43 protein-coding genes are annotated in these 51,884 nt (G+C 39.7%); 26 read left to right on the top strand and 17 right to left on the bottom strand.

The annotated features are described in order from the left end of the window. Positions 1-426 precede the first annotated feature (426 nt). Positions 427-1,272: a LysR family transcriptional regulator gene (locus tag QL229_RS18475; protein ID WP_054560757.1), complete on the bottom strand. Its 846-nt coding sequence runs from the start codon at positions 1,270-1,272 to the stop codon at positions 427-429. Positions 1,273-1,396: 124 nt separating this feature from the next. Here QL229_RS18475 and QL229_RS18470 point away from each other — a divergent pair, with 124 nt between their 5' ends. From QL229_RS18470 to gcvP, 4 genes are all read left to right on the top strand, one after another. Further along, on the top strand, positions 1,397-1,996 hold the full coding sequence (locus QL229_RS18470; protein ID WP_062570363.1) for a hypothetical protein: 600 nt from the start codon (positions 1,397-1,399) through the stop codon (positions 1,994-1,996). Positions 1,997-2,176: 180 nt separating this feature from the next. Beyond that, entirely contained in the window at positions 2,177-3,259 is a 1,083-nt protein-coding gene (gene gcvT / locus QL229_RS18465; protein ID WP_054560755.1) for a glycine cleavage system aminomethyltransferase GcvT, read from the top strand. An 88-nt stretch (positions 3,260-3,347) separates the two neighbouring features. After that, entirely contained in the window at positions 3,348-3,737 is a 390-nt protein-coding gene (gcvH, locus tag QL229_RS18460; RefSeq protein ID WP_062570365.1) for a glycine cleavage system protein GcvH, read from the top strand. A gap of 199 nt (positions 3,738-3,936) precedes the next feature. After that, positions 3,937-6,825, top strand: a complete 2,889-nt coding sequence (gene gcvP / locus QL229_RS18455; RefSeq protein WP_138558575.1) for an aminomethyl-transferring glycine dehydrogenase — start codon at positions 3,937-3,939, stop codon at positions 6,823-6,825. A gap of 132 nt (positions 6,826-6,957) precedes the next feature. Here gcvP and QL229_RS18450 read toward each other — a convergent pair whose 3' ends face one another. The 8 genes from QL229_RS18450 to QL229_RS18415 all read right to left on the bottom strand — a co-directional run bounded on the left by QL229_RS18450 (position 6,958) and on the right by QL229_RS18415 (position 17,472). Further along, on the bottom strand, positions 6,958-7,704 hold the full coding sequence (locus QL229_RS18450) for a SprT family zinc-dependent metalloprotease (RefSeq protein WP_281547293.1): 747 nt from the start codon (positions 7,702-7,704) through the stop codon (positions 6,958-6,960). Continuing rightward, positions 7,704-10,850 (bottom strand): HsdR family type I site-specific deoxyribonuclease, encoded by a 3,147-nt coding sequence (locus QL229_RS18445; protein WP_281547292.1) that lies wholly within the window; start codon positions 10,848-10,850, stop codon positions 7,704-7,706. Before QL229_RS18445 ends, QL229_RS18450 begins: the two co-directional genes overlap by 1 nt. A 4-nt stretch (positions 10,851-10,854) precedes the next feature. Then, positions 10,855-11,655, bottom strand: coding sequence for a DUF429 domain-containing protein (locus QL229_RS18440; RefSeq protein WP_281547291.1), 801 nt, complete (start codon positions 11,653-11,655; stop codon positions 10,855-10,857). A gap of 12 nt (positions 11,656-11,667) precedes the next feature. Beyond that, positions 11,668-12,615: an endonuclease NucS domain-containing protein gene (locus QL229_RS18435; protein WP_281547290.1), complete on the bottom strand. Its 948-nt coding sequence runs from the start codon at positions 12,613-12,615 to the stop codon at positions 11,668-11,670. A gap of 20 nt (positions 12,616-12,635) precedes the next feature. Beyond that, a complete protein-coding gene (locus QL229_RS18430; RefSeq protein ID WP_281547289.1) occupies positions 12,636-13,913 on the bottom strand; it encodes a restriction endonuclease subunit S in 1,278 nt (425 codons plus the stop codon). Further along, the gene (locus QL229_RS18425) at positions 13,910-16,378 is read right to left on the bottom strand and encodes a type I restriction-modification system subunit M (protein ID WP_281547288.1); all 2,469 of its coding nucleotides are present in this window, start codon (positions 16,376-16,378) and stop codon (positions 13,910-13,912) included. Before QL229_RS18425 ends, QL229_RS18430 begins: the two co-directional genes overlap by 4 nt. A 32-nt stretch (positions 16,379-16,410) precedes the next feature. After that, positions 16,411-16,650, bottom strand: coding sequence for a hypothetical protein (locus QL229_RS18420; RefSeq protein WP_008112417.1), 240 nt, complete (start codon positions 16,648-16,650; stop codon positions 16,411-16,413). 105 nt (positions 16,651-16,755) lie between these two features. Further along, positions 16,756-17,472: a hypothetical protein gene (locus QL229_RS18415; RefSeq protein ID WP_281547287.1), complete on the bottom strand. Its 717-nt coding sequence runs from the start codon at positions 17,470-17,472 to the stop codon at positions 16,756-16,758. Positions 17,473-17,626: 154 nt separating this feature from the next. Here QL229_RS18415 and QL229_RS18410 point away from each other — a divergent pair, with 154 nt between their 5' ends. Together QL229_RS18410 and QL229_RS18405 are read left to right on the top strand one after the other, a co-directional pair. After that, on the top strand, positions 17,627-18,601 hold the full coding sequence (locus QL229_RS18410) for a WYL domain-containing protein (protein ID WP_281547286.1): 975 nt from the start codon (positions 17,627-17,629) through the stop codon (positions 18,599-18,601). A 64-nt stretch (positions 18,602-18,665) separates the two neighbouring features. Beyond that, complete coding sequence (locus QL229_RS18405; RefSeq protein WP_281547285.1) at positions 18,666-19,766, top strand: cell division protein FtsZ; 1,101 nt, start codon at positions 18,666-18,668, stop codon at positions 19,764-19,766. Between the two features lie 69 nt (positions 19,767-19,835). On the opposite strand, the gene QL229_RS18400 is transcribed toward QL229_RS18405, so the two are convergent. From QL229_RS18400 to QL229_RS18390, 3 genes are all read right to left on the bottom strand, one after another. Beyond that, complete coding sequence (locus tag QL229_RS18400; protein ID WP_281547284.1) at positions 19,836-20,198, bottom strand: hypothetical protein; 363 nt, start codon at positions 20,196-20,198, stop codon at positions 19,836-19,838. Between the two features lie 100 nt (positions 20,199-20,298). After that, positions 20,299-20,694: a hypothetical protein gene (locus QL229_RS18395; protein ID WP_281547283.1), complete on the bottom strand. Its 396-nt coding sequence runs from the start codon at positions 20,692-20,694 to the stop codon at positions 20,299-20,301. 38 nt (positions 20,695-20,732) lie between these two features. Next, positions 20,733-21,095: a hypothetical protein gene (locus tag QL229_RS18390; protein WP_281547282.1), complete on the bottom strand. Its 363-nt coding sequence runs from the start codon at positions 21,093-21,095 to the stop codon at positions 20,733-20,735. Positions 21,096-21,609: 514 nt separating this feature from the next. Here QL229_RS18390 and QL229_RS18385 point away from each other — a divergent pair. The 10 genes from QL229_RS18385 to QL229_RS18340 all read left to right on the top strand — a co-directional run bounded on the left by QL229_RS18385 (position 21,610) and on the right by QL229_RS18340 (position 31,270). After that, positions 21,610-22,404 carry a TnsA endonuclease N-terminal domain-containing protein gene (locus tag QL229_RS18385; RefSeq protein ID WP_281547281.1) on the top strand — a complete coding sequence of 265 codons (795 nt, stop codon included), beginning with the start codon at positions 21,610-21,612 and terminating at the stop codon, positions 22,402-22,404. A 14-nt stretch (positions 22,405-22,418) separates the two neighbouring features. Next, a complete protein-coding gene (locus tag QL229_RS18380; protein ID WP_281547280.1) occupies positions 22,419-24,623 on the top strand; it encodes a hypothetical protein in 2,205 nt (734 codons plus the stop codon). Positions 24,624-24,657: 34 nt separating this feature from the next. After that, on the top strand, positions 24,658-26,121 hold the full coding sequence (locus QL229_RS18375; protein WP_281547279.1) for an ATP-binding protein: 1,464 nt from the start codon (positions 24,658-24,660) through the stop codon (positions 26,119-26,121). Then, positions 26,118-27,110 carry a TniQ family protein gene (locus QL229_RS18370; protein ID WP_281547278.1) on the top strand — a complete coding sequence of 331 codons (993 nt, stop codon included), beginning with the start codon at positions 26,118-26,120 and terminating at the stop codon, positions 27,108-27,110. The genes QL229_RS18375 and QL229_RS18370 overlap by 4 nt, the downstream gene beginning before the upstream one ends. 34 nt (positions 27,111-27,144) lie before the next feature. Continuing rightward, entirely contained in the window at positions 27,145-28,554 is a 1,410-nt protein-coding gene (locus QL229_RS18365; protein ID WP_281547277.1) for a TnsD family Tn7-like transposition protein, read from the top strand. A 100-nt stretch (positions 28,555-28,654) separates the two neighbouring features. Beyond that, entirely contained in the window at positions 28,655-29,488 is an 834-nt protein-coding gene (locus QL229_RS18360; RefSeq protein WP_281547276.1) for a hypothetical protein, read from the top strand. Continuing rightward, positions 29,485-30,249 carry a hypothetical protein gene (locus QL229_RS18355; RefSeq protein ID WP_281547275.1) on the top strand — a complete coding sequence of 255 codons (765 nt, stop codon included), beginning with the start codon at positions 29,485-29,487 and terminating at the stop codon, positions 30,247-30,249. The genes QL229_RS18360 and QL229_RS18355 overlap by 4 nt, the downstream gene beginning before the upstream one ends. A gap of 62 nt (positions 30,250-30,311) precedes the next feature. Then, on the top strand, positions 30,312-30,773 hold the full coding sequence (locus tag QL229_RS18350) for a hypothetical protein (protein ID WP_281547274.1): 462 nt from the start codon (positions 30,312-30,314) through the stop codon (positions 30,771-30,773). Positions 30,774-30,791: 18 nt separating this feature from the next. Beyond that, entirely contained in the window at positions 30,792-31,022 is a 231-nt protein-coding gene (locus QL229_RS18345; protein ID WP_281547273.1) for a hypothetical protein, read from the top strand. 32 nt (positions 31,023-31,054) lie between these two features. Next, complete coding sequence (locus QL229_RS18340; protein ID WP_281547272.1) at positions 31,055-31,270, top strand: hypothetical protein; 216 nt, start codon at positions 31,055-31,057, stop codon at positions 31,268-31,270. Positions 31,271-31,379: 109 nt separating this feature from the next. On the opposite strand, the gene QL229_RS18335 is transcribed toward QL229_RS18340, so the two are convergent. The 5 genes from QL229_RS18335 to QL229_RS18315 form a co-directional block, all read right to left on the bottom strand. Further along, entirely contained in the window at positions 31,380-31,916 is a 537-nt protein-coding gene (locus tag QL229_RS18335; protein ID WP_281547271.1) for a hypothetical protein, read from the bottom strand. Continuing rightward, the gene (locus QL229_RS18330; protein WP_281547270.1) at positions 31,913-32,806 is read right to left on the bottom strand and encodes a hypothetical protein; all 894 of its coding nucleotides are present in this window, start codon (positions 32,804-32,806) and stop codon (positions 31,913-31,915) included. The genes QL229_RS18335 and QL229_RS18330 overlap by 4 nt, the downstream gene beginning before the upstream one ends. A gap of 78 nt (positions 32,807-32,884) precedes the next feature. Then, positions 32,885-34,276, bottom strand: a complete 1,392-nt coding sequence (locus QL229_RS18325) for a transglycosylase SLT domain-containing protein (RefSeq protein WP_281547269.1) — start codon at positions 34,274-34,276, stop codon at positions 32,885-32,887. A gap of 13 nt (positions 34,277-34,289) precedes the next feature. Then, positions 34,290-35,075, bottom strand: coding sequence for an ETEC_3214 domain-containing protein (locus tag QL229_RS18320; protein WP_175083652.1), 786 nt, complete (start codon positions 35,073-35,075; stop codon positions 34,290-34,292). A 71-nt stretch (positions 35,076-35,146) separates the two neighbouring features. Further along, complete coding sequence (locus tag QL229_RS18315; RefSeq protein WP_281547268.1) at positions 35,147-35,728, bottom strand: hypothetical protein; 582 nt, start codon at positions 35,726-35,728, stop codon at positions 35,147-35,149. A 1,000-nt stretch (positions 35,729-36,728) separates the two neighbouring features. Here QL229_RS18315 and QL229_RS18310 point away from each other — a divergent pair. From QL229_RS18310 to QL229_RS18265, 10 genes are all read left to right on the top strand, one after another. Continuing rightward, complete coding sequence (locus QL229_RS18310) at positions 36,729-37,187, top strand: hypothetical protein (RefSeq protein ID WP_138558574.1); 459 nt, start codon at positions 36,729-36,731, stop codon at positions 37,185-37,187. A 29-nt stretch (positions 37,188-37,216) separates the two neighbouring features. After that, entirely contained in the window at positions 37,217-38,209 is a 993-nt protein-coding gene (locus QL229_RS18305; RefSeq protein WP_138558573.1) for an ATP-binding protein, read from the top strand. Positions 38,210-38,218: 9 nt separating this feature from the next. Beyond that, on the top strand, positions 38,219-40,744 hold the full coding sequence (locus tag QL229_RS18300; RefSeq protein ID WP_138558572.1) for a S8 family peptidase: 2,526 nt from the start codon (positions 38,219-38,221) through the stop codon (positions 40,742-40,744). 63 nt (positions 40,745-40,807) lie between these two features. Then, complete coding sequence (locus QL229_RS18295) at positions 40,808-40,939, top strand: RHS repeat-associated core domain-containing protein (RefSeq protein ID WP_212748204.1); 132 nt, start codon at positions 40,808-40,810, stop codon at positions 40,937-40,939. Positions 40,940-41,324: 385 nt separating this feature from the next. Further along, positions 41,325-42,914, top strand: a complete 1,590-nt coding sequence (locus QL229_RS18290) for a Na/Pi symporter (protein ID WP_138558571.1) — start codon at positions 41,325-41,327, stop codon at positions 42,912-42,914. A gap of 531 nt (positions 42,915-43,445) precedes the next feature. Then, a complete protein-coding gene (locus QL229_RS18285) occupies positions 43,446-43,625 on the top strand; it encodes a hypothetical protein (RefSeq protein ID WP_138558570.1) in 180 nt (59 codons plus the stop codon). A gap of 636 nt (positions 43,626-44,261) precedes the next feature. Continuing rightward, a complete protein-coding gene (locus tag QL229_RS18280; protein ID WP_281547267.1) occupies positions 44,262-48,068 on the top strand; it encodes a glycosyl hydrolase in 3,807 nt (1,268 codons plus the stop codon). Between the two features lie 298 nt (positions 48,069-48,366). Further along, entirely contained in the window at positions 48,367-49,233 is an 867-nt protein-coding gene (locus QL229_RS18275) for a hypothetical protein (RefSeq protein WP_199526767.1), read from the top strand. 9 nt (positions 49,234-49,242) lie between these two features. After that, positions 49,243-50,325, top strand: a complete 1,083-nt coding sequence (locus tag QL229_RS18270) for a DUF4785 domain-containing protein (RefSeq protein WP_138558568.1) — start codon at positions 49,243-49,245, stop codon at positions 50,323-50,325. 590 nt (positions 50,326-50,915) lie between these two features. Next, positions 50,916-51,497, top strand: coding sequence for an ACP phosphodiesterase (locus QL229_RS18265; protein WP_138558567.1), 582 nt, complete (start codon positions 50,916-50,918; stop codon positions 51,495-51,497). Positions 51,498-51,884 lie beyond the last annotated feature (387 nt).

The raw sequence follows: 51,884 nt of genomic DNA, 5'->3' as shown, positions 1-51,884 counted from the left end.
AAATCAATCGCAATAACGTTAAGATTCACCATGTATGGATTCCTTTTGTAAAAGTTTTGTCGCTTATTACGTTACCCCCCTGTGGGAGGGGAGTCCATACATCTCTGTGGTTCAATATTCTTTTGCACAAAGAGAAAACAATGAGAAGTGAATTAGAAAGACCATAAAGCTATGTAGTTTTTCTTCTAAAGCGCAGCGTCTCTTATCCTCTTTGTGATTATTACTTTCTCTATGTAGCGCGGAGCGCCTCGGTGCTCTCTGTGGTTCAATATTCTTTTGCACAAAGAGAAAATAATGAGAAGTGAATGAGAAAGACCATAAAGTTATGTAGTTTTTGCTCTAAAGCGCAGCGTCTCTATACCTCTTTGTGAGTATTCATTGAATTACGAGATATAAAATTGTTTTTACAATTTTGAAAACTCACACCTACGTCAAACGTAAGGCGATAAATTCGGCGAGTTTATCTACGGCGGTGCCGGGATCGTCGGTGCGTTTAATTAAACTAATACCGATTTGACCAAGCTCGGGGAGGTCTTTGGTTTGCAGTTGGTAGTTAAGCTCATTTGGCACGGTACTTTTTGCCAGCACTGTAATGCCTAAGCCTTCTTTTAACGCCGCAGTTAGGCCGGTTAAGTCGGCATTACTGTAGGCAATGCGGTATTTAATACCCGCACTTTGTAGTGCCTCGATTGCGCGGCGGCGATAAATACATCCCTCAGGGGCGGTTACAAGCGTTACCACATCATTTTGTGCAAGGTTTAAATCACCCACCCATACGAGTTGGTCTTGCATAAAAATAGGGAACTTGGCAGATTCTAGCTCTTCGTTTAATGCCAGTACTAAATCGAATTGGTCTTGGCGCGAGACCGACAATAAATGTTTACTCAAACGAGAGCGCACTTCGAGCGATACATCAGGGTAGAGGGCCACGAAGTCACCAATGATCGACGGTAAAATACGTGCAGCAAATTCACTGGGGATCCCCAAGCGCACTTTACCGGTCACGTTTTCGCTAGTGAACTGCTGCAAAATAGCATCGTTTTGTTGCAGCATTTGCTTCGCTAATGGCATAAGTAATTCGCCATACTGATTAAGCACTTGGCGCTGGCCTTGCTTTTTAAACAGCTTATGGCCCAGCATGTCTTCAAGGCGCTTTATTTGTAAGCTCACAGCCGGTTGCGATAGCCCTAATAATTCACCTGCTTTGGCAAATCCGCCAACTTCAACAACAGTGACTAAAGTACGTAAACTATCGGTAGAAATGTTTTTCATTAAAAAATTCTATTTATAGGGCTATGTATATAAGCATTATTTATCAATTGATAAATAATTACAATTTGTTGTTGCTAGCACGGCGCAATATACTTCAGCCATTAATGATTGATAGGTGTCACATATGACTTTTACGCCAATAATGTTTGCTCGCCACAGCCAAGCTGAGACCCCAGCAGACAACGTGCTACAAGCTAATAACGATACTGCCATTATGGACTTTAGTGGCACTGAAGCAATCCCATTTTTAACGGCTATTTTAGGTCTTGATATTAATAAGCTAACCGCTAGCGGTTTAGGCTTACGTAGTTCATTAGACGATGACCTAACAAGCAGCTACGCTTATGCCCTGTATTACTTTAACGAAACTGCATTTCGTTTTGTGCTAGGTAAAGATGCCAGCGTGCAATTACAGTCGCTTATTAATGAGCAACAACTTCGTTACGACATTGATTATGTAATGCGTGACGATTTAAGCGCGCTAACCCTAAGTGGTGAGCAAGCGTTTGATGCCTTGGTCGACAGCTTTAAGCTAACGCCGGGGCTGCGTTTATCAGACATGCGCAGCTGCTATGGCGCACAAAGCGGTGAGGTATTTATTACCGCCATAGATAACCAAGCAACACAGCAATTTCAGCTGGTGGCGCGCCAAGCAGAGCTTGATAAATGGCAAACGCACTTACAGCAGCTCGGCTTTGATTTAGCCTTAGCCAACGTTGCTTAAAAGATAAAATTTTTAAAACAGCTACGCACTTGGGTGTTTAGCTGTTTTTTAGTTACAAAATCGCAATTTGGGTGTGACAACTGTGCAACTAATGTATAATCGCCGCCCATGTTATTCCCCCTCATTAAATTGAGGCCACGCCCCACAACTTGTGGGTTAATTTAAAAGTGAAGGAATATTATGACTTCTAAAACAGTTTTACATGCTAAGCACCTTGAAGCTGGCGCAAAAATGGTTGATTTCCACGGCTGGGAAATGCCAATCAACTACGGCTCACAAATCGAAGAGCATAATGCGGTTCGCACAGATGCAGGTATGTTTGACGTATCTCACATGACTATTGTCGATATTCAAGGCGAGCAAGCACAAGCGTTCTTACGTAAGCTAGTTGCAAACGACGTTGCTAAGTTAACTGTACCGGGTAAAGCACTTTACACAGGTATGCTTAACGAAGAAGGCGGCGTAATTGACGACCTTATCATCTACTTCTTCTCAGAAACGAACTACCGTTTAGTTGTTAACTCAGCAACACGTGAAAAAGATTTAGCGCATTTAGCTAAAGTTTCGGCTGATTTCGCCGTAACGGTTACTGAGCGTCCTGAGTTTGCAATGATTGCCGTTCAAGGCCCTAACGCACGTGCTAAAACAGCAACAGTACTTAACGCAGAGCAACAAGCTGCTGTTGAAGGTATGAAGCCTTTCTTTGGTGTGCAGGCAGGTGATTTATTTATTGCGACAACAGGCTATACTGGCGAAGATGGTTATGAAATCGTAGTACCTAACGATCAAGCTGCTGATTTATGGCAACAACTTCTAGACGCAGGCGTAGCGCCAGCTGGTCTAGGTGCACGTGATACGTTACGTCTTGAAGCAGGTATGAACCTTTACGGCCTTGATATGGACGAAAGTGTTTCTCCACTTGCTGCAAACATGGCGTGGACAATCGCATGGGAGCCAGAAGATCGTAAGTTTATCGGTCGTGAAGTATTAGAACAGCAACGCGCTGACAAGAGCACAGACAAACTAGTTGGTTTAGTGCTTGAAGAAAAAGGCGTATTGCGTAGCGGTTTAAAAGTCATCGTTGAAGGTGGTGAAGGGGTGATTACCTCTGGTACATTCTCACCAACTCTTGGTCACAGTGTTGCGCTAGCACGCGTTCCGCGTTCAACTGGCGAAACAGCCCAAGTAGAGATGCGTAAAAAACTGGTTAACGTTAAGGTTGTTAAACCTTGCTTTGTACGTAACGGCAAATCAGTTATCTAAACTATAAAAAATTTGGTGTTATCACCTAATAATGCCAATCATGTTGAGTTGTTAGCATGATTGGTAACAGAACCAAAGGAACAAAAAGATGAGCAATATCCCAAGCGAATTAAAATATGCTACTTCACACGAGTGGGTTCGCGACGAAGGTGACGGTACGTTTACTGTAGGTATCACTGAGCACGCACAAGAACTTCTTGGCGACATGGTATTCGTTGAATTACCAGAAGTTGGTGACGAAGTTGACGCGGGTGAAGACTGTGCAGTAGCTGAGTCTGTAAAAGCAGCATCAGACATCTACGCACCAATCGGTGGTGAAATCGTTGCAATCAACGAAGATCTTGAAGATTCGCCTGAAACAGTAAATAACGACCCGTACACTGACGGTTGGTTATTCCGTATCAAAGCATCTGACACATCAGAGCTTGATAACCTGTTAGACGCTGAAGGCTACGCTAACACAATCGACGAAGACTAATTAATTAGTCACGCCGACTAAAAGCCCCGTCTAGATCCCCAGCTAATAAAATACGTAGCTTGGGTTTCACAGGGGCTTTTATGATTTTATAGCTTACCTTTCCATACGCTGTAAGTTACTAAATCAACACGTTTTTAAGTTATTGCCAGTTACCCATTGGCAGTAACCACTTTTTTTTGGATCATAGGAATCTGGACAAATGTCAAACGCCAAATCTCTTGAACAATTAGAGCAAAAGCAAGATTTTATTCGCCGTCACATTGGGCCAAGCCCAGCGCAAGTAAGCGACATGCTGAGCGCTCTTGGAGTATCGAGTGTTGAAGAGCTGATCGGTCAAACGGTACCTGCAAGCATTCGCTTAGAGCAAGGTTTATCAATTGGCGAAAGCCGCACTGAAGTTGAAACACTAAGCTACTTAAAATCAGTAGCAAGCAAAAATAAAGTGTTCAAATCATACATCGGTCAAGGCTACCACCCAACTCACGTACCACACGTAATTTTACGTAACGTACTTGAGAACCCAGGCTGGTACACTGCGTATACACCATACCAACCAGAGATTGCACAAGGTCGTTTAGAATCATTATTAAACTTCCAGACTATGACCCTAGACCTAACTGGTCTTGATTTAGCAAGCGCGTCATTACTTGACGAGTCAACGGCTGCGGCAGAAGCAATGGGCCTTGCAAAGCGTGTTGCTAAGTCTAAAGCAAATGCATTCTTCATCGCTGATGACGTGCACACACAAACAATCGACGTTGTTGCAACACGTGCAGAGCAGTTCGGTTTTGACGTTATCGTTGGCAAAGCAGCTGAAGCACTAGACCACGACATTTTTGGTGCGTTATTCCAATACCCATCAACAACCGGTGAAATTACAGACGTAACCGATTTAATCGCTGGCGTACAAAGCAAAAAAGCGATTGCCTGTGTTGCTGCAGACATCATGAGCTTATTACTGCTTAAAGCACCAGGTAAGCTAGGTGCAGACGTAGTGCTTGGTTCAGCACAGCGTTTTGGTGTACCTATGGGTTACGGTGGTCCACACGCTGCATTCTTCGCAACACGCGACAAGTACAAGCGTTCACTACCTGGTCGTATTATCGGTGTTTCTAAAGACCGTTTAGGTAACGACGCACTGCGTATGGCAATGCAAACACGTGAACAACACATTCGTCGTGAAAAAGCCAACTCAAATATTTGTACAGCGCAAGTATTACTAGCGAACATGGCAGCGTTCTACGCGGTTTACCACGGTCCACAAGGCCTTAAAACTATCGCTGAGCGTATCCACCGTTTTGCAGATATCTTAGCGGCAGGCTTAAAATCAAAAGGCTTAAACCTTAAGCACGATACATGGTTTGATACGCTAACTGTTGTTGCAGATAACAAAGACGAAATCGTTGCACGTGCAGTAGCACACGGCGTTAACTTTGCGTCTAACCGCGCAGGTGAATACTCAATTTCTGTATCAGAAACAACAACCCGTGCAGACGTAGCTGAGTTATTCGACATCATCTTAGGTGAAGATCACGGCCTAAGCGTTGACGCACTAGCAAACGAAATCGAAGTAAACGGCAGCAACTCAATTCCTGCAAGCCTAGTACGCGATGACGAAATTTTAACGCACCCTAACTTCAACTCGTACCACAGCGAGACTGAAATGTTGCGTTACATCAAGCGCCTAGAGAACAAAGACTTAGCGCTTAACCACTCAATGATCTCATTAGGTTCATGTACGATGAAACTTAATGCGACAGCTGAGATGATCCCAATCACTTGGCCTGAGTTTGCAAACCTACACCCATTCTGCCCACTTGATCAGGCAGCGGGTTACCAAATCATGATGACTGAACTACATGATTGGTTAGTAAATATCACAGGTTACGATGCTGTTTCACTACAACCTAACTCAGGTGCACAAGGTGAATACGCAGGCTTAATCGCGATTCGTAAATACCATGAGTCACGCGGTGAAGGTCACCGTAACGTATGTTTGATCCCAAGTTCAGCGCACGGTACAAACCCAGCGTCTGCACAAATGGCAAGCATGAAAATCGTGGTTGTTGACTGTGATAAAAACGGTAACGTTGATATGGCAGACCTTAAAGCGAAAGCCGAAGAGGTATCTGAAAACCTATCTTGTATCATGATCACTTACCCATCTACACACGGTGTTTACGAAGAAACAATTCGTGAAATCTGTGACATCGTGCACCAGCACGGCGGTCAAGTGTACATGGACGGCGCAAACATGAACGCGCAAGTAGGTGTTACAAGCCCAGGTTCAATCGGTTCTGACGTATCGCACCTTAACCTACACAAAACATTCTGTATTCCACACGGTGGTGGTGGCCCAGGTGTTGGCCCAATTGGTGTTAAATCTCACCTAGCGCCATTTATGCCTAACCACAGCGTAATTAATGTTGCTGGCACAAACATCGGTAACGGTGCGGTTTCTGCTGCTCCTTACGGCTCAGCAGCTATTTTACCAATCTCGTGGGCATACATTGCCATGATGGGCTCTGAAGGCTTAAAACAAGCAACAGAAATGGCTATCGTGAACGCTAACTACTTATCTGAGAAGCTAAGCGAGCACTACCCAATTTTATACCGTGGCCGTAACAACCGCGTTGCGCACGAGTGTATTGTTGACCTACGCCCACTTAAAGAACAAACAGGCATCTCTGAAATGGACGTAGCTAAACGTCTACAAGACTACGGCTTCCATTCACCAACTATGTCATTCCCAGTTGCTGGCACACTAATGATTGAGCCAACTGAGTCTGAGTCTAAAGTTGAGATCGACCGTTTCATCGAAGCAATGGTGTCAATCAAGTCAGAAATCGACCGTATCGCATCTGGCGAATGGTCAATTGAAAACAACCCGCTAGTGTTTGCACCGCACACACAAGCAGACGTACTAGGCAATGAGTGGGATCGTGCATACGACCGTTTCTACGCAGCATTCCCAGTACCAAGCGTAGCAAAAGACAAATTCTGGCCTACAGTAACGCGTATCGATGACGTATACGGCGACCGTAACCTAGTTTGTTCATGCCCAGCGGTAGAGACATACCGTGACTAAGGTTTGATTTGATCAGAGTTATTATAGTTTGGGAATGATAATTATAGATTGGGAAAGTTATTAAAGATTGGGAATTCTTTTCCCAAACTATAACTCTAGAAAAGGTGAGCAAATTAGCTCACCTTTTTGTTTTTAATAACTCCAATCCTCATAAGCCAGAGGCAAGATATTAAGTAGGTTTCTGCGTTCACGCCAGTTAGGCATGTGTTTGTCCATGAGAGAGCGGAATCTGTCATTATGATGGCGCTCTAGTAGGTGAACTAACTCGTGGGCAAGTATAAACTCCATGCATTCTGGAGGTTTCTTAGCTAGTTCTAGGTTTAGCCATATACGCTTAGCTTGAATATTACAGCTTCCCCATTTGGTTTTCATCTTTTTGATATTGAGAGAGTCAGCGTTTACACCTAGTTTTTTTTCCCATTGAGGTAATAACTTCTCAAGTGAGCGCTGCATTTCGTCACGATAGAAACGGTTAAGCAGTTTTAGTTTATTGTCGGTTGACGTATTTTCTGCAACCGCTAACACTAAATTGCCATTTCCCTTTGCAGTAACACTATATCTACCTTTTGCCTCAACAAGCTTTAAACGGTATTTCTTCCCCCAAAGGTAATGGCATTCTCCATTTACCATTTCACGAATCGATTGGCGTTCTTGCCCTGCAAAGTCAGCTTGCTGTTTCTTAATCCACGCAAGTTTGTTAACGATTGCCAGCCTAATCTTTTGTTCACTTGTATCGTTGGGGATAGACAAGCGTACTTTGCCGTTTGGCGGTAGCACGCTTAAGTGAATGTTTTTAATGGCTCTGCGATTTAGCTCTACATCAATGTCACCAATGCGAACTACTTCAATGCTCTGGGCATTGCTTTTGGTATGGTGCACTAATGGTATTCCTTCTGAGCTTTAATTAGCTCCATGACATCAACAATATTAATATCATAACCAGCAGCCTCTTGTCGCACTGCGTTGGCTATCTCACGTTCTTTAAATCGATCACCAAGCCAATCGGCTTTTTTAGTGTAACGAACAACAGTATCAATTTTAGTAGTGAGTACTTCATCATTACCGAAGTTGTCGTAAATAGCTTGTTTTGCTGGTGTATCAACAGTTGGTGGGTAATCTGGACCTGTTCCAGTCGGGTTAACCACTTTCTTAGCGAGTGCTCGTATCTGTTCAAGATACTCTTGATAGCTAATAGCTTGCTCTCTTCTCTGCTTAATGATTTCATCAAGCAAGGTTGCCATGCTGTCAAAATATTTAGGGTTTACTGGATTTTCATCAACGATGGTTTTTCTAACGTTATTCTCAATGGCTTCCGCCATTGCATCTTCATTGTTACGCAAGCCTTCAGGTAAATCGTCTAAGCCTTTCCCGTTATTGTTTACCACTAGATCAATTAAGCCCAACTCTTCAAAATCCATCAGTAACTCACTGTCATCAGCTCGAATGTACATATCCAATAGATGACGCATCGCAGGCTCAAAACGTTTCATTTCGAGCAAATCACCGCTGGCGAGTTTGACTTCATCACGCACCTTTTCGAAGTATGCGACTTCTTTCTTAATATTTTCGGCTTCTTCAAAGGTGTAACCAGCTTGCTCCATTTCATTTGCAAGGTTAGTGTATGCACGAATCAGTTTAGCGACTGATTGATATAGAGTTAAACGCAATGCCTCTTTTTCAGTGCGCTCATTTTCATCTTTAGGTTCAACACCCGAATCACCACAAAAATAATGAATAAAATCCTTAGTATCTCTAGGTGCTTTCACTGGTTCACATAACGCTCGTACTGCTTCCAGTGCATTGTCTAAATCAGCACGAGATTCTTGTAAGCGATCTTTTAAAAGCCCTTTAACATCGTCAGCATCGTAGCCATCAAAGGCTTCGGCTGTGTAATCTTTAATGGCTTTATCCAATGAACGGAATAAGTCTTTATAGTCGATGATGTAACCGTAGTCTTTATCTTCACCGTCTAGACGGTTTACACGGCAGATGGCTTGAAATAGGTTGTGGTCAGCCATCTTTTTATCGATATAAAGATAAGTGGCTGAGGGGGCATCAAAGCCAGTGAGCAGTTTATCGACAACAATGAGCAGGCGCATTTGCCCCGGCTCTTCGATAAAGCGTTTCTTAACGGCTTTTTCGAACTCTTCAACACGTTTCGCGGCTTCTTCTTCACTTTGCTCAAAGTATTCAGCTAACATCTTGCGATAGGTGTCATATTTAAACAGTTTTTCAGTTAATCCCTCACCAGACTCTTCGCCTTTTATAGCGCCTGCAACTGGCTGATAACTGGTTACTACTGCACACTTTCCTGCAAGATCGGTCTTACTAAACAAATCATAAACAACACATGCTTGATGGACGCTGGCGCACACTAGCATGGCGTTACCTCTACCAGACATCAATGCAGGTTTGATTTCCATATCCATCAAAATGTCGCTAACAATTTGCTCTAAGCGAGATTTGCTGGAGAGCACTTTTTGCATGGTGCCCCATTTTTGTTTTAGCTGCATTTTAGCGAGGTTAGAAAGTCCTTTAGTCTTAGCTTCAAACCATTGGTCTACTTTTTTCTCTGACGTTAGATGCTGATCAATATCTCTTGCTTCATAACGCAGATCTAGCACCACACCGTCACTTACGGCTTCATCAAACTTGTAAGTGTGAATATATGGACCGAAGACTTCCAAGGACTTCTTCTTGTCCTTTTTCATCAGTGGCGTACCCGTAAAGCCGATAAACATGGCTTCAGGTAAAATGGCTTTCATTGCTTCGTGCAGCTTGCCTGATTGAGTGCGATGACATTCATCGACAAAAACGAATAAATTACCTTTTGCAGCAAAGTCAGTTGGTAGGTTTTTGGTTAACGCTTCAAGGTAATCTTTTGTTGCCTCATCATCGTCTTCGTCAGTAACGGCTTCGCCATTTCGTCCAAACTTATGTACCAGTGAACAGAATAACCAAGGGTTAGGCTGATTGAGTGTGGCAACTAAATCCCGTCCGCTTTTTGTGCGATAGATCTCTTCATCAACACCAGAGAATACTTTTTCTATTTGTTCGTCCAACTCAGTTCGGTCAGTAACAATAAGCACCCGTGAATCTATTACATTTTCACGTATCCACTTGGCAAGCCAAACCATAGTTAAGCTTTTGCCAGAACCTTGGGTATGCCAAATTATGCCATCATCGTGTGTTTTAACGTGTTTCTGTGCCGCTTGAATGCCGAAGTATTGGTTGTGTCGGCATGTTTTCTTTACCCCCGCGTCAAACACGATAAAGTCATGAATGAGTTGTAGGAAGCGGCTTTTATCACACAATTGCGCGATATGAGTATCGAGTAAGTTTTCTGTTGTAATTTCTTTTGCTGGCAATGGATTGGGGTTTTCTTTACCGCTGCATTCTTTCCATTCGAGATAATATTTTTCAGTTGTCTCGACCGTACCGTAGCGCACACCTTGGGTATCATTACCCGCCATTACGAGCTGCATGGTGGTGAAGAAATTACGAATAAACGCTTTCTTTTGGTTGTCTAAATTTTGGCGAATACCTTCACTAACTGAGACTGAAGAACGCTTTAATTCAATCACACCAAGCGCAATACCATTAACATAAATCACGATATCAGGGCGCTTTTTCAATTCACCTTTTACGGTAACTTCTTCAGCAATCGCAAAATCGTTAGCTTCTGGATTTTTCCAATCAATTAGCCAAACTGTTTGGTTTTGTTCACCAGCACCTTCTTTTTCTTTTACGCCATAGCGCAGTAGGCGATAAACATCTTTGTTAGCATCAAAGAGTTTTTTACCTTCACCAAGAGCTGCGGCAGTATCAAGTTGGCGTAATGTGCGGGTAATTAGTGAGTCAGAAATACCACGACCTTTTAACCATTTAGTGAGTAGGTCTTTTTCAATATTGCTGTTACCTTCACGGTATTCCCAATTGCCGAGATAGCTGTAATCAAGTTGTTCTTTAAAAAACTTAACCACGCGGTTTTGGGTTTTACGTTCTAATTGACCGACATTACTCATGGTTTCATCCTTGTAATTCTTCACTAATCAAAAATTGATCTTTTCTGTTCTTTTTGTTAAAGCAATCTGTGGGGAGGAAAATCCATCCCTCTCTATGTGGCGTTAGTTCATCAGGGAACCTTAGCATTTCAGGCTGTTCAACAAATAATTTGGCAACTAATGCACAGGTAAATGCATCAATATGATCTTGTGTTGGCAAGCGGTGGTCGATTAACTGTTCTTCACCAATTTCATTGTTACTCCAATCAAGCCCAGCACTTTTTTGCAATTTATCAATAATGGCAGACTGAGCACAGGGAGATGGATAAGCTTCAATTGCGGTGATGTTAGTACGTTGCCACACGCCAGCTTGTTTTATGTCAGGCACAAATTTAGCCAAGGTGTGCATACCTTTGGTCGCCTGACTGCCAATCATATCTTTAATAGGGGAGAGAGGCGTGTAGCCCCACTCAGCTAAAAAGCGCTCTGTATACCTAAATAGATAAGGGTTTAGCGCATTAGCGGTATCACAATCTACAAACTTCCCTCTCAATAGGTCAGAAAAGTGCTCACTAAACCCAAGGGGGGTGTCTATAGCCAAGGTAATGTGACCACCAGAGTATTCAGACTGGCAGAGCGAAAATAGTGAAGTAATAAAATCGGCTTGGTTGTTCGCTGAATTAATTGCCGGGGACAAGTTTCCACGCCACGGAGCGCCAACAATTTGATTTTTACTATTGATGATCACCAAAGCATCTCGGCTATTACGGTTTCTAGCGCAATTCCAGCCACCGACATCCCAACCTACATAATAGTGCTCTGCCATAAGAATAACTTCCTAAAACTCACTTGATGAACTGAGCAATTTAAAGCTGACCTGATAGCGATAAAACTCAATATTATCCGTCACACTCAAGGCTCTGCGTAACTTCAAGTCATCTTCAAGGGCGATAATAATACCTTTAACCTTTTGTCCTTCTTCACACAGCTCGTGCTTTACATAGCCCATATAACGCTGGATTTGTCCAACAACATTGTCGCTCGCTCTACCACGTTTTAACTCAACAACCAGCAAGGTTTGTTTGTCTTTACTGATCGCTAATATATCAATAGGGCCAGTGTCTGAGGGGTATTGTTGGCCTACAAGTTCACCGTCTTCGGTGTAAATATCATAGTCCTGACCTAACTCAGTGTATTGCCAATTGGCGACTAAGAAATCTTCTAGATGCTTCTCCAACGCAAATACACTAGGATCTTCAACAGACTCATCACTGTGGGTTAGAGCAGGTGGTTGTTTACCATCTAAGAGCGCTTCAAGCTCTTCAGCATATTTAGTAATGTTGCTCACCGTGCCGACAGAACCCGAAGAGTTCTTTAATGGCTGCGACATTTCTTCACGGCTAATGCCTTGTTCTAGCCATTTTATTTTTCGTCTATGGGGTAATATCTCCCCCGCAGCATAGTAATAATCAGAAATGACTTCGCCAACATAATAGATCCCGTTACCGTTAGGGCAGAACACCATATCGCCCTTAGCCATACCCTTACAAATGGTATGCAACATTCCGCACGCTAAGCCTGCGCCTATTTTGGTTTTATCAGGGTTGGCCTCTAAAAATACAGGGATATACTGGCGATTAAAGTCGCGCCAGTTATCGCCTAAGTCATTAGTTAAATCAACTTCGATGCCCCAGTCGCCACCGATAAAACCTTGCTCAAAACACTGTTGCGCGTATTTACAGGCTTGGCCTGCCATAATGCGGTAGTAACTTCTTGTTGGTGTCATTGTTGAATTCCTTTTCTTTTTTAATCTTTATCAAACGGCAAACGTGTGCGGCCTGTGAGTAGTTCTTGCATCATGCTTTGTTTGATTTGACGGGTTTTCGCTAAGCGCTGTTCAAGGGTTTGGATTTCGTTATCCATGTCCGAGAGGATAGTGGCGATAGCGGTTTGTTCTTCTGAGGGTGGCAAAATTACTAACATATCAGTCAATGTATACATCGTAATATACGGTGTATTGCCAGAATTCACTTCTACTCGTATTCTTTCGGCCAGCTTTTCTTCTAAATAAATTTTCAAATACTTAACATCTGCACAAAAGTCTGAAAGAACATAAGTTCGTTGGTACGCATTAAACTTTCCTTTGAAGTAATGGACGTAACCAACATTTGCACCGTTACCAGAAACAAGCAGAGCTTCGGTATCAAAGGCATAATGGTCAATGTAATAATGATTTCGAGCACAGGTATAAAACCTATACTCTCCATCATTTCTCATTGCATTTGCGTCTAATTTACCTGTTTTGAAAGAGAGACATACCTCACTAAACTTCACCACATCCCAATCCTCTGGGATTTCGCCTAGTTCACTGGGTTTTGTGCCTTTTAGCTGGCCTTGCTTTTCACTATCGGTGTATGTAGCAAACTGCGGTAAACGGGTTTTGCCTGTCAGCAATTGTTGCATGGTGGCGGTTTTAATCGCTTGTTTTTTCGCAATTAGCTTTTCCAATTCTGTTAATAGCGCATCTACATCGGATAAAGCACTGGCAATGGTTTTCTGCTCTTCTAGCTCTTTAGGTATAGGTAGATAGACAGAGCCAATGGCATTTAAATTAATTTTCTTAGGAGTTGCGTATGTTAACCCTGACTGAGAAATGTCATTTAGAAACTGGTTGCTTTTTGTATAGTTATAAATGTATTCGGCACTATAATTTCCTTTAAACTTCAATAGCGCTAAACTCACATAAATACTTGCATCAACATCCCAATCTATTAACTTTGTATCACCTAAAATTCCAGCAGTAATTCGTGACATGATGATGTCACCGTGCTCCGGCTTACACCTTTTTATCAGTGACTTGTGTTCTTGCTCAGTAATATATTTGGTATCTGTAAAGTTGTTTTTAGTTATATTCTCAACACTATAGAACGGTATGCCTGAATCTACATATTTGGGGGTATGGTGAGTTCCATCTGTAATTTGAGTACATAAATCTTGTAATGATAAACAATCCCAATCATCAGGAATTATTCCCACCTCCGTTTGCTTATATCCTTCTGGAGCAGTTTGTTCTAGTACGCTCATAATGCCAACTCCAAGCCCATTGCTTTTAAGTGACCTGCGACTTTATCGCTGAGATCATCAACCGATTTAGAGAGGATTGGTAATGGTGTGCTATAGCGCTCTTCCAGTTGCTTGACACGGTTTGCCATTTGCTGGGTAACGCGCTCAAATTCGGCAGTGATGTTGGCTTGTAAAGTGGCAAGCCATTTGTCATCGACAATCAGGGTTTTGATTTCATCAATATTAAGTTTTGGATATTGGTTAAATACGCTTAAATCCAGAGCTTCTTGTGCTTCTTTTACTGCTTTTTTCGCAGCCGCTTCAGCATTAAACAGCTTGGTTGCTTGTTTCAGTGCCTTAACTTCATCGGCATCAGTTGCTAGCTTTGTTCTGGCAGCAACGCTGGCCTTGGTGATTTTGTCTTTATCGTTGATTGCTTCAACTAATAAGCCATCTTCAGCGCCATTTTCCTCAAGGTAACTTTCCATAGCTTGGGTGGCTTCGTCTTGTTTTGCTTGTAAAGTATCAACTTGAGCTTGTTCATCTGCAAAATAATGGGCAACGATTAGACTTGGTGGAATAATCTCGGCTTTGTACTTTTTCTTATTAATAATTAAGTCAGGCGTTTCTTTTAGTTTTTCGCCTTTTTTAGCCACTAGCTCACGTAAGGTGTTACCAGCTTGCCAATCGTCCTGCACCAATACATACACATCGTCCTGCATGGTATCTGCCCAGTAATCCATTAGGATTTGGTAAATATCATATTTGCTTAACAGGTCGCTATTGGCATAACTGTTCAGTAAGTTCTCAGAAATGTTAAAGATAAAGTTTTTCGGGTTATCGCCTACTTTAATATCTCTTAATTTCGCTTCTGGTATCCACTGTTTGAATGGCAATAGGCTACGAGTGGCAAAGTCTTTAAATTCTTGGTGAGCCAAAATGGTGCTTTTTACTTGGCTTGCTTCTACCAGTGCGTGGCTATAGCCTTCACGCTCTGGCTTGAAAAGAGTGGCACGGATGCTAGGGAATACCTGCCAGTAATGCTCAAGGGCATCAATATCGTGATTTGGAATGCCACCTTGCAGGTGAGCGCTTAAATCGTGTAAATCTTCTGGCTCAGATGAGTCGATATAACGCGGGATATTAAGGTTGTAATCGTTAGCGGCAATTTCATCAATTTCCACTAAGCGGCTGTAACGCTCAAGCTCTAAGCCTTTGTTAAACACATCAACAATTTTATGAATGTCTTGGCTGCGCAGGCGGTTTTTATTGCCATCTTTGATAAAGCCTTTGCTGGCATCAATCATAAAGATGGGGCGACCTGATACGGTTGGTAACTCAGCATCACCCTCATTGAAATTAGTGACTGCTTTTTGCGCGTGCTCTTTATCAATCACGATAATACAGGCAGGAATACCCGTGCCGTAGAATAGGTTAGCAGGTAAACCAATAATGCCTTTAATATAGCCTTGCTTAATGAGGTTTTCACGAATTGTGGCTTCGGCATTACCACGGAATAACACCCCATGCGGTAAGATCACCGCACCTTTACCTGTGCTTTTTAAGCTTTTGATAATGTGCAGTAAGAAGGTGTAGTCACCGTTTTTCTCTGGTGGAATACCCCACGTAAAACGGTTATATAAATCGTTTTCTGGCGTTAAGCCGCTGGTCCAGTTTTTATTTGAAAAAGGCGGGTTGGCAACTGCAAAATCAAATGTTTTTAATTGGTTAGGAGCATCTTTCCACTGTGGGTCGGCAAGTGTGTTGCCTTTCCATATTTTGGCAGTGGTGTTGTTATGTAAGATCATGTTCATACGGGCAAGTGCGCTGGTGGCGTTATCCATTTCTTGTCCGTAGAGAGTTAAACCACGCTCCGCTTGGTCGCTAGCTTTTAATAACAATGAACCTGAGCCGCAAGTAGGGTCGTAGGCGGTGGCATCCTGAGGTGTGTCTTCTTTAATGCCGACCACTTTGGCGAGAATTTGTGATACTTCCGATGGTGTATAGAATTGGCCTTTAGATTTACCTGATTCTGTCGCGAAATGACGCATTAGATATTCGTAAGCGTCACCTAATAAGTCATCACCGCCAGCACGGTTAGATGATAAGTCTAACCCTTGGAAAATACCGACTAGCTTGGTTAGGCGGTCTACCATTTCTTTGCCTTTACCGAGCTTGTCTTCATCGTTGAAGTCGGCAACGTCTATTACGCCTTTTAGGTCATTTTCTTCAGCAAGGGCGGCAATGATTTTATTAATTTTATCGCCAATTTCTTTGTCGTTTTTGGCGGCTATCATGTCGTCATAGCTAGCACCTTCTGGCACCACTATCATGCCGTATGGGTCGCCTTTGTATTTATCGCTAACGTACTTCATGAAGAGCATGGTTAGCACGTAATCTTTATATTGGCTGGCATCCATTCCGCCACGCAGTTCGTCACAGCTTGCCCATAATGATGAATAAAGTTCTGTTTTTTTAATTGCCATAAGTGTTCCTTTAAATCTCTGTGTCTGTGCGGTTAGAGCAAGTCGGTGTTTAAGCCTGCGGCTTTTAAACGGTGAGTGAGATTACGCATTTTCGAAAATTCAGTGCCAAAGCTGGGTTTTAAGCCAACCCCCTCGCAAAACTCTTTAGCAGTCATGCTTTTTAAACTGTCTGCGTATTTGATCATTTGCAGATGCAACTCAGTGGTGTACTGATTGCGTGGCGCATCATCTAATGCTTGTTTGATATGGTCGAAGATCGCTTGCTCGTTCATAAGACTATTTTTCTTTGAGATGGTAATTTAGCTAATTTATATAAATTAGCTAAATAAGCAAGGTGTACTTTGTTTATGATTATTCGATAGGTCAAATGTTATGCTTTAGCTATCAAATCTAAGCCCTTTTGCGATCTCAAACACCTCATCAGTCACTTCTTTTGCTCGGTAGCCTTTCCCTTCCGGTTGACAAACAAACTTAAGTGAGTCTCGAATAGATATAGGTTTTTCAGAGTAGTCATCACCAATAATAAAGTTTTCTGCAAAAGGCGCGATTGCGTTTGCAAAAGAGGAATTAATTTCATCTCTAGATTCGAAATCCACATTATCAAGAGAAATCATTGCAGCTATTATTGCTGCATCTATCATTGTGCCTTCAAGCCAGTTACAAGATGAAGCATATCCCATACACCACCTAAGTCCAGACTCTTGAATATATACTTCCATTTCTATAGTCTTCTTGCCGATAAAACACGAGCCAAATAAAAGCCCAGTAATGTTTTGTTTTTTTGATATGGAAGAAACTTCTGCGAGGATATGATCTACGTTTACATTACCAATTTTATTTTTATAACCATGAGCAGCAACATAAATAATAGTATTTTTGAAACCTTCTCTTGTGATGCAATCTAGTGCGAAATCAAAGCTTTTTTTATCGTAAAAGTTTGCATGGAAGACTTCGGTGTCGCCGGTAAATTTTGCGATTCCTTGCATGAAAGGAACTACTGAACTTCTGTTATTGTCATTTTCGTCTAGTCCCCATGGAGACTCTAGAACTAGAATTGCATTTGAAGAGCTGCCTCTTCTTCTAATAATTGCCATGTTAAATTCCCTTAAAAGTTATCCAGCTAATGCATATTGTAAAATAACAAAATTTTTATCATTTACAATCGTTTTTAACTAGGTTTGTTGTGTAGATAAACCTAAAGTATGCTTTAAGTGGAACACAAGCTATATACTTAAATATCAAAATTACATGATCTCACAGCGACATTTAGCAATTCTAGATCTTGTGCCTTCTAAGCCAAGCTCTATCACTATAACTCAGTTAAAACAAAAGCTTTTTGATAATGGCTTGAACCTTTCTACACGCATGCTGCAACGTGATCTTCAGTCTTTATACGATCAAGGCTGTTTTGGCCTTGAAAAAGATACGCGAATAAAACCTTATGCATGGTCTATTAGTAAGGAGTGGCGGGGTAGCTCACCGCTACTCAGTATTGAGCTTGCTCAGCATTACTTACTGCTTGAGCAGCTTCTGCCACAGAATATCCCTGTAGATATTAAACAAACAATTCATGCTAAAGCTGATATTGCATTACAGCGACTAAATGGCATCAAACCTGAATGGTTAAACCTAGAAAATAATAGCTCGATTAAGGTGAATCTTGACAGCAAGGTTGTTGAACAAATCGAGCATGCAATAAAACATAATCGTTCAGTTAGTGCTGAGATTTATCGCGTTTTATATGATCAGGCACACTGGTTAGCTTTTCCTGAACTTAGCTTCTATGGTCTTGAAGAAGACAATGGCATTCTTATGGCGCAGTTTATGGTAGGGACGCTGCATGACAAGTGTTATCAGATGCCAGTTTATCGTATTCGTAATGTGAAAGTATTACAAAAGACACGGCGTGAACCAAATTTAGAGCAGTTAAGCTCATTAAGATCTGCGATTAATAAAGGAAAGCGTCAGGACAGTATTAACTTGATTATCAAAGTGCCGTGTCAGTCTTCATTGAATCAAGGGTTTGTGCAATTTGGTGAGTTAATAGAGCAGAAAAAGTTAGATGCTAAAACATCACTGCTTACATTCAATGTGCAGGACACTGAGCAATTAACAAGTGAATTGTTTAGAGCATCACATTGGCTTGAGGTAATAGAGCCTCAAGCTGTACGCAACAGAGTCATCAAAAAACTAAATGAGGCTTCAAAAACTTACAACTTGTGATTTTCAGATGCGTCAAAAATTGACGCACCTTGTTGTTATGCTCTTTAAAAAATGAGGAGCAATGATGTTTGAGTTAGTTGAGAATTTAGATGGCTTGTCTATTGGCGTATTTGGTATTGGTGGCTGCGGTTGTAATACCGTCAATACTATTTTTAATGAGGTTCAAAACCCGCAAACTAAGTTTTACTGTGTTAATACTGATAAGGTTGTATTAGAGCACTCTCAAAGTGATGACTTTGTGTTGATAGGTGCTGAGCTTACAAACGGCTATGGCGCTGGCGCGGACCCCGCAATAGGGTTACTCGCCGCACAAGAAAGTGAAGAGCAATTATTAACGCTTATCAAAAGCTGCGATATTCTCTTGTGCGCAACTGGCTTAGGAGGTGGCACTGGCACAGGAGCCAGCCCATACATAGCTAAGTTAGCCAAAGATCTTAATAAGCCCGTAATCTGTATTGCAACATTACCCTTTACCAGTGAGGGGGATTTTAGGCGAAAAGTAGCTGAGCAAGGGCTTGATGAATTAAAGCAGTTCGCTAATGCTGTTGTCACTTTACCAAATGATCAACTTATTGAGGTGCTTGGCAATGACATTGGCTTATTTGATGCCTTTAAGCACAGTAATCAAATTTTACATTCTTTAATTACCTCACTCATCGATATGCTGTGTTATCAGGGATTAATTAACGTAGATCTGCGTGACTTTCAAAGAGTAATGGACGCCCAAGGCGATGCTGTATTGGGGGTTGGAAAGTGTGCAGATGAAAGCGATTTACAAATGGCTCTTACGCAAGCCCTGAGCAACCCTCTGGTTAGCAGTGTTGATATGAGCACAAGTACAGGTGTTATCGTACAAATTAATTGTGTCGATGAGATTTCATTAGGTAGTTACAACACCATAATGGATACAGTACGTCATCAAGTTAGCCCAAATGCAGTGGTTATTTGTGGTGCATCTAAAATTACGAGTTTGGCGAATAACTTTGAAATACTCATCATAGCCACAGGTGCAAAAAGTCAGTTAATTCATGCCAAAAACATAGATGAAACAATACCTAAAGTAGAGCAAACAACAAAAGCTAAAGCAGTTGTATCTAGTCAAAGTGATATTTTTGATATTCCGGCTTTTATACGCAGTCAATCACCAGCTCCCTCTGTTAAGTAGTTTCACAAGGTTGCCACCAATTTAGCTCTGCGTATCTGTGCTCAGTTATTTGGTAGTATTTTATTTGTTCTAAATACTACCAAAGCAATTGTAGTGAGGATCAGTAAAGAACCTGACACTTGTATCTAGTAAAGAAAAATTAGCTTTTATCTCTTTAACTATATGCTTTTTAAACAAGCTTTTGTCTAAATATACGTATGAGGTATTTTGATCAACATTAAAAACAACTCGACCTCTGGGAAAGTTGTAGTAGTCAGTGTTGTCTAGCATTAAACCAAACAATTGATAAATATTATTATCTTCCCACTCGACTTGGTGCTGCAACGTGCTATCAATAAATCCAAGTTGATCTGGCTTTAAGTCGATAGCACTTTGAGCTTTAAAGACTAATGTGTTTTCAGCAAACCAAAAGATCCCAACTTTGTTGTTCATGTAGGGCTCCTATTACTAAACTCAGCTAAATAATTAAATAAGGTAGCTAACATGCAGTCATTAGTCGGCGCTTACGTAAAGCTGGTCCAAGCTGTTGTTTTCACCTTAATCTTTTTTGATAATTGCGCCATTTTTCTAGCATCATTTTTCTCTCGGCAAAACAAAACATACAATTATCATACTTCATACTACCATCCTCATTTTCAAACTCTTGGCATAACAACTGATACTGCTCATTAGACTCATCGAATGGAACATCTACATATAAATACATAGGGCCACCAGAAAGATAACCAGACCACCTTTCTGGACCTAGCAACTCATATTCTATGCCATGCTTTTTACAAAACTTAAGCACCTGTTCTAAACGTTCCTCATCATTTTCAGGAAAATATTCATCAAAAGGGTCTTCTGTTTTTATAACAAACCTAAAATATAAGCTAACCTCAGGTCCTTCAATTACTTTTTCATCTAAACATCTAATCAACTGTGGCATAGTATTTCCTCTAAAATTTAAGTAGTTGGGGGCATTCTTTAAATGCTTTTAAAGCAAGAGTAATGTGAACCCGTGAAGAATTTAAAAGCTGTATTCTCAAGATGGAATTTGCTTGTGATAGTTTTAACAACTCCTTTTCTAAATATTTTTTTATCTAAATAAATCAATGATGTTTGCAGGTTAAAGTTAAAGACAACACGGCCTCTGGGGAAGCTGTAGTATTCAGTATTGTAAAGGCTCAAAGAAAATTGCTCATAAATTAGATTTTCTTCCCATTCGATTTGATGTTGCAGTGTACTATCAACAAAACCAAGTGAATCTGGCTTTAAGTCTATGACATTTTGAGTTTTGTAAACGAATGTGTTTTCAGTAAACCAAAAGATACCAACTCTGTTATTCATTTAAGGCTCCTAAATTTATATCTCCCAGTACTACTCGAGTAACACTGGTTAAGAACCCTTTTATGGATGATTTTTTCAACACTACAAAAAATATACTGAAGTATTCATACCTTCCGTAAATTGCTCAGTCGAAATGTATACACATTACATATTCCCCGCATAACACCATAGTAAAATAAGTTTTGACTGCATAACACTTCTCAGAAAACCAAAATAAAGAGACTCCTCATGCGCCTAAAAACCTAGCTACAAAAAACCTATAACTTCACTCTTTATATAATTTGATTTGTTATTGTTTTTAAGTTTTAAGCTGTTGTTTTTTATTGTTTTTATTTTTTATTTATCTTTTTATGTAATAAATAAGGTTATATATTTTTAGTTGCTCATTTTTCTATTTAAACCAAAAAAAGATATTTAAAAACATGTTGTTATAAAAATAAATTTTGACATTTACTTGCTTAACTTTGATTTGCTGTTATTAATAAAAATAGAGCAGATAATTGGAGTAAATAGAGTGAAAGATTTATATGTATCAGAATCAACAGTAAAACGAATCAAAGAGTTTAACGAAGCTAAAAAGCGCGGTGTTCATATTCCTTATGTTCGAAGCACATTCATGTCGATTGGCACGCGATCTATTTTCTTTTGTCCGGTTCAAAAGCGAGTTATCACATTGCTTGGCAAAGGTGAAAAGCATCTTTATATCACAAAACTATTTGAGCCAAATGTCGTTGAAATAAAAGAGCAATACCCGCTTGATTACGTGCTCACGCAACAAATCGCTGATTCGCATGGAGTTATTCATCCGCGCAAGCATTTGACGAATGAACTAACCGTTTTAACGACTGATTTACTCGTCACTTACCGTGATAAATCTGGCGCTCAATATCGCGTTGCTTACTCATTTAAGCACAGTATCGATGCGCGTAGTAAAACACGCACAATGCAAAAATTTGATATTGAGACCGCTTACTGGAAGCGTTTTGGGGTGAGAGCAGAGCAAGTCTTGAGAGATGATGTTTCAAAAATAAAAGCATATAACTTACTGAATTATATCAACCGTTATAACCCTGAGCTTAGCGATAGTAAATTAAGAAAATTTGCAAGCGCTCTTCTTGATGATGTTATTGAGCACCCAGAGCACTCATTACGACAGTCATTGAAAGCCGTGTCTTCATCACTCAAAGTTAAGCCATCAGATTGCATGACGTTGTTCGCAAATTCAATGTTCAAACACGTTTTACCCATTGATTTGACGCAGAAAATTAAACTGCACAAGCCACTTAATCTATGCCCTGTCGTTGAGTAAGAGGTTTAAGACTAATGTTTACTGCAAATGACCTACTGAAATTAACAGATGCTGGCGTGGAAAAATATAAATCAAAGTTTGCTTCTGATGATGAGTTTTTAGTATCAAAAGTTATACAAGAGACGGATGAGTATGCTGAGTATTTTATCATAACAAACCTATCGTTGATGAAGCGCAAAAGAGAGCCGCAAAAGCCGCTCGCGCTGACAAGAAACCCGGCTCACAAGTACTTTAAGCATTCGCTTGATAAGGACGGTTGTGCTTTTTTTCATGGGTATGATGAGCTTTCACGTTTGAGCGATGTGCAGTTAAAGGAAGAGCATCCAAATTGGCTAAAAAAGCGTGATTTCAGATGGTCTATGATGGCGTTATTTCAATCAGATGAAGCGGTGTTGAAATATCTGTTAGGCCAGTTAGGCCACTCTATTACACAACATGCAATTGACTTGAATGTGAATGAAAAAGCTATCCGTCGACCGCTTAACTACTATGCTTCATTAGGTTTTCGTAAAAATGCACTTTTACCGATTGATTATGCAAAAAGCGGCAATAGATGTACGCGAGATGATACGCAAAAGACTGGCCCAAAGCCAAAAACCTTACCTGATTTAGCAACGAGAAAGGTGCTCTCTGATGATGTTTCAAGGGTTCAGCGTCTTGCATTGAGAAATTGCGTTGACAAGAAAGACGGTAAGTTTTGTCTAAAGCATTTGCATATACTGTTTTTGAAAGAATATTGCTCTAACGAACGAATCGTAAAAAAAGGAAATGAAACACACTTTGAGCTTGAGATTGATGTTTCAAAAAGAATCAATGCTCAACAATTTAATCGTTTGTTTAAAAAAGCATTCGACTCAAAACAGCAGCAAGTATTAAAAATTGGTAAGTCAGCGTATCAAAACAACAGAAAAGACAAGACGGGCAATGCCGCGGAAGGCGTTGAGCGTGCAGGGCAGTTGTGTGAGTCAGATTCAACAGAGTTAACTATTTATGTCGCTTATCCTCTTAATACGAAAAAACGGCAGGCGGCTGGCAAAGTTTATATATGCATTGTCGTATGCGTTAAAACGCAGCTAATAATGGGTTATTCATTAAACTTCGGCGCGCCACAATGGATGAGTGTGGCTGAGGCGCTCATTAACTGTGTGCAAAACAAGCAAGTATATGCTGAGCAATATAATGTTGAATTAGATGACAATGAATGGCCATGTCAGCATTTACCTGAAGGTATTCGTGTCGACAACGGCGGTGAAAATACGCCGAAGCAATTTATAAATGTTTTAACTGATGAACTGGGTATTTCTTGTGTCGATTATTGTCCGCCAGCTAGAGGCGCAGCTAAGGGCACTGTTGAAAATATTTTACGCATTATTCAAAGCTTTATTTCAAATGTAACTGGCTCAGTTGAAAAAGACCGTGACGCTGGCCTTCCTCATCCATCGCAACGAGCTATTTTTCAGATTGACGATATTCATCGATTTATCATTCGTGCAATATGTATACATAATTCGATGCATGCTCGCGAGCGTCTATTATCCGCAGAAATGTCAACTGATGACGTTACACCAACCCCTTCAGCGATGTGGTCGCATCTAATGAATGATGAATTTTTAGGTCGCCCAAAAATGTCACAAAAGCGGCTTCCGGAATTGATGTACTCACTTATGCCAAAGCAGTCTGCAACAGTGGCGAGAACTGAAGTGAAGCTCAATGGGCTCGGCTATCACAGCAGTTGGGCAGAAGCGCAGGGCTGGTTTACTAAAGCAGTTGGTGGGCATTTTAAAGTTGATGTTATCAGTTTTGGTGGCTCAGTCGACGTGATTTACTTTAAAGATGACAGCGGTGAGCTTCAGCCACTGGCGCTAAAAGGTGAGTATGAATCTTTCATAGGAATGACGGCGCAGCAAGCTCAGTTCAGACTCGATGAAATTAAAAGTCATCGAAAAGTACTTGAGTACAAAAAAGAAAATGCACTCGTCAACTTTGAGCATGAAATCGAGCAAGTTCAAGAATATCGTCTTAAAAACGACTTCAAAGATGCGCCGCCGAATACGCAAAAAACAATACAAAGCGGCATTGCTGAACGCAAAGCAATCATGATTGAAGATGAACAAAGACAAAAAGCAGAAAAGCAAAAAGCGCTTATGCAGCTTAAAGATGCTGAGCAAACTACTCAGTATACAGGTTTGAACGATGATGATTATGAGGGTGTCTATTAATGGGTAATGTAGAAACAAAGAGTGAGAATTGCTAATGATGAACGCAACAAGAGTTAAAGCGAATTATCAAGCTCAAAGGCTTCCCAAATACCAAGGAAATCCGTTGGTGGAGGCGCTACCGTCTGAGCTAAGCGAAAGTGAGCTTATTGAACTAATGCGAGTGCTAAAGCCCTTGCCTTCATTTTTTGATGAATTATCAGCGATTGATGCGACGGAGTGCATTAAAGACTTGAAACTCGTGCATATTCCAACGGTTTCGTCATACCAAATATATGAAAATGTATTCACAGAAATACGAAAAGGTTACCTAAATCGTAACCCATTAGCCGCGGATCAGCGTCGCCTTGTCAATACAGTGAGTGAACGTTTGAAAGCGCGGGGTAAGTTTAACGTGCAGCAGCCTGCGGAGTATGTTGCCACAGCGCCTAGTATCTTAGTAAGTGGCAAGGCTGGCATTGGCAAGACAGTATCAATTCGTCGTGTTTTAAGTACATTTCCGCAAGTTATTGAGCACTCTGAATACCAAGGCCAAGTGTTTAACACCAAGCAAATCGTCTGGATGTCATTTGATATGCAAGCATCACGAAGTCGAAAAGCACTCGCTCATAATTTTTTTAATGAATTAGTCCGTGTACTTGATATTGAGGATGGCCCAAAATTTAAGAAGACATTTATCAAAGAAAAGGACTCAGTCGATCAGCTTTTTCACGCAATGCAAGTAGCCGCTGTGGTTTACAATATTGGCTTAATACATATTGATGAAGCACAGTTTGTGTTGAACCCCTCGACGAATTTTAAGGATGCGCCAACGCTGCCTGAAATAGAAACCTTGTTTAATAAAATGGGGGTGCCGATTGTTATCTCGACCACTGAAGATGCATTGTCTACATTTAAAATAAATGAAAGTGAAACACTTACAAAAGCAACTAAGTTGCAAACTGTACGTCGCTTAAGCTCTGTTGCACATATTAAAGTTAATCAGTGGCGCATCGACTCGCCACATTTTAATGAACTATTTTCAGCGTATTATCAACCCTCCCTGTTCAAAGGTACTGATGTTTACAGTGATGAATTTAAGTTGCAATTGCTTGTTTTGTGCGCGGGTGTGACTGATGCAATCTCAGCGCTTTCAAGTGCGTTCATTCGTAACTACCACGCGCTCACGAAAAAAGGCGTGCACGTTAATTGTTTAAAATTACTTAAGCAAGTTTATGAAGCTAGGATGGAGACGTGGCACGCTCCACTTTCTAATCTTCGAAAAAGTTATCGTGTTTCATTATCACAAGATAAAAGTATAAAAAAAGCGGGTGCATCTTCTACTACAGGTGTAGATGAGTTCTATGATGAAGCTGAAGCATACACACCTAAGGCCAAGCGAAAGCGAACGAGCGCGCATCATTTGAAGCCGGCAAGTGCAGTTGAGCGAATTGATGAAGGCGACGAAGTCATTGATGCTGATTCAATTGTGGCAAGTTATGAAAAGCGAGATGAGTCATGATTTATCAGCCGCCTATGCCGCTGCCCGGCGAGCACGCTGCGAGCATAATGTATCGCTACTTTCAAATGACGCGATTTACAAAATTTGAAACGATGATGAAGTCAGAATATAACTCAAAATTAGACTCGCCAAGGCGCCTGTGGCAGCCAACATTTTCAATGCTCGCAGAGTCATTTTCGTCAAAATATTCACTCGCACGTTTCATTGAAAAGTATACAAACATCACTGATTACAGTCTGTTTTTAGATGAATCAGTTTTTAAAGATAGCTCTGTCGAAAGCATGCTGAACAAGCTATCTGGCTTCAAGTTTCATAACGCACTGAACGTATCACAAGATGTGTCTTGGCGTTACTGTCCCGAGTGCGCGCGCGAAGACGATGAAAAGTTCGGTACAACATATTTTCATGTCGCCCATCAGTGCTTTTACAAGCGTGTTTGTCGAAAACACAATGTGCTGCTTGAAAAAAGTGACCCTTATCATTTTTCTCTGCCGCCCTTAGGGACTGAGTCTGTGGCCGCTTCTCCGAGCGATATAAAAACAGAGGTTGTTTTATCTAGCTGGGTTGATGCACTGAAAGAAATACCGCAGTCAGAGCGCAAGGTTAGAGCGTTGAATTTGATACATCAAAAAATATGCATCTTTTCTTATGACAGAAAGAATCCTTATCACGTGCAGCGAGTTCAGTACGTTCAAAATCGACTAGCTAAACGCTTTAATCGCTCGCATTTCATGCTTTATTTTAGCTGGGGACCTTTGGCTTCAGGGCTGTATCCATTGAATTCTGTTGTTGGCCTGATGGGGTTTTTAGACCCTGCTAAACACTTTCATCCAATGATTTACTTGATGCTGATAGACCTGTTTTTAAAGCAAGATGAGTTTGATTTATCAATGCAGTACTCACTCGCCAGCTCAAACGTGACAGAGCCAGTACCGCAGGTTGTTTCTCCGATTGAGATAACTGATTTGATAAATGACAATGCCGCTTAACTAACGGGTATATAAGCAGAGGTTGATGATGCGAATGAAGCAAATATATCCTCGCATTTACAATAATGAAACTATCTATAGCATCGCATCGCGATTAGTGCTGAATGATGTGTCATCATCGATATCTCAGTCCATGCTGAATGTATTTGATAATAAAAATATTCAGTTAGATTCAATCTTACCTTCTTTTATTAATCGTCTATCTTTGGTCAGTGGCTGCTCTCACGATGAGCTTCTCGATAAGCATTCGTTATTTCAATACTACACATTATTCTCAACAGAAAGCGTCAGAGCGCAAGCTAGAGCACTGTTGCTAAAAGAAAACAGTCTTGATGCATTTAAAATCCTGGGGCTGTTAGCTAATCGCATTTCATGTCACGATGTTCATCAGTTTTGCCCTCTGTGCGCTAAAGAGCAAGAAGCGAAATTTGGCGAAACTTATTGGCTTAGAGCGCATCAATTACCGTTAACCAACAGTTGTTACAGGCACCACTGCCGGCTTGTCTCTATACCCAAGCAACGAAAGCGGCTTCTTTTCCCGTTGATAGGCTGCGAGCCCTCATTTGCTATATCAACGCTTGAGCATAAACTCGCATCGTTTAATTACGCTTTCAGTCAAGCAAATCATTTTGATCCAGTCCGCTTAAAACAAACGTATGCGATGAGACTAATCAACCGAGAATTGGCTACCACGCGTTTTGTGCGTCACAGCTTGTGGCGTGAGCAAATGAGAGTGTATTTTGATGAGTACATGAGCCATGATGCCGTTTTTAAGCTATTACAAAACGACGCAGAGTATGCTTTCCCCGCAAGCATTTTCTACAATGATGAAGCAAGCCACCACCCATTAAAGCATTTATTGATATGCACATTTTTGTTTGAGCATGTTGATGACTTTATTGAGGCTTATACACAAAAAGAGCCATTGAAAGTGGTTCATGCTGAGCCAATTACACCTCAATCTGAAATAGATGCGCTGAGGCAAAGTACCGCTCTAATGCTATTAAGGCAGGGCCTCTCGCTTCGACAAATTATTCAGGTGGCTGACGTTAGTGCTGCAACAGTAAGAAATATAGCCAGAAAACATAGCATTTCATTAAAAGAACAAGAACGAAAAGTCAGTGACTCTATTCGCCGAGGTATCACTATTCAGCTCATAATCGGCCGACACGTTGCTGATATTGCGAATAAATTTAACTTAAAAAAAGGTGATGTCGAGCAAGTCTTGAGCGGCCAACCAATCATTAAAGAGCTTCGGCGTCGCATTCGTTTTTATCGTCATCGTCAACAAGCAAGACGTGCACTCATTGCAACATTGTATACACTAAAAACGCCTACGATAACATTGTTACGCCGCAGTGCTGACAAGGAATATATGTGGTTATTTAAGCACGATAAGTCGTGGTTGAACTCATTCAAAAAGTTTTATTTTAAGAGCGATTGAGAGGTGGTTTTGTTGTGTTTTATCAAGATGAGTTGGTCTTTTTATTGAATACGTTAAAGCTTAAAAAGACGCTAAAACTAGCACTGACGGAGGTATATGGATGAGTCATCAAGTGATTTGCTTCGATGTTGATCAGTTTAAAGAGCACGAGAGTGAGCCTGTTCATCGTTTAACTCTGCCGAGTTATGCGTTAGTTGAGTATACACAGGCTTTTAAAGAGTGCGTGTTAAAAAATCGGCAACTGCTACTTGAGCATAATTTACAAGAAGTTGTAGTAAAAACAACGATAGTGAACTGGTTTTATGATTTACATGAGCGGTTTCACTACGGTGTCGACTCATTCCTTCATATAACGACAAGGAAAATTGCTTTTTCAGGGACTATGTCGCCACAAGTCGAGGCGCACTTTATCACTCCATATGTAGATATTGAGGAAGTGATATTAGATGACACAGAAGTTGTATCGCTTTCTCGTAATACTCAATACTTGCCGTTTGTTCTATCACTGATAAAAGAGCTTGAAAGTAAAACTGAGCGATACGAAGAACTGTCAGAGTTATACTGGAAGCTAGAAGAGGTCAAGGAGCCGTTAAAAAACCTCGACGAATCATGTGTAAATACGTTGTCGCTTGATGCTGATAGTACACTGACTAAAGTTATTGAAGAGTCGAACCAACTTGATGCGCAGGTTCAAGCGCTTGAACTTGAAATTGAGCAGTTGCTACAGCGCATTATATATAAAGCGTTTAATGTCGGCTTTGGTGATTTTATTTCATATGCTGAGAGTGACAAAGGCATAGTGACGACTCTGCGGTTTGAGGGATGCTACTACCATGCTGGGCGTATCTGTTTTAGAGGAGCAGGTATCACAAAAGCAGGTAAGGTCGGCAAACGTGATGCTTCTTTTTACCTGAGTCTGATGGCGGCACCATGAATATACAGGCCCTTTTATCACAGCTTAAAAAAGCCAGAAAACGTCGCATTATCTTAAGTTATCATGCAAGAGGGAGAGCAGGTGTCGATGTTAAAAATGAAGAATGGGCTGAGTGCTTAAACGTTTTAAAGCAGCTATTTAAAGAGTTTAAAGCTGCTGGTTGTAATATTTTGATTTCATGGTGGGGTGAGATTTACATCATACCCAAAGAAAGTAACACGGCTTTTGAATTAAAGCTTAGCTATCAGTCTGATTTAAAGTTTGGGTATCACTTTAAGGATGAATTGAAAAAGAGTGCGTTTAAAGTACTGAGCTTTTCAACTCCCCAGCCGCAGCTATGTATTCAGATAAAAGCATACCGTAATAGGGCATCATGGTATGTAAAGCCTATCGATTTAGTGCGCGGTGAAAGTGCAGGTCTAGGTATGCATCTCTTTCATGAAATGATGATCAGGTTAAAAAGATACACGACGCCCGGCTTAGAGCTTCATCTCGATAAAATTACACGTGAAGACCTGTTGGCAGTCATACATTATGGGGCTGCGCTCAATGGCCGTAATTCATCGCTTTACAACGTGAGTCGTCAAATCAATTCAAGGTTTTATTATGGAGAAATTCAATTAACGCAGCAAAGTGTGCGAATGAAAGGGTATTCGGCTGGTCTAGATACTGAGCTCTATATAAGACAAAAAGACATGGCGTTTATTCGTAAGCACTTATCAATGTTAGATTTTGAGCAGTCAGTTATACGACTTGAATGAATGGCTGGTGATGAGACTTGAAGTTATGAGTGCGGCTCACTAAAGTTAATAGTAGACATCAAATGAGTGAGCGGAATATGGCTGAGTTTCAAGCTAGTAACACAAGTAAATGCGACTTCTTATCTGTCGTCACTCAAGGTGAGCTAACAACGTTTTCAAACCCTCTTGCCGAAATAAATTTTACGAATACAGGTGTTACAAAAGCCGGTGTGTGTTCACTTGCTGACTCGTTGAACTGGAGCGTAGAAGTTATCGCTCAGAGCCTAAACACAACATCAGGCATGTTGATACGACATAAGTCAAAAAGGCTCAATAAGCAACTGAGTGACAACGTCCTAGACATTGCAAAGCTTGGGCAGTTTGGTGTTAAGTATTTTGGTAATATTGAGAATTTCAACTGCTGGCTAGATACTCCTATTTTGCTATTTAATGGCGAGCCTCCGCGCCGTTATATGAACTCTATTCGCGGCCGCGAATTGATAAAGCAAACAGTTAATAAACTAAAATACAGCTATACAGCTTAATAGTCGATTTAACTTTAGGTGCCAGAAAAATGGATACTAATAGGTAAGAATTTCGAAATCCCACTTGCTGATGAATACTGTGAAGCATTAGGAATTGAGGTTGGCGATATTCTGCTATGTACACTTATGAAAGATAAACGCTCGATTAAGCTTGAAAAGTTTTCAGATCAATCTTTAAATGATGAACAAATTAAAGCTCATGGCTATTTATGTCGTGTAGAAGAACTTAACCCCGAAGATTTTGAGTAATTTATTCTGATCTTTCCGAAATTGGGTGCATTATGGCTATCACATCGATAAAATCAATCAACTCAAAACAAGACTTAGAAAAAGCACTCAAGCGTGTAGATGAGCTTTGGGACGTTGCTGAACCTAACATTCCTAAAGGAGAGGAGCTTGTTATGCTTACTCAATTAATCGAAGATTACGAGTTAGCAAACATTGTTTCTCAAAGGGTAGATCAAGAAGAAATAGAAGTTAATATAGACGATTTATAAGGGTATCTTGTTATCGTATAAGCCCTGTGAAAGCAGGGCTCTGTAATTTTAGATTATACGTGACATCTGTTTGGTGTATGTATATAGCCTCAACCGCAATTAACTCAAATTAATCCTGCTTAATATCAATGCTTTCAATTAGCGGCACTATGACGTCGGCGTTACACTTCACTAATAAACTACTTCCTTGTGTAGCTAGGGTTTGACATTGTAAATCTTTAATTCTTGCAATCCCAGCAGTTTGAGAAACTGCTTTTTCAGTGAAATCTTGTCTAGAGTAAAGTGTGTTGCTGTTTGAATCCACACTGATAGCAACAGTGTCGATTTCTGATGATGAGGAGATTACAACGCCGTTGACCTCTTCTGTTGCTAGTTGAACTATTTCTTTCTTAGCTCGTTCTCGCAAGCTTTTTAAGGATTCACTATCATTACCCATAACCGTAGTTGATCTATTAATGGTTTTTGTAATAGGGTTGTCATTACGGTCTTTTTTGTAATGGATTGTAAAGCTTCCTCGTGACTGTTCATTTGGTTGATATTCAATAACTTCACTATTAGCTTTTGGAATAACTAAATCGTATGGATTTTTCTCGCTACTAGCGCAACCTGTTAAAGAAGCGATCATTAATAACAGTATAGATCTCATTTTAAGCCTCTTTGTTTTTTATGGGCATCGTTCAATACTTTGTAATCTTCCACTTCTTTTATTGAATCAAGAATATCAAAATTTCTAGGATCAATAAGGTTCGCTTTTGTCATCAGATTGTAGGCTTCTGTGTAATTACCTTGCATCAATTTTACTAACCCTTGATTGTGCAGAGCAATCGCCTGATCTTCAACTGAGTTACTATTTTGAGCGACTTGATCAAAGATACTAAACGCTTGTTTTAGCCTGTCTTTTTTGACATATTCAATACCTAAATCAATATTTTCGTCCTCACCACTTAGGTAGTTGAGTTTTACTATTGAACGGTACGGCGAAATTTGCTTAACCACATAATCAGCTGCCTTTTCTATCAAAATGTCAGCAACCTCTGAGTCAGTACGTAGCTTTTCCTTTGCTTTGCTTCTGTTTTCGTTTGAACTCTTTTCTTTACTATAAGTGAATGTTTTAGAGTTGCTGTTTAGTGTTTGTTGGCCATAAGCAACATAGTAAGTTAACGTTAACGTTTGTTTTACAGATGCATGATAGCTGTACCAAGTTTCTTTCTTACCTTCATGCTTTTCACTCCACGAATTACGCTCTACACGTGATGGTGATATTTCGCCAATAAGTATATAGGGTGAGTTTGCATGAACATTTACATACCCATGACTCATCAATTTAGACTTTACTTTGGCAGAAAGAGCGTTTCCTTTGATATTATACTTGTCACCTTTAAAACCAACGATATCAATATGCTCAAGAGCGAGACCTGACTTACTTGGCATGTTCATAGTCGAGTCAACTTCTATTTTTGAAGCACATCCACTAAGTGCTGCTAACACGCCAAAAAAGAATATTGAACTTGAGAGTGTTTTTTTTATGTTTAGCATCATTTTTCCATTTTTATGTTGAGTTTCTAATTAACATTATATTTGCTAACAAGACTGTAAACTTCTTTGTATAAAATATTAAATTTGGTCCATAGATTTATAAATAGCTTGACGTTCTATAACTTTTTGTAAGTATTTCCTTGTCTCTTCATAAGGTAAGTCTGAAATTAGTTTGTTATATACCTGCTCAGGAGTCATAGAGTTTATTATGGTTGAAGCTTTGGTGATATTTCTTGAGTTATCATAATTAAAAGTTTTAGCTACGTTCCCGGCTCCAGTATTGTATGCCGCAATCATGCAATAAAGCCTACTTTGTTTGTTAATAATTTTAGCTAAGTATCGTGAGTTTAAGAGGTGCATATACGCTACCCCAGTCTCAATATTATTTTCTGCATTGAATAAATACTGCTTGCTCATAATATTATTTTTCTTATGTAAAAAACGATTCACATCAAGCCCTGCACTTAAAGGAACAATTTGCATTAAGCCATAAGCAGGGATAGGGGATTGCGCTTTAGTATTAAAGTGGCTTTCGGTATGAATTACAGAAAAAAGAATACTATTTGGTAATTGCCAACGTTGGCTATGCTGGTTGACTACCCCCTTAAATGGTGCTGCTTTTTTCATAAAGCTTTTATGGGTAAGTGGCACGGTATAAGTTGTTACTCTTTTACTCTTTAGTAACTCTCTTTGTTTTACTGTACTGGCCTTTTTCTGAGTCTCTTGTAGTGCTTTAATGCGTTGCTCTTTTTCTTTTTCGATTCGCATAAATTCAGCTTTAAAACTTTTATCTAAGCGAGGATTATCGCTAGCCACAAGTTCTGACGATGCGTTGTATAATGACATATCATGAATTTTTTCAACTTGGTGACGTGAAGCAATAGCTTGAGCTTTTATTTTATCGATTTCCTTATTGAAAAGGTTATCTGGTTTCGCAACAACCTCAATAGGCTTTTGGGTAGGGGTTGTGTTTGCAATTTTTTTTGTTAACTCTTCAAATGTTCTATTTTCAATATCATTACTTAATTCCTGATTAGCTGACAATGTACTTTTTAATGCATCATTAACTTTACTAGTTGTAACGTTCTCTTTTACATCATGTAAAATACTGATACTCATTACATCATTCTCAAAATCTATACTAGTTTTTACCTGATTGTCAGGGCTGTAGTATGTTGACATGCTTGCCCGTTGTGAATCTGTTTCTCCCCAAGTATTGATAAGCTTATCACGTATGTCATCAAGCTTTTTAAAGTGCTTCTGCCTAAAATCTTGATATTCTGATAAGTAGCGCTCTTTCCATTCATTAAACTCTTTAAGCTCTTCAGCACTGCCTTCCTTTTCTAAAGAGGCCATTTCTCTCCCTAACTCGTCAAATGGATCACTTGAGTTTTGCGCAAAAGCACAAGTTACATTTAGCATTAAGACGCTGAAGATTGATAAATATGTTTTAAGTTTGAATGAATACATAAAAACCCCTTGTTCAGCTTTTTGTAAATGTTTGGTATTCGAAACGAGTAAGTAGTGACTCAGCTACAATTTTATGATTCAGTTCACTAACTGCATAATAATTAGGCTTTATTTTTCCTCTTAATGAATTAATCTCTTTTGCTAGGTCCTTGTTGGTATCTGAATAGATAAGTAGAGAATCAATCTCATTAAGAGCTATTTTTACTGAAGCTAAGTAATTATCTGGACTGTTGATTGAACTAGGTATTGCTGCATATTCAATGAAACCTTTGGATAAAGAAAGAAACATTTTATCCTTGCCAAGGTTTTGAGACTCTAGGTAGTAAATTAAGTTACCAGTATCGAAGCTGTATTCAAATTCACCTGATGCCTCATCCAATATAGTTGATTTACCAAGCGGGGCTGAGAAAGGAACCTCAGGAGAAAAATCTGTAATGCGTGATAGTACCGAATAACCATTTACGCGCTTGTCAGAAGTAATTATCGTAAAAATAAACTTGTCTTTTATGTAATAGTAGAACTCAACATCAGGGTTTGTTTGTGATCTTTTTATTGCATTAGGTTCTCCAAAAAAAGACTTTGTATAGGCTAATCCATTCCCAATATTGACTTTGTCTATTTGCTTATATTGAATCTTGTGTGTGAAGTTTTTAATAGAGGCTGTGTATGCACTTAGAAGAACATCTTTTGTGTCCCCCCATTGCCCTATAGAAATCAAGATCGCAGCTATCATTAAAATTGAGCTTTGTATTTTTTTCCACATTGATCTTTGGTTTTCTTGATTATTATTTTCTGTCATGTCAAAACTAATTTTATCTATAAAAACGAAGCTTCACTTTTTAAAGTGAAGCTCTCCAACCAATCATGTAATTAATTAGTAAGTTTTTTTATTTCTTCATCTAAGTTTTTTTCAGCTTTATCTGCTTTAAACTCTTGATACAAAAACTTTTCATCTGCAGGATTTACCAATCTTTTACTTTGTTTGAGTATGTCATCAAATAAAGATTTTGTTTGATTAGGCTCTAAGGCAGTCATAACACAAAAATGATCTTTACCAGATATGTTTATGATATCTGATTTAATTAACCTTGATCCTTGTAGCTTTTGTTTTGTTAACTGTTTTGAAACTGAGCTAAAAGTAGTGCCCACAGTTGTGTCATCATTTGAATCAATACGTTCGCTATATGTTTTTTCAAGGCCCTCAACTCGTGTTTCAATCTGTTGTGCTAGCGCCAATCTACTATTAGCTGTTGCTAATTTTTTATCAACAGATAAGTTGCCAGAAAACTTAACGCAGTCAGTAGCAGCGATACCGTCAGTAACATTAGGGTTTAAGACCCAGTTAGGAAGGTTTGAAACACTTGTATTAGAACTTTTATCAGCAACTGTGTTACAGCCACCAATTACAGCAATAATGGCAAAAGATGTTAATAATTGGAGTGAAATTTTCATTTATCTACTAACCTTGTAATTTTTAAGATTAAGGGGTAAACAACACTCAATTCTACTTTTTATAGAGTTTTAGAGTGTAAAAAAGGAGGGACATTAAGAACTTCATTATCTTTTCGCCTCCGTGCTCAAATAGATTTCTATACAGATTAAAACAAAATGTTAAGAATTAATACATAGTTAGTATGTAAATTACTTGAAAAATAGTGTTTTGTTTAAAGTTCCCTAACAAAATTTTCGACCTTAGCCAAAAAGTTCTTTGTTGTGGTCAGACGCTTTATGTGAATAAATAGATGATAAGGGTGCTCCAAATAAAGCTGTAATTGAGATTGCTGAATTATTATAAACTCTAAATTACTGTAACTTGTTGTAAATTAAGTTGTTTTTTAAATTCCCAAACTTTAATTATGGCTAACATTTAATAGTTCATTTTTAACAAAAAGATTCCCAATCTATAAATTAAAATTTGACGACGGAAAATAGGTCTTTTGAGGGGGCATTTTCCCAAACTTAAATAAACCTGATCATGATTAAATTCAAATGCCAAAAAGCCGTTGCAGCAATGTAACGGCTTTTTTGTTGGAGAAAAGCTATCAGCTTTCAGCCGTCAGCTGTCAGATTAAAAATACAAGTTAGTAAGTTAGCGAGGGGAAAGGGGAAAGTTACGAGGAACGAGTTTCGAGTTGTAGGAGGCGTTTTTACCCCGAAAAAAGAGTTATTAGATATCAGTTGTTAGAAGTCAGATTAAAAATACTAGTTAGCGAGTTGCTAGGGGAAAGAGTAAAGGAGCTTTAAGCTATAAGTTTGAAGTTAGACGTGCCTGAATATTGCTGTGGTTAACCTCGATCCAGTAGGCGTGAAATTTATTTCGCGCGAAGAAGTTAGAGAAAAGTCAAAAAGCAAGACCTGACCCTATGTGTTCATATCCAGCATACTTCGCATAGTTGTCAAACTGATTATATAGAAAATCCATCAAAACTGTGCTAATTTTGTCGCAGTTTTGATGAAAAGATCGCAAGCCGTTTTGATTGTATTAAAAACAAAAGATATATGTTCTGCACTTACTATAAAACGCCACCATTTGAGAATGTGGACAGATACTTTGCAGCCATACTGTAGTCAAAATACTCAGGAAAGATCTGCTAGAAAGTTTGATACTGGCGATTTGATGTATTTTGCAACTATTAAACATATCGAAGATAAGTTTGGGATACCAGTATCTAAGTTATCTGATATATCGAAAAGTATTTATGATACAATCCGAAGCCCTCGAATAATGAGCTCTCAAGAGCTGATTTATTTGAACTTTGAAAGTAATAAGTGTCTTTTTGCTGATTCTTTGGAAAAAAAAGCAGAAGGACTATTGATTGATACAACTTGTGTTAAGAATCTTGTTTGCGAATTTCTGGGGTTAATCCCTAAACAGTCTGAATTGCATTTAGGTTTAACAAGAGTAAGCTAATTAGCGTTTATTTTATGGAATTTTAGATCATGGCTACGGCAGAACAAATTAAAGCTTTATTGAAAAGTCATGTAGAACGTGATGATAGTCGCTTTTACTCCGTTGCTCTTCAATTGGCCTCCAAGGAAGCTCGAAAGGGGCACGTTAAATTAGCTGACGACATTAAAAAAATAGTAGAAAAATCGCAGTCAAATAATATTCGCTCGATTGATAATCAGCCTGTACCTTTAAAAAAGGTTAACGTTGGTGAATTGCAGGGGTTACTTGAATATAAACCTCAGTCTGTAAGGTTAAATGATCTAGTTCTTCCCGAAGAGATAAGCTCAAGATTTGAAAAAATCATTGTAGAACAAAGACAGAAAGATAAGTTGAGTAAGTTTGGGTTAACAGCTAGCAGAAAATTAATGTTTGTTGGTCCTCCCGGAACGGGGAAAACTATGTCGGCTTCCATGCTAGCGACCGAATTAAAGCTACCAATTTATACTATCGTTTTAGATTCATTAATTACTCGCTTTATGGGTGAAACTGCCACTAAACTGAGAGCTATTTTTGATCATATAAGCCAAACTAGAGCAGTATATTTATTTGATGAGTTTGATGCGATAGGTGCGCAAAGAAATGCCTCTAATGATGTTGGCGAAATTCGAAGAGTGCTGAATTCATTCTTAATGTTTGTAGAGCAGGATTCATCCGACAGTATAATAATCGCTGCCACAAACCACCCTGAACTTTTGGATAAAGCGCTTCATCGTAGGTTTGATCACTTCATAAACTTCTCAAAACCAGACTCTATGCAAGTTGAGAAACTGATTGTCCAAAGTTTAAGTTTGTTTGAATTAGATAGCTTAAAATTGTCACAAATAGCTGAAGTAGCAACTGGATTAAGCTCTGCCGAAGTCACTAGAGCATGTGATGATGCAGCGAAAGAAGCAGTATTACACAATGATGCGGTACTAACCCAAGAAATATTATTTGAAGCATTTGAAAGAAGAAAAACAGGAAAAGCGCTGTTTACATCATAGGAGTAATTGATGACAGAAAGGAAGCGCCATATTCAGTTGGAAGGTTTTTATTCCAACGAAGATTATAAATCTAAAAACAGCCTAAGAACCGCACCAGTACCACTTAGAAACAGACAGCAACAAGCTAGTACTCTTAGTGGTGAATATAGCAGAGCAATTCAGCAACACGCAGAGAGAGTTGCTGCTAGATCTGAACCTATAACGGATGAATTAGGTATATATGTCGAGCTTATAGGGTTCGAAAACATTCCATTACCATTCGATAGTATTGATAATCGTGATTTTCATCTATGTAAATTAACAAAGCATGATGATATCGAAAGCGCCTTAGTTTTCATTCCTGAAGCAAGAAGAAAAACCTTCCAACGTAAAATTAACGAATACCTAGATGATAGTAAGGTTAAGTTCAATAAAAATCTCAATGAAAATGCACCAAGAAACCATAACTTTATAGATAGCATTAGCAGTGTAAAGTTAGCTAATTTACATTCTTTTTGGACAGATAATCCAGAATCTTATCCCGACAATAGGGAGCGCAAGATATGGTGGGAGCTTTGGCTAAAGAAAGTAAATGAGCAGCAAGAAAGTGATATAAAACAAGGGTTAGCTCAACGATTAGAAATTCAATTTTCGGATACGTCACAAACTTTTTTTGATACCTCAGTTTTTCTTGTGTACGCAAGCATCAATCAATTAGAGAGTGCAATTGATTTAATTTCTAACCTGAAAGAATTGCGTAAAGCGAAGGAAGTTCCCAATCCAATTATTGATAGTGATTCTCACGAACAATTGGAATGGGCAGCAGATATTATTGGTCGAGTTTCGGTCTCACCTGACACTGAAACGTCAGTGTTGATTTTAGATTCAGGTATAAATTACGATAATCCACTTTTGCAGCCATTTTGTAATAGCGATTTTTCTGAAACATGGAAACCAGAATGGGCAAAGTACGATGTGTATGGTGCTGGAATTCCTTTTCAGCCACATGGTTCATTACAAGCAGGTATCGCTGCATATGGCGATTTACTGGAAGTAGCGTTGTCGAATGAGTCAATCGAAAGTTCATTTGTACTAGAGTCTGCACGAATATTGCCACCTAGAGGAGCTAACGATCCTAAACTCTATGGTGATATTACTCTGGGTACTTTATCTAAGCTGGAAATTCACAGACCAAATTTTAAAAGAGTATACTCTTTAGCTATAACAACCGAACCAGAATATTTAGGTGGCCAACCTTCATCTTGGTCGGCACAAATAGATGATGCCGCTTTCAACCTAGATGAAGATTTGAGTCGATTATTTGTGATTTCAACTGGTAATAACCGTGAAGTTAATGAGCTAACTGATCATTGGATGCAAGCAGAATTGAGCCAAATAGAAGATCCTGCTCAATCATGGAATGCTTTAACTGTTGGGGCTTATACCGAAAGAACGACAGTTGATGAAGAAGGCTTTGAAGGTTGGTCAGCGTTAGCTGAGTCTGGAGACTTAAGCCCTGCGGCAAGGACATCTAGAAACTGGGGATGGATAAGGCAAGCTCCATATAAGCCAGAGATAGTCGCAGAAGGAGGTAATCGTCTAATTTCACCAGATGCTACTGAGGTGAGTGATGCTGATTGTGTCTCGCTGCTAACCACTTCAGGACGATCCACTATTCAATTATTTGAGACCAACAAAGACTCAAGTGCTGCAACTGCTCTTGTGTCAAATTATGCTGCTCAGTTAATGGCTCAGTACCCGTCATTGTGGCCCGAAACGATCCGAGGATTGCTAGTTCACTCAGCCCGTTGGACCACCAAAATGTATGAAAGATATGGTGTTTTACAAGCTGAACATTCAACTAAAGTAGCCAAAGAGACTATGTTAAGAGCCGTTGGTTATGGGGTTCCAAATCTTGAACGAGCCATGCATAGTATAAAAAATGAATTCACAATGGTTTCTGAAAATACTATCAGGCCATTCATAAAGAAACAGGGAGCATCACCTTCAGATGATCCAAAGCTTAACCAAATGCAATTGTATCAATTGCCTTGGCCTTCTGATGTACTGAGAGCATTGCCAACTGAATTAGATGTAAAACTTAAGGTAACGTTATCTTATTTTATTGAACCAAACCCAAGTAGAAGGGGCTTCAAAAAGAGGTATAGCTATCAATCTCATGCATTGCGGTTTGAGGTAATCAAGCCGGGACAGCATATTGATAACTTTAAAGCACAAATAAACGCCTTAATGGTAGATGATGACTATGATCGTCCTGAAGGCGATAACAGTGGATGGACATTTGGTAGCTCTTTGAGAAAAAGAGGAAGCATTCACTCTGATGTCTGGATTGGTTCTGCACAAGATTTGGCTGATATGCACACAATTGCAATTTGCCCTGTAGGTGGTTGGTGGAAATATAGAACAGGTATGGATCGTTGGCAGAATGATGTGAGATATAGCTTGTTAATATCGTTGGAAGTACCTGATACCGAATTGGATATCTACTCAGAAGTTGAAACAATTATTGAAAATCAGGTCTTGGTAACCGTTTAATATTACGAGTACTTTGAATAATTATTTCACCAAATGTTTGGATCGTAGTTCGTACTAATTTATATGCAGGCACGATACTATGATCCAGTCATAGGTCGTTTCTATTCAAATGCTCCTGTTGGAACTGTGGATCACCTAAGTGGATTAGGTGGGATAAATGGATTTAATAGATACGCTTACGCAAATAGTAACTAAACATGGGGTCAGATCTTTCTTTTTCCTAACCCCTTTACCAACCCACAACCGACACTATGCACCTAGCACCTAGCTAACATGTGTTCTTAAACTGATAGCTTACGACTGAAATCTCTTATGTTTATCGCGCGAAATAAATTTCACGCCTACGGATGAGCATTTCAATTTAACTTTGCGCAGGCACAATCTAATCTGACTTCTAACGACTTATATCTAATATCTCCTTTTTTGTTCGCCGTTAAAACGCCTCCTACGACTCGAATCTCGTTCCTCGCAACTCGTCCCTAAAACCAGTTACTTTGTTTTCGATCATTGCGCTATAAGGTACTCAAATCTATACTTTTTGTATCGATCTTGATTAACAATATCAGCACTTTATAAGCGAATGGAAAATCTTAATATAGCCATGGCAGGGCTAACCGCCATTATCCTTTTTATTTTTGGGCTTGAGAACTTTTCTCGGGAGATCGAGAATATATCTGGCGAGCGCTTTCGTAAATCGTTAAGTCGCGCGACTAACATTCCTATTTTTGGGGTGCTAATTGGCGCTGTGGTGACGGCCTTTATTCAATCGAGTTCTGCGACGTCGGTGATCACCATAAGCCTGGTTAATGCGGGTGTGTTAACGTTTAAAAATAGTGTCGGTATTATTTTTGGTTCAAATGTGGGCACTACTATAACGGCTCAGCTGGTGGCTTTTAAGCTGACGGTATTTGCTCCTGTGATCATTATTATTGGCTTTTTTCTGTCGCTGACTCGCAATCGCTTTTCTATTTTTGGTAAGGCGATTTTCTATTTCGGTTTTGTGTTTTTTAGCCTTAACCTGATTTCTTCATCACTTGCACCATTACAAAACAATCCTGCATTAATTGAGATTTTAACGCAGCCGCAAAACCCGCTTTTGGCGATTTTAGTGGGCTGTGTATTTACTGCTATGGTGCAGTCGAGTTCGGTCACAACTGGGCTTGCCATTGTTTTTACTCAGCAAGGTATTTTGGGACTTGAGAACGCGGTACCCATTATTATGGGGGCGAATATTGGTACCACAGCAACTGCAATGATCTCGGTGTTTGGTATGGATATCGCAGCAAAGAAAGCGGCGCTGAGCCACCTGTTGTTTAATGTTGGTGGGGTGCTTTTGTTTCTGCCTTTCATTTTATTGTTTGGTGATAAGTTAAGTGAAATTACGCTTGATCCCGCTGTCGCACTGGCAAATATTCATTTTATTTTTAATGTGGTTGCTAGTTTAGTTTTTATTGTTTTTGTTAACCCTTTTACGCGCTTTGTCGATTTTTTGCTTGGTGAAGGAAAAATGGACTTTGAACGCCTTGAATTGCCCACCTACCAAGAAGATGAAGAGTTTCAGCATGTCGTTGATAAGTTAGAATCAGGTAACCAACAACTGCTTAACTTCTTAAAAGAAAACTACAATCAGGTCACGCTGAGCTTAGAGACCAACTACAAGGGTATTCAAGATACTGCACAAAAACGCTTGGAATATGTCAGTTTTGTTGAGAAGGAATACATCACTTATTTCACTACTATTGTTAGTAAAATCAATGACGAAGAGCAGTCGCGAGAGTTAATGCTGCAAATTAACCGTTTTGATTATTTGTTCCAAATTCATGATTCCATCATTGATCTGTTTGAAAGCAAGCGGATTATGAATGAACAATTTATTGAATTAGAAAGCGATATTTTGATTATGATCCGCGAACTTTCGAGTGATACGCTGACCTTGTTCACCCATACCAGCGAGAATTTAGAACAACCTAAAAATGACGAAATAGATAAAGCAGCTAGGTTATTGCAACTGCATCTGAATCAGGCGCAGCGTAAGTTATTAATGCTACTTGCTGATACCAACAGAAAAGATGCCGGTACACTGACAAATTTCGTCACCTATTCCCAGCGCCTGAAAGATAAACTGCTGAACTTACATAAAATGTATTCACGCAAAAATGCCGAGTTGTAGGAGGCATTTTAATGCTGAAACCCAACAAGTTAGCAAGTTACAAGGGGAAAGGGTAAAGGGGCTTGTAGGTTTAAGTCATAAGTTTTATGTTAGATTTTGCCTGAACATCGCCAAGGTTAACCGCGATACCAATGACGTGAAATTTATTTCGTGCGTCGTAATGAATTATGTTTCCCTCTAAAGCAGAGCATCTTTTGTCCTCTTTGTGATTATTGCAATCTCGGTGTAGCGCGAAGCGCCTCGGTGTGCTCTGTGGTTCAATCTTTTTTGCATAAAGCGTAACGGATGTGAAAGAGAAGCCCCTCCTAAGATTCAAGTGCCTATGAATGGAAAAACGTTTTTCGTTACAGTTATTCTTACAATTGCTCTTTAATATACTGTAATTTCTTTTTGTGACGTCTCTTATACCTTTTAATAACGAGGGAGCTAGTTTTAAGTTGCTTACTAAAGAATAACACCGCTAGTAATAAGTTAAACAAAATAAAAAAGCTAGATAACTTTAAAGCATTAACAGATTGGGAATAAAGTTCAGTGGATAAAATTATAAAAAAAGTAAAAAGTGATATTGAAATCGCTGTAATAACCAGCCCTTTAAAAATTTTTATGACCCAGGTTTTACCAATAGATAAAAGTACACCAAGTGTTATACATGCACATGTTCCAGAAAAGAAAATAATTACTCTAGGTGTCAGATCTTTAAATGATTCATGAGACCAAAGAACCATTAATACTAAGAATGCAGCTGATGAGTAGCTAAAAATACTAGCAACGATAGATAAAGCGCAAGTTAGAATGTATTTAAAATTTTGCTCGATTTCAATCAAGGGGTATTTTTAGTCTTCACTCTCTTAGTTTTCATATAAATTAATTTTTATTTAATCATTATAAATCCTTTTAGTGAATTCGATAGCTTTGTTCTTTGTAAACCTTTTTACTAGTTTTATTATTTTGATACAGAAAATGTAATTGGTTTTGTTTTTTTGATGCTATGTTTTTTGCTTTTCATTTTAATTTTATAAGGTACTGTTTTAAAAGTTTAATATGTAAATTTTTTGTTTTTTCATAATTTAAATAAGCATTTAATTGATGTAGTCATTGCAACAGGTTAAAAACTAAGCTACAAATTAAAATGCTTAAATGTAAGCGCTTTCATTTTTGTTTTGTATTTAGATAAGCCTCAACCCGGCAACGCTATATTAAATGTAAGCGAGAGATTTAGAGGAATAAGTAATTATGGAGAATAATAATGAAGCAGAGTTTACATACATTAATTTTTATTAAAATCAATTGGGTAGGGAAGTTAATACATATTCAAAATGCTGCTCGCGAATATCAAGGAACTGAATTATGAAATTATTTTCAAAAACAGCTTTCGTGTTAGGGATGTTGTTGGTTGGCTACTTGCCAGCATCAAATGCTGCTTGGGAGGCAATCAATGACAATATTAAAATTGGCCAAGGTAAGCGCACCTACAATAAGAGCGAGAAAACATTAGGTGTTGTCGTTAAAATTAAAAATGAAAGTAATAATCAATATATTGAACCCTTAAGGTTAGTTATCTCTCAAAGTAGTCATAATGTCATAAACCAAGATGGGATTACCGAAAGTGGTTTACCTTATATTTTGCTAGAAGGTGTTATTTTACCGAGAAAAAAACTACATACATTTCTTGAGTTTTCTTACACACCATCGAAGCTATTTTTTGATGGTTACTTAGAGCAGTATATTGAAGACCCTGAGCCAGAAGATATTACGCCACCCGTTATAACTTTAGTGGGTGATGCAGAGTTTGCCCATGAACAAGGCACTTTGTTTGTTGATCCTGGTGCGACAGCTATTGATGATAAAGACGGTTCCGTTGATGTTGTTGTTGATGGTACTGTTGAAGAAGTTGCCGGTAGCTATACCTTAGTGTACTCAGCCTCGGATGTAGCTGGTAATAGTGCTTCAGTATCGAGATTAGTCACCGTTGCAGATACTTTATCACCAGTAATTACATTATTAGGCGATCGTGAAATTACGTTAGCCTATGAACAGAGTTATGTTGAACTTGGTGCTACAGCCTTAGATTTAGTTGATGGTGATGTCACGGTTGATATAAGCGGTGAAGTATTAGCAGAACCGGGGGAGTATACGATTACTTATACTGCATCAGACTTGGCTGGTAATTCGGCGACAGAAACGCGGTTAGTGACGGTGTTGGAAGCACCAGTCTTTGAATTAATCGTGCTGAGAGGTGGTGAAGTTGGCCAAGAGTGGGACCGTAAGTTAAATGCGTTTGATGCAGCTATAGGTTACGCTGAATGCAATGAAGATGGTGGTGCGGGTTGTCCAAGTATTAGTTGGGAATGGGTATACGATACCGAGCGTGGTAACGTACTACAGATTTCACATGCTGATAATAATCAACTAGCGGGTTTCTTTATTGGTTCGTCAGATGCTGTAGATCTTTCTGCTTTTGAAACAGGGCAATTAAAATTTGATGTGCAAGTTGTCAGTGGTGATAGCAATATTACTTTCAAATTAGATTGTTTTTACCCATGTACGTCTGGTGACTATCCAATTGGCGAGAAAGGTAAAGATGGTTGGGAAACGGTTACTATTGACGTAGCTGATTTAAAAAATCGCGGCTTAAACCTTCAACAAGTCAACACTGGAATTGTTATTTGGGCAAGCCAGTTCACTAATACCGTATTTAAGTTAGATAATATTCATTTTATAGGGAACAGTGATGTACCGCCTCCGCCACCACCAGTTGATTTTGAATATCAAATATCAAATTACGGTTTAGGAACAATTTCAAATGCAATAAACCCGAACAGTTATCGCTGTGTCGTTGATTACGGTAACTGGATTTACAACGCTGGTGTTGTTGAGCCAGCGATTGATGCATGCGATGCTCTAACGGGTATTCCAACTGGCACTCCCAAAAAACGCTACCCTCAAGTTATTGGTGATGCAGCGACCAAACCGACACCAACACATAAGTGGTGGGGGTCAGTCTCATTCCTAGGGGAAATGACAATAGGCGATCCAAATGATGGAGCCTATATTACGCCAGATCCTATCACTGCCAGAATTACTGATCGCGGGTTTAGGATGATGGGTATTCCGGCTGGGTTGCGTACTTCGGGTAATAGTTTTGGCTATCAAATCCCAGATCCATTCAGTGAAGTATTTGACGGTTTAGCAATTGCCAATAGTATACACAGCGATTTAAACGCTTATGTTAGTGATTCTAGCGATGCAAGTGTCACTATTCAGTGGCTAAATAGTGACGAACTTGTGGTAATGCAAGCGACTTTTGTTCACGGATCATCTTATGTTTACCTTAAAGCATTTGACGGTGACTTTGTTATAAAAAGCTTGCGAGCCGATGGGGGTGAAAAAGGTGTTTATTTTCAAAAAGACAATCATTTGGGCATATGGACTAATGTCGCCGGTAATCACAATAACTTCTTGATAAGCGGCGAAGGTACAACGGTATTTGAAAATATAAGCTCAAATAGTATTGGTGTAATCAACGAAGCGAAAGAAATTACTGTAAGCTGGTTACCTGTGCTGAATGCAACACCTACTGAAGCGCAAATAAATGCCTTTGCTACATTAGCCCGAAATGTTGTTAACCGAGTTGAAATAGATTACGCGGTAGATAGAAGGGATAACAGTGTGACTGTTACTCACCGTTACTTTGATGCAAATAGCCAGCCTATTTCGACGCTTGTAGGACTACAGCCGCTGCATTGGAAAAATGCAAACCTAGCAACTCAATACCCAGTGCGCTCAGCTCGTGGTATTACTAAGTATGCTCAAGTCAGCGAGTTTTCATATAAGTTACCTTATGTTGGGGTACTGCCTAGTTTGCCAACGCTTTCTGACAGTTTGGATGAACAAACCTTTGTGACCTTACTTGATGAGTTTTTTACGATTGAAAAAGCAATGTGGAATACCAGAACTGATGCTTATTGGTCTGGTAAAAACTACAGCAAAGTTGCCGAGTTAATTGCATTAGCTGACCAAGCAGGTATGCAATTACAAGCAAACGAGATGCGTAATTGGCTCAAAGCAGAGTTACAAGATTGGTTTACTGCAGAAACTAATGATGCGTTAGATGAAGTGAAGTACTTTGTTTACGATAATGATTGGAATACGTTATTAGCGCTTGAAGAGTCATTTTCATCGCATCAACAATTGAATGATCATCATTTCCATTATGGCTACTTTATTCGCGCTGCGGCCGAAATTTGTCGCGTAGATAAAGCATGGTGTAGTGCAGATCAATTTGGTCCTATTATCGAATTATTAATCAGAGATTTTGCCGCAGGCAAAAACGATGAAATGTTTCCGTATGTAAGAAACTTTGATCCTGCTAACGGTTTTTCATGGGCGTCAGGTAGCGTTAACTTTGTTCGAGGTAACAACAATGAATCTACCTCTGAGGCTGCTAATGCGTACGGATCTATTGTTCTATATGGATTAATTACTCAAAACGAGGAGCTTGTTGAAAGAGGAATGTATTTGCATGCATCCACCTCGGCAGCATACTGGGAGTATTGGAATAATATTGATGGCTTTGCTCAAATGAATGATGAAGCAAATAATTTTCCTAATGATTATCCATATATCACAACATCGATTATTTGGGGTGATGGAGCTGTATTCTCTACTTGGTTTAGCGCAGCTTACGCGCACATATTAGGAATACAAGGATTGCCAACCAATCCGCTTATTATGCATGTAGGCTTATACAAAGATTATATGAATAACTATGTTGATCTTGGTTTGTCTGAATCGGCAAATAATTTGCCGTCAGGGTTAATACCTGGCCAATGGCGAGATATTTGGTGGAACTTGATGGCAATGACTGATGCAAGCAGCGCTATTGATGACTACAACTCAGTTGATAGTTACGAGCCAGAAGTGGGAGAAACTAAAGCTCATACTTATCACTGGATCCACACTTTAAATAGTTTGGGCCAAATTGCTACAGGTACCGGTGCGTTAACTGCTGACCTCCCTAGTGCAATGGCGTTTAATAATGCAGGTGTAATAACTTATGTTATTTATAACTACAACGATACCCCAGTCACAGTTTCCTTCAGTGACGGTACTGCAGTGATTGCCAATCCTAACCAGTTCACAGTTTTAAAATAATTACGATATTAATACTTAGACATCACTAAAAAGCCCATTTTTAATGGGCTTTTTTAACTGAATGTAAGCGAAAATAAACGAACATAGACATCAACTTTTAGTAAACAACACAATTTTTATATACCTAGCATCTCACCCCCTCTTTTTCTCCTAAAACCTAATAATTTGTACTTAAAAAACACCCAAAAGTTAAATTATTGTAAATTTATTCTTGCTTTCGTACCTGTTTGGTCTATGTTTTTGGTCGGAGGTCACTCCTCCAACCTGATAGATATAATTACAATCAACAGGAACACACATGAAAATAAAAACACTCTCACTAGTGCCAGCTTTAATGTTGGCAGCGGGTATCAGCCACAGTGCTTTTGCTGCGCAAGGAGTCGCATTTGTGCACGGTACAGGCCAGCAAAGCGATGCGTATAATGACTATTGGACAGGCAGTTTTGTCGACACAGTTCGCCAAGGTTTACCAAACAGTAGTAATTACACGGTCATTAATTGTGATTTTGATCAGTATATGTGGGCAGATGCGGCATCTGGCTGTTTAGCAGGGCAGCTCACTACATTTATCAATAATAAAAACATCACTGATTTAACTCTGATCACCCATTCTAATGGCGGTAATGTAGTGCGTTGGATTTTATCTAACCCAACATGGGATAGCCGTTATCCAAATATTATTAGCAAAGTCACGCGTACCATTGCTCTGGCTCCTTCAAGTGGTGGTACGCCGTTGGCTGATGCAGTTATTGCGGGTAATTCGTTTGAGCAAAGCTTGGGTTGGCTTTTAGGTTACGGCAGCGATGCAGTAAAACAACAGCAGGTATCTTGGATGGCGTCGTATAACGCACAGTGGTTGTATGGCACACCGAACCGCCCAAGTTTACCGTCTCGATTCGAGACCGTGGTGGGCAGTGATGTTGAATCAGCGGTATGGGATAGCGACAGCTATTGCGGTGGTTATCAAAATCAAGTGGGCCTTGAAGTAACACAAAACTGGTTAGACAGTTGTTCAGATGGCTTTTTAAATTGCAGTTCTCAGTCGTTAGCTGGGGTGGTGTGGTTTACCGATAAATCACGAACTAAAGGCCGTGAACCTTTGAGTCATCAGCAAAGTCGACGCAACTGCTTTGGTTTGCCAGACATGCTTAAAAATCGAATTTAGGAGCCCGCTATGATTAATAAGTTAACCACACTCGCTGCTGCAATGATGCTTGTAAGCAACGCAGCACAGGCTAATGAACAAACGGTTTATCAGTTTCCTCAAGTTCAACCAGCATTGAGCGCTCAACTTGAAACACTAGAGAAAGACAGCGTTGAGTATTGGCAGAAAGTTTCGGGTAAAGAGCTTAAGCGCGGCGTGCCAGTATTTGTAAACCAAGCTGATAACTTTATTCGCATTGCGCCAAAAGCACGCTTTGATAACGGCGAAGTATTTAAGCCCCATGGCCTTAAGCTTGATAAGTTGTCGGTGCGTGATGACAACTTTAGACAAATGCCAATGCAAGCTATGGTTGCACAAGAACAAATGGAAAATGCAGGATTTAGCGATGGCAGCGTTGGATTAAAGCTTGGTCAGGTAAATGGCAAAGCAATGTTAAGAACAAGCCAAGATCTTAACGACAACGACACCTACTTGCTGCATGTGATCGAAAAAGGCTCGAGCAATGCTTTACATGCTAAATCGCAGTTTAAAGTAAAAGATCAGCAACAACGTGTTGCTATGCAGCTAAGTATGGGTAAAAAGCGCTTTAAAGATAGTGATGTGAAGTTAACGCTTTCAAGTCCTGATGGCGAAAAGCTAGATGTACGTTACGAAAATGGTGAAGCCGTATTTAATTACCCGCTTGAAACCTTAGGTGCAATAAATGGTTACTATGAGCTTGAGGCCAGCGTAGACACTAAAGTGAATGGTCAAACGGTAAAACGCTCTATAAAAATGCCGTTTGTGCATAGCTCACAAACCATCAGTATGGATAAAGCCAAAGTAACAGCGCTTGGCAATAATAAATACCAAGCCAAGGTACCGGTGCAAGTGACCGACTCAGGTCGCTACGCCATTCGTGCAACCTTAACTGGCAAAGGCGATAAAGGTGAACGCATCAAACTAGCAACGGTTGAAGTAGCAAAACAGATTGATAGCTATGATAGTTTCACCATGCCTTTTGCGGTCACCAAAGCAGCCAAAGCCCCATATGAGCTGGTGGATATTGAACTTACCGACCAAACGCGAATGTTAAAGTTTGCTGGGGAGTAAAGGATAGCTCTTATTGTATGTTGGGTGGAGCGAAGCGAAGCCCAACAAGTTAGCGAGTTACAGGGGAAAGGGGTAAGGTACGAGTTTCGAAGTGAAGAAGGTGTTTTTACGCCGAACCGGTAGCAGCGGGTTTACCCCGCGTAATTTACAGTTTTTCTCTGTTTAGCGCGAAGCGCCTCGGTGCACTCCGTGATTCAATTTATTTTTTTGCACAAAGAAAAGAGAATGAGAAGTGAATGAGATAAACCAAAAGAGTATTTTGTTTTTTCCTCTAAAGCGCAGCGTCTCTTATCATCTTTGTGAATATTATTTTTAAATGCTGTTTTTCTCAGTGTAGCGCGAAGCGCCTCGGTGTACTCTGTGGTTCAATATTCTTTTGCACAAAGAGAAGACAATGAGAAGTAAATGAGTAACCCAATAAAACTATTAGTTACTTTCCTCTAAAGCGTAGCGTCTCTTATCACTCTTTGTGATTATTCAGTGAATTACGCGATATAAAATCGCTTCTAAAATTTTGCTAACTCGCGCCCCTAGACCCTTTCACGTGTATTCTTTTACAATGCATAAAATGACTTAATTTAGAGAATGCGTTGAACTACTTGGCCCACCTTTACTTAGCACAACCGACGGCTGATTCACACTTTGGTAATCTGCTTGGGGATTTTGGTGGGCGTCGGTATTCAGCGCAGTTACCTGACGCGGTTAAAAATGGCCTTGAAAATCATTATTTGGTTGATAGGTTTACCGACTCACATCCCCTTGTAAAAGAGGCTAAGCAGTATTTTTCGCCAGCACGTAAACGCTTTGCAAGTGTCGCGATTGATGTGGCGTTTGATCACTTTCTTATTCAGCATTGGCATCGCTTTAATGATCAGCCATTAGCTGAATTCAAACAGCACAGCTATGGGCTTTTAAATGCGCGCCAAGCCATGATGCCTTCACGCATGCAGCAAGTTGTGACCAGTATGACTAATAATGATTGGTTTAAAGAATATGAAACACTCGATGGGGTCGGCCTAGCCCTTGATAACATCGCCAAGCGTATTCGTTTTGCTAACAACTTTGAAGGAGCGGCAGACGATATTGCCCGTCATTATCAGCAATTAGACGCGGTGTTTTTAGCGTTTTTCCCCGATCTGGTTGAGCACGTGAAGCTAAAGGGGATGGAATGAGTTGGCGAGTTTCTAGAGTAAAGGGGAAAGGAGCTATTTGCTGGTAGGTCGGGTAGAACGGAGTGAAACCCAACAATTGAACCGGTAGCAGCGGGTTTACCCCGCGTAATTTACGGTTTATCTCTGTGTAGCGCGAAGCGCCTCGGTGAACTCTATGGTTCAATTTATTTTTGATGCACAAAGAGAAGTGAATGAGATAAACCAAAAGAGTATTTTATTTTTCCTCTAAAGCGCAGCACTTCTTATCCTCTTTGTGACTATTATTTTTAAATGCTGTTTTTCTCTGTGTAGCGCGAAGCGGCTCGGTGAACTTATATGGACTCCCCGTTTTTTGTCAACGGAGTATTTATTAAATAAAGATTAGATGCTGGCTTATATACGGACTCT

The organism is Pseudoalteromonas sp. PAR1, assembly GCF_947311895.1.
In the GTDB taxonomy this organism is placed as follows: Bacteria; Pseudomonadota; Gammaproteobacteria; order Enterobacterales; family Alteromonadaceae; genus Pseudoalteromonas; species Pseudoalteromonas lipolytica_C.
The sequence above is the reverse complement of the archived record's forward strand: the minus strand, read 5'-3'. Positions and strand labels throughout refer to the sequence as shown.

Bases quoted from the DNA above. Each gene is read 5' to 3' on its own strand.
- QL229_RS18410 (WP_281547286.1), top strand. From the start codon at position 17,627: ATGATCTCACAGCGACATTTAGCAATTCTAGATCTTGTGCCTTCTAAG.
- QL229_RS18425 (WP_281547288.1), bottom strand. From the start codon at position 16,378: ATGGCAATTAAAAAAACAGAACTTTATTCATCATTATGGGCAAGCTGT.
- QL229_RS18340 (WP_281547272.1), top strand. From the start codon at position 31,055: ATGGCTATCACATCGATAAAATCAATCAACTCAAAACAAGACTTAGAA.
- QL229_RS18355 (WP_281547275.1), top strand. From the start codon at position 29,485: ATGAATATACAGGCCCTTTTATCACAGCTTAAAAAAGCCAGAAAACGT.
- QL229_RS18445 (WP_281547292.1), bottom strand. From the start codon at position 10,850: ATGAGTAATGTCGGTCAATTAGAACGTAAAACCCAAAACCGCGTGGTT.
- QL229_RS18435 (WP_281547290.1), bottom strand. From the start codon at position 12,615: ATGACACCAACAAGAAGTTACTACCGCATTATGGCAGGCCAAGCCTGT.
- QL229_RS18390 (WP_281547282.1), bottom strand. From the start codon at position 21,095: ATGAATAACAGAGTTGGTATCTTTTGGTTTACTGAAAACACATTCGTT.
- QL229_RS18325 (WP_281547269.1), bottom strand. From the start codon at position 34,276: ATGTATTCATTCAAACTTAAAACATATTTATCAATCTTCAGCGTCTTA.
- QL229_RS18365 (WP_281547277.1), top strand. From the start codon at position 27,145: ATGAAGCAAATATATCCTCGCATTTACAATAATGAAACTATCTATAGC.
- QL229_RS18420 (WP_008112417.1), bottom strand. From the start codon at position 16,650: ATGAACGAGCAAGCGATCTTCGACCATATCAAACAAGCATTAGATGAT.
- gcvT (WP_054560755.1), top strand. From the start codon at position 2,177: ATGACTTCTAAAACAGTTTTACATGCTAAGCACCTTGAAGCTGGCGCA.
- QL229_RS18290 (WP_138558571.1), top strand. From the start codon at position 41,325: ATGGAAAATCTTAATATAGCCATGGCAGGGCTAACCGCCATTATCCTT.
- QL229_RS18360 (WP_281547276.1), top strand. From the start codon at position 28,655: ATGAGTCATCAAGTGATTTGCTTCGATGTTGATCAGTTTAAAGAGCAC.
- QL229_RS18400 (WP_281547284.1), bottom strand. From the start codon at position 20,198: ATGAACAACAAAGTTGGGATCTTTTGGTTTGCTGAAAACACATTAGTC.
- QL229_RS18350 (WP_281547274.1), top strand. From the start codon at position 30,312: ATGAGTGAGCGGAATATGGCTGAGTTTCAAGCTAGTAACACAAGTAAA.
- QL229_RS18430 (WP_281547289.1), bottom strand. From the start codon at position 13,913: ATGAGCGTACTAGAACAAACTGCTCCAGAAGGATATAAGCAAACGGAG.
- QL229_RS18300 (WP_138558572.1), top strand. From the start codon at position 38,219: ATGACAGAAAGGAAGCGCCATATTCAGTTGGAAGGTTTTTATTCCAAC.
- QL229_RS18280 (WP_281547267.1), top strand. From the start codon at position 44,262: ATGAAATTATTTTCAAAAACAGCTTTCGTGTTAGGGATGTTGTTGGTT.
- gcvP (WP_138558575.1), top strand. From the start codon at position 3,937: ATGTCAAACGCCAAATCTCTTGAACAATTAGAGCAAAAGCAAGATTTT.
- QL229_RS18380 (WP_281547280.1), top strand. From the start codon at position 22,419: ATGTTTACTGCAAATGACCTACTGAAATTAACAGATGCTGGCGTGGAA.
- QL229_RS18475 (WP_054560757.1), bottom strand. From the start codon at position 1,272: ATGAAAAACATTTCTACCGATAGTTTACGTACTTTAGTCACTGTTGTT.
- QL229_RS18470 (WP_062570363.1), top strand. From the start codon at position 1,397: ATGACTTTTACGCCAATAATGTTTGCTCGCCACAGCCAAGCTGAGACC.
- QL229_RS18320 (WP_175083652.1), bottom strand. From the start codon at position 35,075: ATGACAGAAAATAATAATCAAGAAAACCAAAGATCAATGTGGAAAAAA.
- QL229_RS18395 (WP_281547283.1), bottom strand. From the start codon at position 20,694: ATGCCACAGTTGATTAGATGTTTAGATGAAAAAGTAATTGAAGGACCT.
- QL229_RS18415 (WP_281547287.1), bottom strand. From the start codon at position 17,472: ATGGCAATTATTAGAAGAAGAGGCAGCTCTTCAAATGCAATTCTAGTT.
- QL229_RS18315 (WP_281547268.1), bottom strand. From the start codon at position 35,728: ATGAAAATTTCACTCCAATTATTAACATCTTTTGCCATTATTGCTGTA.
- QL229_RS18295 (WP_212748204.1), top strand. From the start codon at position 40,808: ATGCAGGCACGATACTATGATCCAGTCATAGGTCGTTTCTATTCAAAT.
- QL229_RS18370 (WP_281547278.1), top strand. From the start codon at position 26,118: ATGATTTATCAGCCGCCTATGCCGCTGCCCGGCGAGCACGCTGCGAGC.
- QL229_RS18375 (WP_281547279.1), top strand. From the start codon at position 24,658: ATGATGAACGCAACAAGAGTTAAAGCGAATTATCAAGCTCAAAGGCTT.
- QL229_RS18270 (WP_138558568.1), top strand. From the start codon at position 49,243: ATGATTAATAAGTTAACCACACTCGCTGCTGCAATGATGCTTGTAAGC.
- QL229_RS18440 (WP_281547291.1), bottom strand. From the start codon at position 11,655: ATGGCAGAGCACTATTATGTAGGTTGGGATGTCGGTGGCTGGAATTGC.
- gcvH (WP_062570365.1), top strand. From the start codon at position 3,348: ATGAGCAATATCCCAAGCGAATTAAAATATGCTACTTCACACGAGTGG.
- QL229_RS18310 (WP_138558574.1), top strand. From the start codon at position 36,729: ATGAAAAGATCGCAAGCCGTTTTGATTGTATTAAAAACAAAAGATATA.
- QL229_RS18275 (WP_199526767.1), top strand. From the start codon at position 48,367: ATGAAAATAAAAACACTCTCACTAGTGCCAGCTTTAATGTTGGCAGCG.
- QL229_RS18335 (WP_281547271.1), bottom strand. From the start codon at position 31,916: ATGAGATCTATACTGTTATTAATGATCGCTTCTTTAACAGGTTGCGCT.
- QL229_RS18305 (WP_138558573.1), top strand. From the start codon at position 37,217: ATGGCTACGGCAGAACAAATTAAAGCTTTATTGAAAAGTCATGTAGAA.
- QL229_RS18405 (WP_281547285.1), top strand. From the start codon at position 18,666: ATGTTTGAGTTAGTTGAGAATTTAGATGGCTTGTCTATTGGCGTATTT.
- QL229_RS18330 (WP_281547270.1), bottom strand. From the start codon at position 32,806: ATGCTAAACATAAAAAAAACACTCTCAAGTTCAATATTCTTTTTTGGC.